The 54,373-nt window shown below is 72.8% G+C and carries 57 protein-coding genes and 2 pseudogenes (1 of these 59 cut by a window edge); 30 read left to right on the top strand and 29 right to left on the bottom strand.

Annotated elements, in window-relative coordinates:
- From rho to H4N64_RS21760, 3 genes are all read right to left on the bottom strand, one after another.
- Positions 1-39: the start of a transcription termination factor Rho gene (gene rho / locus H4N64_RS21770; protein ID WP_186284083.1), read on the bottom strand. The gene continues 1,089 nt to the left of window position 1, outside the view; only the first 39 of its 1,128 coding nucleotides appear in the window; its start codon is at positions 37-39; its stop codon lies off the left edge, out of view.
- Positions 40-252: 213 nt separating this feature from the next.
- Positions 253-1,104 carry a class I SAM-dependent methyltransferase gene (locus H4N64_RS21765; RefSeq protein ID WP_186284082.1) on the bottom strand — a complete coding sequence of 284 codons (852 nt, stop codon included), beginning with the start codon at positions 1,102-1,104 and terminating at the stop codon, positions 253-255.
- A gap of 40 nt (positions 1,105-1,144) precedes the next feature.
- The gene (locus H4N64_RS21760) at positions 1,145-1,543 is read right to left on the bottom strand and encodes a nuclear transport factor 2 family protein (RefSeq protein ID WP_186284081.1); all 399 of its coding nucleotides are present in this window, start codon (positions 1,541-1,543) and stop codon (positions 1,145-1,147) included.
- Positions 1,544-1,612: 69 nt separating this feature from the next.
- Here H4N64_RS21760 and H4N64_RS21755 point away from each other — a divergent pair, with 69 nt between their 5' ends.
- Positions 1,613-2,176, top strand: a complete 564-nt coding sequence (locus tag H4N64_RS21755) for a PadR family transcriptional regulator (RefSeq protein ID WP_186284080.1) — start codon at positions 1,613-1,615, stop codon at positions 2,174-2,176.
- Between the two features lie 5 nt (positions 2,177-2,181).
- The gene (locus H4N64_RS21750) at positions 2,182-2,931 is read left to right on the top strand and encodes a class I SAM-dependent methyltransferase (protein ID WP_186284079.1); all 750 of its coding nucleotides are present in this window, start codon (positions 2,182-2,184) and stop codon (positions 2,929-2,931) included.
- On the opposite strand, the gene H4N64_RS21745 is transcribed toward H4N64_RS21750, so the two are convergent.
- The 5 genes from H4N64_RS21745 to H4N64_RS21725 form a co-directional block, all read right to left on the bottom strand.
- Positions 2,901-3,644 carry a GntR family transcriptional regulator gene (locus H4N64_RS21745; RefSeq protein WP_186284078.1) on the bottom strand — a complete coding sequence of 248 codons (744 nt, stop codon included), beginning with the start codon at positions 3,642-3,644 and terminating at the stop codon, positions 2,901-2,903. The genes H4N64_RS21750 and H4N64_RS21745 overlap by 31 nt on opposite strands.
- Before the next feature lie 134 nt (positions 3,645-3,778).
- A complete protein-coding gene (locus tag H4N64_RS21740) occupies positions 3,779-4,747 on the bottom strand; it encodes an acetylxylan esterase (protein WP_186284077.1) in 969 nt (322 codons plus the stop codon).
- Positions 4,748-4,936: 189 nt separating this feature from the next.
- Positions 4,937-5,518, bottom strand: a complete 582-nt coding sequence (locus H4N64_RS21735; RefSeq protein WP_186284076.1) for an Rv1733c family protein — start codon at positions 5,516-5,518, stop codon at positions 4,937-4,939.
- Between the two features lie 32 nt (positions 5,519-5,550).
- Complete coding sequence (locus tag H4N64_RS21730; protein ID WP_186284075.1) at positions 5,551-6,306, bottom strand: FAD-binding oxidoreductase; 756 nt, start codon at positions 6,304-6,306, stop codon at positions 5,551-5,553.
- Positions 6,299-6,904 (bottom strand): sulfite oxidase-like oxidoreductase, encoded by a 606-nt coding sequence (locus H4N64_RS21725; RefSeq protein WP_186284074.1) that lies wholly within the window; start codon positions 6,902-6,904, stop codon positions 6,299-6,301. The genes H4N64_RS21730 and H4N64_RS21725 overlap by 8 nt, the downstream gene beginning before the upstream one ends.
- A gap of 142 nt (positions 6,905-7,046) precedes the next feature.
- Here H4N64_RS21725 and H4N64_RS21720 point away from each other — a divergent pair, with 142 nt between their 5' ends.
- Both H4N64_RS21720 and H4N64_RS21715 read left to right on the top strand, forming a co-directional pair.
- Positions 7,047-7,757, top strand: coding sequence for a GNAT family N-acetyltransferase (locus H4N64_RS21720; protein ID WP_186284073.1), 711 nt, complete (start codon positions 7,047-7,049; stop codon positions 7,755-7,757).
- A gap of 247 nt (positions 7,758-8,004) precedes the next feature.
- Positions 8,005-8,793: a putative protein N(5)-glutamine methyltransferase gene (locus H4N64_RS21715; protein WP_186284072.1), complete on the top strand. Its 789-nt coding sequence runs from the start codon at positions 8,005-8,007 to the stop codon at positions 8,791-8,793.
- Here H4N64_RS21715 and H4N64_RS21710 read toward each other — a convergent pair.
- Together H4N64_RS21710 and H4N64_RS21705 are read right to left on the bottom strand one after the other, a co-directional pair.
- Entirely contained in the window at positions 8,790-9,419 is a 630-nt protein-coding gene (locus tag H4N64_RS21710) for a DUF5666 domain-containing protein (RefSeq protein WP_186284071.1), read from the bottom strand. The genes H4N64_RS21715 and H4N64_RS21710 overlap by 4 nt on opposite strands.
- A gap of 104 nt (positions 9,420-9,523) precedes the next feature.
- Complete coding sequence (locus H4N64_RS21705; RefSeq protein ID WP_186284070.1) at positions 9,524-11,620, bottom strand: SpoIIE family protein phosphatase; 2,097 nt, start codon at positions 11,618-11,620, stop codon at positions 9,524-9,526.
- Between the two features lie 254 nt (positions 11,621-11,874).
- Here H4N64_RS21705 and H4N64_RS21700 point away from each other — a divergent pair, with 254 nt between their 5' ends.
- From H4N64_RS21700 to H4N64_RS21685, 4 genes are all read left to right on the top strand, one after another.
- On the top strand, positions 11,875-12,747 hold the full coding sequence (locus tag H4N64_RS21700) for a hypothetical protein (RefSeq protein ID WP_186284069.1): 873 nt from the start codon (positions 11,875-11,877) through the stop codon (positions 12,745-12,747).
- Positions 12,748-12,866: 119 nt separating this feature from the next.
- The gene (locus H4N64_RS21695) at positions 12,867-13,238 is read left to right on the top strand and encodes a hypothetical protein (RefSeq protein WP_186284068.1); all 372 of its coding nucleotides are present in this window, start codon (positions 12,867-12,869) and stop codon (positions 13,236-13,238) included.
- Between the two features lie 88 nt (positions 13,239-13,326).
- A complete protein-coding gene (locus H4N64_RS21690; protein WP_186284067.1) occupies positions 13,327-15,342 on the top strand; it encodes an NADPH-dependent 2,4-dienoyl-CoA reductase in 2,016 nt (671 codons plus the stop codon).
- A gap of 21 nt (positions 15,343-15,363) precedes the next feature.
- On the top strand, positions 15,364-15,921 hold the full coding sequence (locus tag H4N64_RS21685) for a PadR family transcriptional regulator (RefSeq protein ID WP_186284066.1): 558 nt from the start codon (positions 15,364-15,366) through the stop codon (positions 15,919-15,921).
- On the opposite strand, the gene H4N64_RS21680 is transcribed toward H4N64_RS21685, so the two are convergent.
- Together H4N64_RS21680 and H4N64_RS21675 are read right to left on the bottom strand one after the other, a co-directional pair.
- Entirely contained in the window at positions 15,909-16,445 is a 537-nt protein-coding gene (locus tag H4N64_RS21680) for a hypothetical protein (RefSeq protein ID WP_186284065.1), read from the bottom strand. The genes H4N64_RS21685 and H4N64_RS21680 overlap by 13 nt on opposite strands.
- Positions 16,446-16,614: 169 nt before the next feature.
- A complete protein-coding gene (locus H4N64_RS21675; RefSeq protein ID WP_186284064.1) occupies positions 16,615-17,616 on the bottom strand; it encodes a fibronectin type III domain-containing protein in 1,002 nt (333 codons plus the stop codon).
- 420 nt (positions 17,617-18,036) lie between these two features.
- Between H4N64_RS21675 and H4N64_RS21670 the strand changes: the two genes are divergently transcribed.
- Positions 18,037-18,714, top strand: coding sequence for a glycoside hydrolase family 75 protein (locus H4N64_RS21670; RefSeq protein ID WP_186284063.1), 678 nt, complete (start codon positions 18,037-18,039; stop codon positions 18,712-18,714).
- Positions 18,715-18,720: 6 nt separating this feature from the next.
- On the opposite strand, the gene H4N64_RS21665 is transcribed toward H4N64_RS21670, so the two are convergent.
- The gene (locus H4N64_RS21665) at positions 18,721-19,473 is read right to left on the bottom strand and encodes an SDR family NAD(P)-dependent oxidoreductase (RefSeq protein ID WP_186284062.1); all 753 of its coding nucleotides are present in this window, start codon (positions 19,471-19,473) and stop codon (positions 18,721-18,723) included.
- 140 nt (positions 19,474-19,613) lie between these two features.
- On the opposite strand from H4N64_RS21665, the gene H4N64_RS21660 reads away from it, so the two are divergent.
- A complete protein-coding gene (locus H4N64_RS21660) occupies positions 19,614-20,252 on the top strand; it encodes a TetR/AcrR family transcriptional regulator (RefSeq protein ID WP_186284061.1) in 639 nt (212 codons plus the stop codon).
- A gap of 3 nt (positions 20,253-20,255) precedes the next feature.
- Here the strand turns inward: H4N64_RS21660 and H4N64_RS21655 are convergent, their stop codons facing one another.
- From H4N64_RS21655 to H4N64_RS21640, 4 genes are all read right to left on the bottom strand, one after another.
- Positions 20,256-20,666 (bottom strand): PTS sugar transporter subunit IIA domain-containing protein, encoded by a 411-nt coding sequence (locus tag H4N64_RS21655; protein WP_186284060.1) that lies wholly within the window; start codon positions 20,664-20,666, stop codon positions 20,256-20,258.
- On the bottom strand, positions 20,659-21,258 hold the full coding sequence (gene dhaL, locus H4N64_RS21650; RefSeq protein ID WP_186284059.1) for a dihydroxyacetone kinase subunit DhaL: 600 nt from the start codon (positions 21,256-21,258) through the stop codon (positions 20,659-20,661). Before dhaL ends, H4N64_RS21655 begins: the two co-directional genes overlap by 8 nt.
- 47 nt (positions 21,259-21,305) lie before the next feature.
- The gene (gene dhaK, locus H4N64_RS21645) at positions 21,306-22,298 is read right to left on the bottom strand and encodes a dihydroxyacetone kinase subunit DhaK (protein ID WP_186284058.1); all 993 of its coding nucleotides are present in this window, start codon (positions 22,296-22,298) and stop codon (positions 21,306-21,308) included.
- A 115-nt stretch (positions 22,299-22,413) separates the two neighbouring features.
- Positions 22,414-23,391: a quinone oxidoreductase family protein gene (locus H4N64_RS21640; RefSeq protein WP_186284057.1), complete on the bottom strand. Its 978-nt coding sequence runs from the start codon at positions 23,389-23,391 to the stop codon at positions 22,414-22,416.
- Positions 23,392-23,500: 109 nt separating this feature from the next.
- On the opposite strand from H4N64_RS21640, the gene H4N64_RS21635 reads away from it, so the two are divergent.
- The 3 genes and pseudogenes from H4N64_RS21635 (at position 23,501) to H4N64_RS21625 (ending at position 25,503) form a co-directional block, all read left to right on the top strand.
- Positions 23,501-23,845 carry an ArsR/SmtB family transcription factor gene (locus H4N64_RS21635; RefSeq protein ID WP_186284056.1) on the top strand — a complete coding sequence of 115 codons (345 nt, stop codon included), beginning with the start codon at positions 23,501-23,503 and terminating at the stop codon, positions 23,843-23,845.
- Between the two features lie 301 nt (positions 23,846-24,146).
- Positions 24,147-25,037 (top strand): annotated as a pseudogene (locus H4N64_RS21630) (NAD(P)-dependent oxidoreductase); the annotation flags it as partial.
- A gap of 175 nt (positions 25,038-25,212) precedes the next feature.
- On the top strand, positions 25,213-25,503 hold the full coding sequence (locus H4N64_RS21625) for a DUF1876 domain-containing protein (protein ID WP_186284054.1): 291 nt from the start codon (positions 25,213-25,215) through the stop codon (positions 25,501-25,503).
- 46 nt (positions 25,504-25,549) lie between these two features.
- Here H4N64_RS21625 and H4N64_RS21620 read toward each other — a convergent pair whose 3' ends face one another.
- Entirely contained in the window at positions 25,550-26,473 is a 924-nt protein-coding gene (locus H4N64_RS21620) for an EamA family transporter (protein WP_260859852.1), read from the bottom strand.
- A 68-nt stretch (positions 26,474-26,541) separates the two neighbouring features.
- Here H4N64_RS21620 and H4N64_RS21615 point away from each other — a divergent pair, with 68 nt between their 5' ends.
- Complete coding sequence (locus H4N64_RS21615) at positions 26,542-27,396, top strand: LysR family transcriptional regulator (protein WP_186284053.1); 855 nt, start codon at positions 26,542-26,544, stop codon at positions 27,394-27,396.
- Positions 27,397-27,417: 21 nt separating this feature from the next.
- Here H4N64_RS21615 and H4N64_RS46390 read toward each other — a convergent pair whose 3' ends face one another.
- Positions 27,418-27,897 (bottom strand): Rv1733c family protein, encoded by a 480-nt coding sequence (locus H4N64_RS46390; RefSeq protein WP_472910307.1) that lies wholly within the window; start codon positions 27,895-27,897, stop codon positions 27,418-27,420.
- A 151-nt stretch (positions 27,898-28,048) separates the two neighbouring features.
- Positions 28,049-28,441, bottom strand: coding sequence for an STAS domain-containing protein (locus tag H4N64_RS21605; protein WP_186284052.1), 393 nt, complete (start codon positions 28,439-28,441; stop codon positions 28,049-28,051).
- Between the two features lie 218 nt (positions 28,442-28,659).
- On the opposite strand from H4N64_RS21605, the gene H4N64_RS21600 reads away from it, so the two are divergent.
- On the top strand, positions 28,660-29,334 hold the full coding sequence (locus H4N64_RS21600; RefSeq protein WP_186284051.1) for a helix-turn-helix domain-containing protein: 675 nt from the start codon (positions 28,660-28,662) through the stop codon (positions 29,332-29,334).
- Positions 29,335-29,568: 234 nt separating this feature from the next.
- Positions 29,569-30,387: a universal stress protein gene (locus H4N64_RS21595; RefSeq protein WP_186284050.1), complete on the top strand. Its 819-nt coding sequence runs from the start codon at positions 29,569-29,571 to the stop codon at positions 30,385-30,387.
- A 16-nt stretch (positions 30,388-30,403) separates the two neighbouring features.
- Here H4N64_RS21595 and H4N64_RS21590 read toward each other — a convergent pair whose 3' ends face one another.
- Together H4N64_RS21590 and H4N64_RS21585 are read right to left on the bottom strand one after the other, a co-directional pair.
- Positions 30,404-30,850 carry a pyridoxamine 5'-phosphate oxidase family protein gene (locus H4N64_RS21590; protein ID WP_186284049.1) on the bottom strand — a complete coding sequence of 149 codons (447 nt, stop codon included), beginning with the start codon at positions 30,848-30,850 and terminating at the stop codon, positions 30,404-30,406.
- A gap of 139 nt (positions 30,851-30,989) precedes the next feature.
- Positions 30,990-31,355, bottom strand: a complete 366-nt coding sequence (locus H4N64_RS21585) for a hypothetical protein (protein WP_186284048.1) — start codon at positions 31,353-31,355, stop codon at positions 30,990-30,992.
- Between the two features lie 249 nt (positions 31,356-31,604).
- Here H4N64_RS21585 and H4N64_RS21580 point away from each other — a divergent pair, with 249 nt between their 5' ends.
- The 3 genes from H4N64_RS21580 to H4N64_RS21570 all read left to right on the top strand — a co-directional run bounded on the left by H4N64_RS21580 (position 31,605) and on the right by H4N64_RS21570 (position 35,263).
- The gene (locus tag H4N64_RS21580) at positions 31,605-32,300 is read left to right on the top strand and encodes a response regulator (RefSeq protein ID WP_186284134.1); all 696 of its coding nucleotides are present in this window, start codon (positions 31,605-31,607) and stop codon (positions 32,298-32,300) included.
- A 91-nt stretch (positions 32,301-32,391) separates the two neighbouring features.
- On the top strand, positions 32,392-33,420 hold the full coding sequence (gene gap / locus H4N64_RS21575) for a type I glyceraldehyde-3-phosphate dehydrogenase (RefSeq protein WP_186284047.1): 1,029 nt from the start codon (positions 32,392-32,394) through the stop codon (positions 33,418-33,420).
- Between the two features lie 112 nt (positions 33,421-33,532).
- Positions 33,533-35,263: a GAF domain-containing protein gene (locus H4N64_RS21570; RefSeq protein WP_186284046.1), complete on the top strand. Its 1,731-nt coding sequence runs from the start codon at positions 33,533-33,535 to the stop codon at positions 35,261-35,263.
- Positions 35,264-35,927: 664 nt separating this feature from the next.
- Here H4N64_RS21570 and H4N64_RS21565 read toward each other — a convergent pair.
- On the bottom strand, positions 35,928-37,235 hold the full coding sequence (locus H4N64_RS21565) for a phosphoribosyltransferase family protein (RefSeq protein ID WP_186284045.1): 1,308 nt from the start codon (positions 37,233-37,235) through the stop codon (positions 35,928-35,930).
- Between the two features lie 419 nt (positions 37,236-37,654).
- On the opposite strand from H4N64_RS21565, the gene H4N64_RS45200 reads away from it, so the two are divergent.
- The 4 genes from H4N64_RS45200 to H4N64_RS21550 all read left to right on the top strand — a co-directional run bounded on the left by H4N64_RS45200 (position 37,655) and on the right by H4N64_RS21550 (position 42,014).
- A complete protein-coding gene (locus H4N64_RS45200) occupies positions 37,655-37,786 on the top strand; it encodes a hypothetical protein (protein WP_260859851.1) in 132 nt (43 codons plus the stop codon).
- 252 nt (positions 37,787-38,038) lie between these two features.
- Positions 38,039-38,887 carry a universal stress protein gene (locus H4N64_RS21560; protein ID WP_186284133.1) on the top strand — a complete coding sequence of 283 codons (849 nt, stop codon included), beginning with the start codon at positions 38,039-38,041 and terminating at the stop codon, positions 38,885-38,887.
- A 2-nt stretch (positions 38,888-38,889) separates the two neighbouring features.
- Positions 38,890-39,648: an HAD family hydrolase gene (locus H4N64_RS21555; RefSeq protein WP_186284044.1), complete on the top strand. Its 759-nt coding sequence runs from the start codon at positions 38,890-38,892 to the stop codon at positions 39,646-39,648.
- Entirely contained in the window at positions 39,645-42,014 is a 2,370-nt protein-coding gene (locus H4N64_RS21550; RefSeq protein ID WP_186284043.1) for a glycoside hydrolase family 65 protein, read from the top strand. The genes H4N64_RS21555 and H4N64_RS21550 overlap by 4 nt, the downstream gene beginning before the upstream one ends.
- 308 nt (positions 42,015-42,322) lie before the next feature.
- Here the strand turns inward: H4N64_RS21550 and H4N64_RS21545 are convergent, their stop codons facing one another.
- Positions 42,323-43,198, bottom strand: a complete 876-nt coding sequence (locus H4N64_RS21545; protein ID WP_186284042.1) for a universal stress protein — start codon at positions 43,196-43,198, stop codon at positions 42,323-42,325.
- A 220-nt stretch (positions 43,199-43,418) separates the two neighbouring features.
- On the opposite strand from H4N64_RS21545, the gene H4N64_RS21540 reads away from it, so the two are divergent.
- Positions 43,419-44,300 carry a universal stress protein gene (locus tag H4N64_RS21540; RefSeq protein WP_186284041.1) on the top strand — a complete coding sequence of 294 codons (882 nt, stop codon included), beginning with the start codon at positions 43,419-43,421 and terminating at the stop codon, positions 44,298-44,300.
- A 102-nt stretch (positions 44,301-44,402) separates the two neighbouring features.
- On the opposite strand, the gene H4N64_RS21535 is transcribed toward H4N64_RS21540, so the two are convergent.
- The 3 genes from H4N64_RS21535 to H4N64_RS21525 form a co-directional block, all read right to left on the bottom strand.
- Positions 44,403-45,104, bottom strand: a complete 702-nt coding sequence (locus H4N64_RS21535) for a response regulator (protein WP_186284040.1) — start codon at positions 45,102-45,104, stop codon at positions 44,403-44,405.
- Between the two features lie 95 nt (positions 45,105-45,199).
- Entirely contained in the window at positions 45,200-45,865 is a 666-nt protein-coding gene (locus tag H4N64_RS21530; RefSeq protein ID WP_186284039.1) for a CBS domain-containing protein, read from the bottom strand.
- A 27-nt stretch (positions 45,866-45,892) separates the two neighbouring features.
- On the bottom strand, positions 45,893-46,357 hold the full coding sequence (locus tag H4N64_RS21525; RefSeq protein ID WP_186284038.1) for a cyclic nucleotide-binding domain-containing protein: 465 nt from the start codon (positions 46,355-46,357) through the stop codon (positions 45,893-45,895).
- Positions 46,358-46,528: 171 nt separating this feature from the next.
- Here H4N64_RS21525 and H4N64_RS21520 point away from each other — a divergent pair, with 171 nt between their 5' ends.
- The gene (locus tag H4N64_RS21520) at positions 46,529-47,320 is read left to right on the top strand and encodes an amino acid kinase family protein (RefSeq protein WP_186284037.1); all 792 of its coding nucleotides are present in this window, start codon (positions 46,529-46,531) and stop codon (positions 47,318-47,320) included.
- A gap of 119 nt (positions 47,321-47,439) precedes the next feature.
- Here H4N64_RS21520 and H4N64_RS21515 read toward each other — a convergent pair.
- Positions 47,440-47,697: pseudogene (locus tag H4N64_RS21515) on the bottom strand (SulP family inorganic anion transporter); the annotation flags it as partial.
- Positions 47,698-47,882: 185 nt separating this feature from the next.
- Between H4N64_RS21515 and H4N64_RS21510 the strand changes: the two are divergent.
- From H4N64_RS21510 to H4N64_RS21495, 4 genes are all read left to right on the top strand, one after another.
- Positions 47,883-48,491: a DoxX family membrane protein gene (locus H4N64_RS21510; RefSeq protein ID WP_186284132.1), complete on the top strand. Its 609-nt coding sequence runs from the start codon at positions 47,883-47,885 to the stop codon at positions 48,489-48,491.
- Between the two features lie 139 nt (positions 48,492-48,630).
- Positions 48,631-49,536 (top strand): universal stress protein, encoded by a 906-nt coding sequence (locus tag H4N64_RS21505; protein WP_186284036.1) that lies wholly within the window; start codon positions 48,631-48,633, stop codon positions 49,534-49,536.
- A gap of 29 nt (positions 49,537-49,565) precedes the next feature.
- A complete protein-coding gene (gene adhP, locus H4N64_RS21500; protein ID WP_186284035.1) occupies positions 49,566-50,588 on the top strand; it encodes an alcohol dehydrogenase AdhP in 1,023 nt (340 codons plus the stop codon).
- Positions 50,585-51,466, top strand: coding sequence for a universal stress protein (locus H4N64_RS21495; protein WP_186284034.1), 882 nt, complete (start codon positions 50,585-50,587; stop codon positions 51,464-51,466). The genes adhP and H4N64_RS21495 overlap by 4 nt, the downstream gene beginning before the upstream one ends.
- A gap of 5 nt (positions 51,467-51,471) precedes the next feature.
- Here the strand turns inward: H4N64_RS21495 and ppk2 are convergent, their stop codons facing one another.
- Positions 51,472-52,275, bottom strand: coding sequence for a polyphosphate kinase 2 (ppk2, locus tag H4N64_RS21490; protein WP_186284033.1), 804 nt, complete (start codon positions 52,273-52,275; stop codon positions 51,472-51,474).
- Between the two features lie 50 nt (positions 52,276-52,325).
- Between ppk2 and H4N64_RS21485 the strand changes: the two genes are divergently transcribed.
- Positions 52,326-54,373 (top strand): phosphoketolase family protein (locus H4N64_RS21485; protein WP_186284032.1); only part of this gene is annotated, 2,048 nt, incomplete at its 3' end.

The raw sequence follows: 54,373 nt of genomic DNA, 5'->3' as shown, positions 1-54,373 counted from the left end.
GGCGGACTTCTGTACGAGGGGTTCGAGTGTGGTGGTCATGGGAGGGTCCTTTCACGGACGTACGGCATGAGACATGCGGAAGGAAGGGGTGATGCCGCGGCAACGGGGCGGACAGAGCGCCTCCGGGCGGCGGGGAACACCACCTCGGGTACGGCGGAACCGCTGGTCACGAGGTGGTGAGAAAGCCGGTACGACAACCGGCCGACTGAAGGAGAACTGGCACCGGCGCCCTGGACGGGGCGTACACAAGTGCTAACGGGACGGTACCACGCCGGTTCGGCGTGTGGCGAGGAGTCCGTAGAGAAGGGGGATCCGAGGCTCCGGGAGCCGCCACCAGCCGGACGGCGTGCGGACCATCTGCGGCCAGCGCTGCCAGGGCAGCTCGTCGCTCTCGCGGAGCCGCTGGACGGTCAGTCCTGCCTCCGTCAACGCGGTGACGACGTCTCCTATTCCGTGCATCCACTCGAAGCTGTCGGTGGCGCCCTCGACGGCCGGACCGTCGGTGTAGGTGCGGGTCGCGTCCCGGTGCACGGGACCGCCGCCGCCCAGGTAGTCGTGGAGCAGCAGCAGCTCGGGCCCCTCGCCCGGCGCGGGCTTCGGGCCGAGGGAGTTGAGCAGCGGGTGGAACTCGACGATGTACAACAGGCCGCCGGGACGCAGCAGTTCGGCCACCACGCCCGCCCAGCGCTCCAGATCCGGCAGATAGCACAGGGCGCCCTTGCCGGTGTACACGACGTCGAACCGCTCCCGGCCCAGGGCCGCCACGGCGTCGTACACGTTCGCCTCGACGTAGTCGATGTCGGCGCCCGCCTTCGCGGCGAGGTCGCGGGCGGCCGTGACGGAGGCGGCCGAGAAGTCCAGGCCGACCGCCCGGGCCCCGCGCCGGGCGAGGGCGATCGTCTCGGTGCCGAGATGGCACTGGAGGTGGAGCACATCGCGGCCCGCCAGGTCGCCGAGGTCCGCCCATTCGAAGGGGGCGAACCAGCGGGCGGGATCGAGGTCCTGGTCGAGCCCGTAGAAGCGGCTGGCGAGGTGGACGGGGGTGCGGGCGTCCCAGTTCGCCTGGTTGGCCCGCATCAGCCGTGCGTGCTCGTCGGTGCTCATGAGGACATCCAACCGCGAACGGACGCGGAAGGAGGCCGAGTCACACGGAACGCTCCCGCGCCTCCTCGGCGATCCGGTCGAACTGCGCGGCCATGGCGGCCTGGAGCGCCTGCGCGGCCGACAGGGGGCGGACCATGACCGTGAACTCGTCGATCAGGCCGCTGTTGTCGACATGGATGAAGTCGCAGCCCTGGATCTCCCGGTCGCCCACGCGCGCGGTGAAGACCAGCGCATGGTCCCGGCCGCCCGCGTCGTTGATCTCCCGCACATAGCGGAAGTCCTCGAAGACCCGCGCCACTCCGCGCAGGATCGCCGCCGTGATCGCCTTTCCGGGGTACGGCTTGAACACCACCGGACTGGTGAAGACGACGTTCTCGGCCAGCAGTGCCTCGGCGGCGTCGAGGTCCTGGGCCTCGATCGCCTTGCGGAACGCCTGCATCGGCGCCTCCATAGTCAATTTGTTGAGTAGGTGCAGAAGAGATTAATCACTCCCTGCTAGCGTGTCCATATGTCTCTGAAGCACGCCGTCCTGGCCGCCCTCCTGGAGGGAGAGGCGTCGGGGTACGAGCTGTCCAAGCTGTTCGACGTGTCGTTCGCGAACTTCTGGGCCTCGACCCCCCAGCAGCTCTACCGCGAGCTGGAGCGACTGACGCAGGACGAACTGATCGCGGCCCGGACCGTCCAGCAGGAGCGCCGGCCCAACAAGCGGATGTTCACGCTCACCGAGACGGGCCGGGAGGAACTGCGCTCCTTCGCCGCCGAGCCGGTACGGCGCCCGGCGGCGATGCGCGACGAACTGCTGATCAAGATCCAGGCCATGGACGACTCGGACCCTGCGCCCGCCCAGGCGCTGATCGAGGAGCGGATGAGCTGGTCCGAGGGCAAACTCGCCCGCTACGAGCGGGTGCGCGAGCGGCTGCTGGCCGGGCGGACCGAGGAGGAGTACCTGCGTGACACCGAACGCGTCGGCCCGTATCTCACGCTGCTCGCCGGCATCGACTACGAGCGCGGCAACCTGCGCTGGTGCGAGCGCGTTCTCGCCGTACTGAAGCAGCGGACACCTCTGGGGTGACACTGATGTTCAGCCCCGAAGGCCCCTCCCTGCGCGAACTCGCCGTCCAGGCGCTGTCGTCCGTCGAACGCGGCTACGACCTGCTCGCCCCGAAGTTCGACCACACCCCCTTCCGCACCCCGGACTCGGTCCTCGACGCCGTCGCCGCGGCACTGGAGCGAATGGGCCCCTTCGACACCGGGCTCGACCTGTGCTGCGGCACCGGCGCCGGCATCGACGTCCTCACGCGCGTGTGCCGACACCGCGTCACCGGGGTCGACTTCAGCGCGGGCATGCTCGCGGTGGCGCGCGAGCGCGAGCGAACGGCCCGGACGCCGGTCTCGTACGTCCGTGCCGACGCCCGCGCCCTGCCGTTCGCGCCCGCCTTCGACCTCGTCGTGAGCTTCGGGGCGTTCGGACACTTCCTGCCGCGCGAGCTGCCGGGGCTGTTCGCCCAGGTCCATGACGTCCTGCGGCCCGGCGGGGCCTTCGTGTTCCCCGTCGTCGCCCCGCCCCGGCCCGGAACCTGGGCCTACTGGATGCTGCTGGGCTTCGACGCGGTGATGCGGGTGCGCAACGCCGTGTGGCGGCCGCCGTTCGTCATGTACTACCGCGCGTTCCGGCTCGGTGAGGTGCGCCGGGAGCTGGAGCGCGCCGGTCTTGCCGTGGAGCTGACGGCGCTGCCCGAGTTCGGGCAGCGCCGCGACGGCAGTCCGCGTGTGCGGATGGTGGTCGCCCGCCGGAGTCAGCCCGCCGCCGGCAGCGTGAACTCGTAGACCAGCGCGTCCTGTCGGGCGTCCACCACGAGCTCGGTGATCTCCAGCGGGCGGGCGTACTGGTCGTGGACGCGTCGGGTGACCCGGACCGAGGACGCGCCCGCCAGCGGGGTGATGGAGTCCCGGTGATGCAGGGTCAGGCCCGCCTTGCGCATCCAGTCGTAGGCGCGGCGCAGTTGGGCCGAGGTGGAGCCCTCGGCGCGGTCCCGGTAGCGGCCCAGCTCCTCGACCTCGGCCAGGGCCACGGCGGAGAAGGACGTCACCGCCGTGCGGCGTGCCCGTCCATCGGCGCCGGCGGACTCGTAGCGGTGCACGAGGGTCGGCCGGTGCGGGGCGAGTCCCAGCGCCTCGGCGTGGCCCGGCGGGGGCGTCTCCCAGGTGACCGTCGTGCGGTCGACGGCGCCCGGATCGGCCGCCCGGGCGCCCACCGGGAAAGTCAGCGCCGCGGGGTTCTCGACCGGCGGACCCGGCAGCGTGGCATGGCTGCCGCGCCGGTCCGTGGCGACCAGACCGTCGTGCCGCAGCACCTCGAGCGCCTGCCGTACGGTCTCCCTGCTGACCCCGAAGTGCCGCGCCAAGTGCCGTTCGCCCGGCAGCCGTTCGCCGGGCGGGATGGTGCCGTCGCGCAGCTCGCCGAGCAACTGCGTCGCGATCCGCCAGTAGAGGGGCTGTCCCTCGGTGAGCGGGTGGTCGTGCGGGGTGGTGCGGGCCATGCCGCGCCCTCCTGTTGGTGACATGCCGTAGCCGTGCGGGCTCATTGCGCCACCAGATCTAGCATTGGTCTAAACCAGCAGGGAAGGGTAGCGGGCCGGTTCGGCCGAAACCGGCCCGCTGATCGCCGCTTTGGTCAGGCGTACGACCGCAGCCAGCGTAGCTTCGCCGCGTCGTGGTAGGGGCCGCCGCCCTCATGGTCGTTGAAGTCGTACACCTCGATCGCCTTGTCGTCGTGCGCCCAGGAGTTGTAGGCCGCGAAGACGGTCGAGGGCGGGCAGGTCTGGTCCTCCAGCGCCGCCGAGAACAGGGCCGGGGCCCGGCCGCGGGCCGCGAAGTGGACAGCGTCGAAGTAGGAGAGCGTGCGCATCACGTCCTCGGTGCGACCGCGGTGCGTCTTCAGGTAGAGGGCGATCTCGCGGTACGGGTGACGGTCGGTCACCGTCGCCGCGCGCGGGTAGTCGCACAGGAACGGCACGTCCGGGGCGACCGCCGTCAGATCCGGCACCAGGCCGCCCACCGCGATCGTGATCCCGCCACCCTGGCTGGCGCCCAGCGCCACAGTCCGCGAGGCATCGGTCAGCGGATGCGAACGGGCCGCCTCCACGGCGCGCACCGCGTCGGTGAACACCCGCCGGTAGTAGTAGTTCTCGGGCGCGTCCACACCGCGCGTCATGAAACCGGGGTACGCGGGCGCACCGCCCACCGGGTCCGCCGTACCGCCGCCACCGCCCCAGGCGCTGCCCTGGCCGCGGGTGTCCATCACGAAGTGCGCCCGGCCCGAGGACGCCCACAGCAGATGCTCGTGCGGCAGCCCGCGCCCGCCGCCGTACCCGATGAACTCCACCACCAGCGGCACCGGTTCCTCGGCCGCCGCGGGCAGCGTCAGCCAGCCCTTCACCGGGTGACCGCCGAAACCGGCGAACGTCACGTCGTACACCGTCACCGTGGACAGCCCCGTGTCGACCGGCTCGAAGCGGGCGTCCAGGTCGTGCTCGCGGGCCTCCTGGAGCGTCTTGGCCCAGAAGGAGTCGAAGTCCTCGGGCGCGACGGAGTCGCTGCGGTACTCGCGCAGTTCGTCGAGCGGAAGGTCGAACAGGGCCATGGATGACCGCCTTTGTGAGGAGGACGTGCGGATGATCACACGGTACGTGGATGATCGGATCTCTCGCCAGGTCCTTGTCCGGTGCGGACGGAACCGCGGAACCACGGAACTGCTGGTCAGAGATGCCGAGCTGCTTGTCGTGGACGACGGGCGGGAGATCGCGGGCGGCTGGGTGACCGTATCCGGTGGTCACGCCTGCCGTCGGCTCCATCGAGGTTCGGTACGGGCCCACTCCCGCTCCCACTCCGCGAGCCGGTGTCGGGTGGCGACGTGGCGGACCAGGGCGTGGCCGAGGAGGACCAGGCCCGCCGCGCCTGCCGTCGCGCAGGCGCCGATCGCCACGGTGTGCTGCCAGATCGTCGCCTCGCTCGGGGGCGGGGGCACGCTGCGGCCGGCGGAGTCGAGCCACATGTCGACCCGCTTACCGCGGTGGGTGTCGGCCGGGACCACGGCCGTGCCCGTGCGGGAGACGCCGTCCGGGTCCGTCCAGCGCACCGTCACGCGTTGGTTGCGCTCGGCGCCCTGCACCGTGGGGAGCGAGTCCGGGGCCCAGCCGGTGACCTCCGCGCGGATCCGGTGGCGGTCGGCGCGCTGGGCCGTCGCCGTGGCCCGGGCGTCGTCATGGGCCCACCAGCCCGCCGCCACCCCGGCCGACGGCGCGGCCAGGCACAGCAGGACGGCCACCACCAGTACCGTCCAGGCCTCCACGACGTCCGACCGGCGCCGTAGCGGATTGTGCCGCCGGCGCCAGCCGGGTACTCGGGTCCTCACGCCCGTCGGGTACCCGCAGACGCCCGCGGGAGTCAGCCGAAGCGCTCGATGCGGATCCGGTCGACGGGCTGCCCGGCCTCGACGAGCAGACGCGAGGCATGCTCGGCGAACCCGTTGGAGCCGCACACATAGGCCTCCCACCCACCTGGCGGCTGTTCGGCCAGGAGCGGCGCCACATGTGCGGCCGACACACGTCCGACCGGCACACCCTCCGGGGCGCTGCGTGTGAACACGGGCGTCGTCTCCGCGCCGTACTCCCGCGCGTAGATCAGTTCCCGCGGGCTGCGCGCCGAGACCAGCAGCCGCAGCGGTACGTCGAGGCCGCGTGCCCGGTGGTGCCGCACCATCGACATCAGCGGTACGACCCCGGATCCGGCGCCGATCAGCAGCGCGGGCCGGTCGCCGGGCCAGGCGAAGAAGCCGCTCAGCGGCCCGCGCACCTCGATCCGGTCGCCGGGGCGGGCCACGGTGTGGAACCAGCCGGAGACCTCGCCGCCCTCGACATGGTCCAGGGTCAGCTCGATATGCCCGGAGTCGTCGGGCGCGGACGCGATCGAGTAGTGGCGCTGGGCCGCATAGCCGTCCTCGGCGGTCAGCCGCAGCATCAGATGCTGGCCGGGCAGATGCCCCGCCCAGGCGGGCACCGCGAGCCGGACGGTGGCCGCGTGCGGGGTCTCGCGCCGGATCTCCGTGATCGTTGCGGACTGCCACAGCGTCGCCGTCCGATTACTCACCGCGATACGGCCGGGCACGGCGAAACGGGTCGGGGGAGTGAACGTCTCAGTCACCGGAGTACCGCTGCTCCTCCCAGGGGTTGCCGCGCTCGTGGTAGCCGTTCTGCTCCCAGAAGCCCGGCTCGTCGTGGTCGAGGATCCTGAGGCCCGCGATCCACTTGGCGCTCTTCCAGAAGTACAGATGCGGCACCAGCAGCCGCGCCGGGCCACCGTGCTCGGCGGCGAGCGGCTGCCCGTCGTACTCCCAGGCGATCCACGCCCGCCCGCCGGTGAGGTCCGCGAGCGGGAGGTTCGTGGTGTACCCGGTGTGTGAGTAGGCCACGGCGTGAGTGGCGGAGCCATGGGGCTTGACCACACCCAGGAAGGCGTCCAGGGACACGCCCCCGAACCGCACCCCGAACTTCGACCAGCTCGTCACACAGTGGATGTCACCCTCGTACACCGACCCGGGCAGGGCGTGGGCCTCGTCCCAGTTCCAGGTGCGGGGCTCCTCGACCAGGCCGTCGACGCGGAACGTCCACTGCCCGGGTGGGAGATCCGGTGTGACCTCGGCGGACAGGACGGGCCAGTCATCGCCCGCGTCGTACTGGCCCGGTGGCAGGCCGGCGTTGAGGACGCGTGGGCGCCCGGTGAAGCCTCGGGTGACGTTCATGCGGGTGGTGCCTCCAGACCGCCGTGCGCGACGGCCGTGATCAGTACGTTGCGCCTTCAACCGTACTGGTCCGAACGTACGGGAATAGCCGCCCACCGATCTTGCTTGGCTTGTGTGGCGGTCGACAAGAGAGAGGGAACAGATGTCCAAGGCGTACGACCGGGTCCTCGACAATCCGGCGCTGGCCGCGCTGACCGGCCCGCACGCCCGATTCGCCGAGCGGCGCGGCCGCGTTCTGCGCTACCCCGTCGAGGTGTCCCCCTGGGTGGCCCTGCCCGACGACCCGGAGCCCGCCGACTGGGCGGACGTCGCGGCCCTCGCCGGTCCCGGGAGGGAAGCGCTGCTGATCGGCTACCGGGGCCGGACGCCCGAGGGCTGGGAGACCGTTTTCCGCGCCGAGGGTGTGCAGCTCGTCGGCGAGGACGTGGCCGGCGCACCGGACCCGGAGGCGGTCCGCCTCGGCCCGGCCGACGTGCCCGAGATGCTCGACCTGGTCGCCCGCACCCGGCCGGGGCCGTTCCTGGCCCGCACCCTCGAACTCGGCACCTACCTGGGCATACGCCGGGACGGCGCCCTCGTCGCCATGGCGGGGGAGCGGCTGCGCCCGCCGGGCTGGACGGAGATCAGCGCGGTCTGCACCGACCCCGTCGTCCGCGGCCAGGGCCTGGCCCGACGGCTGGTGCTCGCCGTCGCGCACGGCATCCAGGAGCGCGGCGAGACGCCCTTCCTGCACACGGGCGCCGACAACACGGGCGCGATCGGGCTGTACGAGTCCCTCGGCTTCGGCCTGCGCCGCACCACCGTCTTCCTCGGCACCCGCGTCCCGGACGACCTCCTGGAGCCGGCGGCCTGACGGGCGTTGTACGCACCAGATACCGCCGCCCGGCGTCCGTCAGAGTTGGATGGTCTAAAGGGGGAGGTGCCGGGCCTGATCATTGGGGTAGTGTGGCCGTCCGTCCGTGGATCGTCCCGGACGCGTGGAACCGAGGGGGTGAGACCCATTACCGCAGTGTCAGGTCGGGTGCTCTCCCCACGAGTCGGTGCGGTCGCCGGTCGCCGGTGACCTGAGGAGCGCCCTTCGGATCCCGAAAGGCCCCCCTTTGTCTTCCACTCCCCCTTCCCTCTCCCATGACACCGTCGTCGCCACGCTGCGTGCCGCGGGCTGTGTCTTCGCCGAGGACGAGACTCGGTTGCTGCTGACCGCCGCCACCTCCCCGGCAGAGCTCGCCGCCATGGTGGACCGGCGCGCGTCCGGTCATCCCCTCGAACTCGTCCTGGGCTGGGCCGAGTTCCGCGGTCTGCGCATCGTGGTCGAACCCGGCGTCTTCGTCCCCCGCCGCCGGACCGAGTTCCTGGTCGAGCGGGCCCTCGCCCAAGTCCCGGACGCCTCCGTGGTGGTGGACCTGTGCTGCGGCTCGGGTGCCGTAGGCGCGGCCCTGGCCGCGGCGCTGGGTGCGGTCGAACTGCACGCCGCCGACATCGACCCGGCCGCGGTGCGCTGCGCCCGCCGCAACGTCGCCGCGTACGGCGGTCAGGTCCACGCCGGTGACCTGTTCGGGGCGCTGCCCACCGCCCTGCGCGGCCGTGTCGACATCCTTGCCGCCAACGTCCCTTACGTGCCCACCGGCGAGGTCGGACTCCTGCCCGCCGAGGCGCGCGACCATGAGCCGCTGACCGCCCTCGACGGTGGCGCGGACGGCCTGGACCTGTTGCGCCGGGTCGCCGCCGAGGCGGGGCGGTGGCTGGCGCCGGGCGGCTGCCTGCTCGTCGAGACGAGCGAGCGCCAGACGGCGGCCGCCGTCGAGGCCTTCACCCGGGGCGGTCTGACGCCCCGTCCGGCGGTGTGCGAGGAGCGGTACGCCCAAGTCGTGGTGGGCACGGTGCCTTAGAGCCTGTGGGCGGCCGCGTCGTTGTCGTGGTGCCAGGGCCGCTTCTCGCGCCAGTCGCCGGGGTCGCGCTGCTCCCAGGTGCCCGACAGGACGTGGTCGGCGGTGCGTTCGCCGTCGTCGGAGCGGGTGCCGGCCAGGTACACCTCGTCCCCGTCCTTCAGGCCGCCCGAGTCGCCCTCCTTGTGGACCGTGGTGTCCGAGTCGACCGTCCAGGTCCACTCGGCGCCGTCCTCGCTGCGGACGGTGACCTGGTCGCCGTCCACCTCCTCGACGGTGCCGCGCTGCCAGACCCGGACGATCCACTCGTCGCTGTCCGGGTCCTGGACGGTCGCCTCGCCGTGGACGGCGCCGCCGCCCCTGCCCATCCAGGGGCCGCGGTGGTGGCGTTCACCGGGGCGGTCCGGCGCGTTTGAGGACGCCGAGGCCGAGGGCGTCGTAGAGCCTTCTCCGCCGTCCGAGGTCGCGGCGTAGGCGACGGTGCCGCCGAGGGCGAGTACGGCGATCGTGGTCGCCGCGGTGATGGTCCGCGCGCGGGCCGACTGGCGTTGCCACAGCCCGCGCGGCCGGTCCCGTTCAGGTCCGCCCGCGAGGACTTCTGGAGTTTCCTGGTCCGGATCGTGTGTCATGGCTCGCTCCCTCGGCCACGGCGGCCCGGCCGACCTGGGCCACGCCTTGCTGTGATTGTGGGACGAGGGCGGTAAGAAGCCGGTAATGGTTTCCTGTGAAGGGCCTAAACGGGCGTCACGACGCGCGCGATGAGCAGGGCGACGTCGTCGGAGTTGTCGGGCTGGTGCAGCGTGCGCAGCAGGAGGTCGCAGACCTCCTCCAGGGGGCGGTCGGGGCCGTCGAGTAGGTGCAGCAGCGTGTCGAGGCGTTCGTCGAGCGGGTGTTGGCGGGTCTCGACGAGACCGTCGGTGTAGAACACCAGCCGGTCGCCGGGCTCCAGTGCCACGGTGGTGGTGGAGAAGGCCACTCCGCCCACGCCCAGCGGTGCCCCGGTGGGCAGTTCGAGCAGTTCCGGGGCGTGTCCGTCGCGCAGGCGGACCGGCGGCAGATGTCCGGCGTTGGCGATCCGGCACTGCCGCAGCTGCGGGTCGTGGACCGCGTACACGCAGGTGGCGATGGAGTGGTCCAGGCCGTCGGTGGTCTTGTCCAGGTGCTCCAGCAGCCGGGCCGGATCGAGGTCGAGGGAGGCCAGGGTGGTGGTCGCGGTGCGCAGCCGGCCCATGGTCGCGGCGGCGTTCACCCCGCTGCCCATGACGTCACCGACGACCAGCGCGGTCTTCCCGCCGTCCAGGGGGATCACGTCGAACCAGTCGCCGCCGACCTCGGCGGTGGCGCCCGCGGGCTGGTAGCGGGAGGCGACCTCCAGGCCGCCCGTGGTCGGCGGATGGCAGGGCAGCAGGCTGCGCTGGAGGGTGAGGGCGGTGTCGCGGGCGTTCTGGTACCAGCGGGCGTTGTCGATCTGCACGGCGGCGCGGGACGCCAACTCCCGTGCCAGCAGCAGGTCGTCGTCCCCGAAGGGCAGGGGGTTGTCGATCCGCTTCAGGTCGAGGGCGCCCAGCACCTCGCCGCGCGCGATGAGCGGCACGGCCAGATAGGAGTGCACCCCCGCGCGGGCCAGCCGCTCCGCCGCCTCGGGGGAACGGGCGATGTGGGGCAGATCCGCGGGCTCGACCTCGGCCACCAGCACCGGGCTGCCGGTGCGCACGCACTGGGTGACCAGCCGGTCGGGCGCGTACCGGGCGATCTGCCCGGGCGGATCGGCGGCGTCGAGGGCCTCCGACGGCCGTCCCGCCTGCACGGCCAGGGCGCGGATCACGGCCGGTTCGGCGGGGCCGAGAATGCTGCGCCTGCCCTCCACCACCGCGTCCAGTAGATCCACGGCGGCGATGTCGGCGAGTTCCGGGACGGCCACATCGGCGAGCTCATGGGCCGTACGTTCCAGTTCGAGGGTCGTGCCGATGCGGGCGGAGGCGTCGGCGACGACGGCGAGGCGTCGGCGCGCGGCCTCGGCCTCGACCTGGGCCCGGTGCTGCTCGGTGACGTCCACGACCATGCAGGCCACGCCCAGCACGGTTCCGAGCGCGTCCTCCAGCCGGTACATGGACAGCGACCAGGCATGGTCCTCGTCCGGATCGGCCGGAGTGCGTCCTATGGTCGACTGGTCGACGAGCGGCACCCCGGTCTCCAGGACCTGGCGGACCGCGGACTCCAGGGCGGCGGCGTCGACGTCCGGCAGGACCTCGGGGACGGTACGGCCCAGATGCTCCTCGGCGGGTACTCCATTGAGCTGTTCCAGCGCCGGATTGACGGAGACGTACCGCAGATCGGTGTCCAGCACGGCGAGTCCGATCGGCGACTGCGACACCACGCGCGTGGACAGCGCGACGTCCCGCTCCAGCCGGCGCACCGTCGACTGGTCGGCGGCCAGACCGAGCGCGTACACATCGCCCCGGTCGTCCAGCAGCCGCTGGTTGCGGAACTCCACAAGACGGGTGCTGCCGTCCTTGTGCCGGATGGGGAAGGCCCCGGCCCAGCTCTCGCCGGTCTCCATGACATCGGCGAACAGCTTCACCACCACGTCGAAGTGCTGCTCGTGGATCATCAGCCGGACGGCGGACCGGCCCAGCGCCTCCTGCGCGGAGTAGCCGAAGAGCTCCTCGGCCTGGGGACTCCACAGCACGATCCGGCCCTCGGCGTCCAGGACGACGGAGGCCACGCCCAGCACATCGAGCAGCCCGCTCGGGCGTACGGGACCGCGCACCGGCCCGTCACCCGGCATCGGCTCGTCGCCCCGGGCCACGGGAGATCCGGCTGCAGTCATCCCACGCACCGCCTTCGCCCTTTCACGCGGCACGCTGTCCCCCGTGCCGACTCCCCTTGTTCTACCGCGCTCAACCGTCTCCGCGACCTCTCGCGTCGTTCACCTCCACCATCCCTCAACACGGCGGCGGGCGTCCGGGGAAGCGCAACGAAGACGACCACTGCCGTTCCTCTATTGGTCTGTACATGACCATCGGAGCGCGCCAGACTGTCCGCCGAGCACCCGCAGCCACCCCCCAACCGAGGAGTCGGCCCATGCCCCTGCGTGCCCGGCAACGTTGTCATGCCGTCCTGACCGGACTCGTCGCCCTCGCCAGTGCCGCCGTCCTGTCCACCGCCCCGCCCGCGTTCGCCGCCGACACCTGGACCGAGGCCGGCTCCGACCGCGCCGACCCGCTGACCGAGAGCCAGGGCCTGACCTCGGTCGAGGTCCCGGCCGGCAGCCCCAACCGCTACACCGGCATCGGCACCATCCCCATGAGCGTGAGCAGCCGGGGCTGGAACCATGTCGGCGACCCGGACGCCTCCTACGACGGCTACTACATCGAGCCGTACCAGGCCGACTCCGGGAGCGCGAAGATGTTCCGCGTGCAGGCGCCGGGCGGCGCCTGGTCGGAGTACGTGCACACGCTGAGCGGCGGAGAGGCGCTGAACAACTCCTGGGTCGCCATCACGCCCGCCGGCCAGTGGATGCTGGCCGGGGAGTACGGCACGATGAACCGCCTCCTCGTCTTCCCGACCCCCGGCGTCAACCCCGGCACCTCCCCGTCCGCGAACCTCCCGCAGGCCTCCACCGTCCGCCTGGACCACGCCGTACGGGACGTGCAGGGCTGCGACTTCTCGGGTCCGACCACCCTCCTGTGCTCCTCGGACGACCCGGCGGGCACCCTCTTCGGCATGACCAAGCCGCTGCTCCAGATCGACCTGTCGGCCCAGCCGGGCAGCTCCGACGTCACCGGCCATGTCACGGCCCTGCGTCAGCTCCCCCTGCGCAGCGGCTGCTCGGGCACCTTCGAGGCGGAGGGCGTCGACTACGACCGCCGCACCGGCACCCTGCGCGTGATCGTCCTGTCGCCGGGCTTCTGCATCCTCACCGACAGCAAGACCTATCGCTTCACCCGAAGCTGACTCGGCGCTCCTCTCGGGGCTGTACATCCCGGAATGTAGTGGTTTTCTGGGAGTGCGACACGGTGTCGCGGGGGAACCCGGCGCCGTGACGCGGCGCGGCCGCGAGAGGAGCGATCACGATGGACAGTGAGCGACTGCACCCGGAATCCGTCTCCGTGGAGATCAGCGGATGCAGCAAGGAGGACGCCCGGATCGTGTTCGAGGCCCTGTGCGCGTGCTACGACTCGGACCGACGCTCCGATGACGTACCGCAGGATTGGCACGAGACCCGGCCGACGGTGTGGCTGGGCACCTTCGACGTCTCCGAGCCGCACCCGGGCGCCCACCCCGGCGGCCGGCTGTCCCGGTCCGTCGAGGCCGATGCGCAGGGCGGCTACTGGGCGATCGACCGCTTCCGCGCCACCCTGCACGACCTGTTCACGGTGCACGACCTCAGCACGGCCTCCGGTGACCAGGAGCGCGAGCTGCACGTCCGGCTGGAAAGCCGGTGACCTGGGTCTCTCCTTTGTGCAACTAGTTGCATAAACCGGGCGCGGTCCTCTACAACAGGGAGGACGACACCGCGCACGGAGGGGCCCGATGAGCCGTTACCCGCACCTGCTGAACCCGCTTGACCTGGGCTTCACCACGCTGCCCAATCGCGTGCTGATGGGTTCCATGCACGTGGGCCTTGAGGAGGCCGAGCGCGGCTTCGAGCGCATGGCCGCCTTCTACGCCGAACGGGCCCGCGGCGGCGTCGGCCTGATCGTCACCGGCGGCATCGCCCCGAACGAAGAGGGGCGCCCCTACGAGGGCGGCGCGAAGCTCACCACCGAGGCGGAGGCCGAGCAGCACCGGGCCATCACCGAGGCCGTGCACCGCGAGGGCGGCCGGATCGCGATGCAGATCCTGCACTTCGGCCGGTACGCCTACCACCAGGATCTGGTCGCGCCGAGCCCGCTCCAGGCCCCGATCAGCCCCTTCCCGCCGCGCGAGCTCACCGACGCCGACGTCGAGCGGACCATCGGGGACTACGCCCGCACCGCCCGCCTCGCCCGGCACGCCGGCTACGACGGCGTCGAGATCATGGGCTCCGAGGGCTACCTCATCAACGAGTTCATCGCCGCGCAGACCAACCACCGCACCGACCGCTGGGGCGGCTCGTACGAGAACCGCATGCGCTTCCCGGTCGAGATCGTGCGCCGGGTGCGCGAGGCCGTCGGCGAGGACTTCATCATCGTCTACCGGCTGTCCATGCTGGACCTGGTCCCGGGCGGCTCCACGCTGGAGGAGGTGATCACCCTCGCGAAGGCGGTCGAGGCCGCCGGGGCGACCATCATCAACACCGGCATCGGATGGCACGAGGCGCGCATCCCGACCATCGCCACCTCCGTGCCGCGGGGCGCGTACACCTGGGTCACCAAGCGGCTGATGGGGGAGGTGTCTCTCCCGCTGGTGACCACCAACCGCATCAACACCCCCGAACTCGCCGAGGAGTTGCTCGCCGAGGGCTACGCGGACATGGTCTCGATGGCCCGCCCGATGCTCGCCGACCCCGACTTCGTGAACAAGGCGGCCGAGGGCCGGCCGGAGGCCATCAACACCTGCATCGGCTGCAACCAGGCCTGCCTCGACCACACCTTCAGCGGCAAGATCACCTCCTGTCTGGTCAACCCGCGCGCCTGCCACGAGACGGAACTGGTCCTGTCCCCGACCCGGCGGCGCAAGCGGGTCGCGGTCGTGGGCGCGGGCCCGGCCGGTCTCGCCTGCGCGGTGTCGGCCGCCGAACGCGGCCATGAGGTGACGCTGTTCGACGCCGCGAGCGAGATCGGCGGCCAGCTCAACGTGGCCCGCCAGGTCCCCGGCAAGCAGGAGTTCGACGAGACCTTGCGCTACTTCGGCCATCAGCTCGACGCGCGGGGCGTCGACGTACGGCTGAACACGCCGGTCGGGGCCGCCGATCTGGAGGGTTACGACGAGGTCGTCGTCGCCACCGGCGTCACGCCGCGCACCCCGGACATCCCGGGCGTCGACCACCCGAGCGTCGTCGGCTACCTCGACGTGCTGCGCGACCGCGTGCCCGTCGGCGAGCGCGTCGCGATCCTCGGTGCGGGCGGCATCGGCTTCGACGTCGCCGAGTTCCTCACCGACGGCGGCGACAAGGCGAGCGAGGACCCCGAGACGTACTTCCGCCTCTGGGGCGTCGACATGGCGTACGAGGGCGCGGGCGGTCTGGCGGCGCCCGAGCGTCCCGCCCCGCTGCGCACCGTCCATCTGCTCCAGCGCAAGACCACCAAGGTCGGCGCGGGCCTCGGCAAGACGACCGGCTGGATCCACCGCACCGAGCTCAAGCACCGCGGCGTCCGCATGGTCCCGGGTGTGCGCTACGACCGGATCGACGACGCCGGGCTGCATGTCACCGTCGGCGAGGAGAGCACGGTCCTGGAGGTCGACACCATCGTCCTGTGCACCGGCCAGGAGCCGCGCCGCGATCTGTACGAGGAGCTGGTGGCCGCCGGCCGCAGCGTCCACCTGATCGGCGGCGCCGACGTGGCCGCGGAGCTCGACGCCAAGCGGGCCATCAAACAGGGCACGGAGGTCGCGGCGGCGCTGTAGGCGCCTCCCTAGGATGACGTCATGTCACTCCCGCACGCGATCCTCACCGCCCTGCTCGAAAAGCCGTCCTCGGGGCTGGAGCTGACCCGTCGCTTCGACAAGTCGATCGGTTACTTCTGGTCGGCGACGCATCAGCAGATCTATCGCGAGCTGGGAAAACTGGAGGCGGACGGGTTGATCCGCGCGCTCGCCTCCGAGCAGCCCGCCCGCGGTCAGAAGAAGAGCTACGAGGTCCTGCCCGCGGGCCGCGCCGAACTGGCCCGCTGGAGTGCCGCCGCCCAGGACCCCAAACCGCACCGGGACACGCTGCTGTTGCGGCTGCGCGCGGCGGCCGTGGTCGGCACCGAGGGCATCGAGGCCGATCTGCGCCGCCATCTCGCACTGCACCGACGGCAGCTGGCCGAGTACGAGGAGATCGAGAAGCGCGACTTCCCGCCCGGCAAGGACGGCCCCGAGGACCGGCTGCGCCATCTGGTGCTGCGGGCGGGCATCGATCTGGAGACCTTCTGGACCCGGTGGCTGACCCACGCGCTGGAGGAGTTCGCCGAGCTGCCCGCCGAGGGCCCTCAGAGCCGGTAGGGCTTCGAGCGGCGGCGCAGGAACCAGACGGTGGCCCCGGCGCCGATCGCCAGCAGTCCGCCGCCCGCCGCGAGGGTCAGCGTGCCGAAGTCCTTGGCGGCGCCGCCGAGACCGCCCATGACACCGCGCGAGGGCGAGGCCGTCGCGGAGATGGTGGGCGCGGAGACGACCACCGCCTGGGTGCCCGCGGTCTGGTTGTTGAACGCGCACTGCACGATGACGGTGTACGTGCCCGGGCTGACGCTCGACCAGGCGGCGGACTGCCGGCTGGTCGAGCCCGAGAGCGCCACCTGGCGGCCCTGGGCGAAGTTCGCCTGGCTGCTGGTGAGCAGCGAGGCGGTGCCCCAGCTGCCGGTGGAGCTGGTCTGGCTGCACTCGACGGTGGTGACCGAGACCGTGTTGCCGCTGGTGCTCACCGAGATCCCGGACTGCGCGGCGGCCGTCGGGGCGGTCAGGGCGAGCGGAAGCGCGGCGGCGGCCGCCATGGTCAGCCCCGAGCGGAGAAGTGGCGTTGAGTTGCGCATGTGGACTGCCCTCCGGCGGCACGGTTGGCGGTACATCCCTTGCGCCGCCGAGGGTCGGGAAACGCCCGTGCTGCCTCAGGGGCAGCCAACGTGCCCCCGGCCCACCGCGCATGCGGACCGCCCCCGGGCAGGTGACGGATTCCATCGTCCGGCCCAGGGACGGGCCGACTCACCGTGTTCCGTCGTCGCCCGTCGTCACCGTCCGCTCCGCCGAGAACCCGCCCCAGGTCCCGTCGGGCAGCCGTGCCCGCAGCCGCACCCGATAACTGACCCCCGCCTCGGCGCCCGCGTAGAAGCTGTATGTGGCCTTCTCACGCGGCGCTTCACCGCCGAACACCACCGATGTGGCGGGCTTCCCGTCGAGGTGCACCTGGTACTCCGTGACCACGCCGTCCGTGCGCGGCGGGACCCAGCTCAGGTCGATGTAGTAGGCCCCGTCCGCGTCCCCGCGGTGGGCCGTGGCGCGGAAGTCGACCGGTGCGGTGCCGCGCCCGTCGTCTCTGCCCGGTGTGGTGAGGCGTACGGGGGCGCCCGTCGGTGAGCTGTTGTCGGCGGCGTCCCGGGCAAGGACCGTGAAGGTGTAGCGGGTGCCCGGCCGCAGCCCCGTCAGCACGGTCGCGGTCTGGTTACCGCCCACACTGTGGATCTTCGTACCGCCCTGAAGGATGTCGTACGACACCACACCCCGGTCGTCCTTCGCCGCGGACCAGGACAGCTGGACGGCCCTGCTGCCCACCGCGCGGCCCGCCACGGCGCCCGGCGCGCTCGGGGCGGCGCCGTCCGCGGCGGCCGAGGCGGGAGTCGTCGCGCGGACCTCCTCGCTGGGCGGTCCGAGGCGGCCGTCGGTGTCACGGGCCCGCACGGTGAAGACGTACGTCGTGGACGGGCGCAGCCGGGTGACATCCACCATGTGTTCGTCACCCGGCACGTCCTTGACCTTTGTGGTGCCGCGATACACCTCGTAACCGTCGATGCCCTGGCCCGCCGTCACCACGTTCCACATCACATGCACGCTGGTCGCGCTGCCCGCCTCGGCCGTGACGCCCCTCGGTGCGCCGGGCAGCGGGCCCTCGTCGGCCCGGCCCTGCCAGCCGCAGGAGGCGACCAGGGCGAGGGTGCCGCAGAGCACGGCGAGTCGGTGCGGACGGGCGGGGATCGGAACGCGTCGCACGACTGTGCCTCCCGTGGGGGGACGGGGGCCGCGGCGGAACCACTGGACACCGGCTCGCGGCAATGGTCCGGACCAATATGACGCGGCTGGCGCGATCGCATCAAGAGGGCGGTCGTTGCCGGTCGTTCGCGACGGTTACGTATGCTGACCCCTCACGGCTGAACTCCCCAGGAGGGCTCGGGAGTTCACGCCGGTGGCGCGGACCGCTGTCGTCGCTGATCCCGCGCCGGCCGTGCGCGGCCGGGAGGCCGAGCCGACACAGGCTCAGACTCCCGGCCGCTGCCGGAAGTTCGGGGACCGCATCTCCGAAGAACGCGCCGGGGCACCACGTCCGGCCCCCGAACGGTGGCCGCTTGATCGCCCAGGCATCAGATTGGGCTGAGTGTCCGTCAGTGTCCCCCCAGGAGAGGGTTCCTCATCGTGCGTCTCCAGTCGCTGACGCTGCTCGCGGCAAGCGCCGCCCTGCTCGCCGCCGCACCGCAGGCCGAGAAGTGGCCGGCGGTGCGGCACCAGGGCGACGTCCGCGCCGCCGATCTGCTGGCCAAGGCGCGTGAGTGCGCCCAGATCTCCCGCGGGCGCTATCGCACCGACGACGGCCGGCCCCCGACGATCCCGGTCTGCGGCACCCGGGAGGCCGTCTTCTGGACGGCCGACCTGGACATCGACTGCGACGGCCGCCCCGGCCGCCACTGCAACAGCCGTACCGACCCCTACTTCAGTGATGTCACCGCGTTCACGCAGTCCGACGGCCGCTATCTGGACGCCGAACGGCTCCCGTACGTCGTCGTCCCCGCCCCGAGCAGTGTCTGGGACTACCGGGACCATGGGATCCGCGGCGGTTCGGTGGTCGCCCTCGTGTACCGGGACCGCGTGCGGTACGCGGTCGTCGGTGACGTGGGGTCGCGCGACAACATCGGCGAGGCCTCCTACGCCGCGGCCGAGGCCCTCGGGATCCGTCCCGACCCGCACGGCGGTGGCACCGCCTCCGGGGTCACCTACATCGTCTTCAAGGACACGCGGGTGGAGCCGATCGAGGACCGCGAGGCCGCCGTCACGGTGGGCGAGTGGCTGGCACGCAGGTTCGTCAGCAGCCGCTGAGCTCGGTCAGACCGCCGACCAGCCGTCGTCCACCGGCAGCACCACACCGTTGATGTTGCTCGCCGCGTCCGAGGCGAGGAACACGATGGCCGCGGCCTGTTCCTCGGGCTGGGCGAGCCGGCCGACGTTGACGAAGTGCGGGCCGAGCGCCGTCGGCCCGTGGGCGCCCTGCTCGGCGTCGATGACGATGCCGGTCCGGGTGCCGCCGGGCGCGATGGCGTTGGCGCGGATGCCCTGCCCCCGGTACATCACCGCGAGGTTCTTCGTCAGGCCCACCATGCCGTGCTTGGAGGCCGTGTACGCGGCGCCCGCCGCGCTGCCCCTGAGGCCCGCTTCGGAGGCGGTGTTCACGATCGCGCCCCTGCCCGCGGCCAGCATGTGCGGCAGCACGGCCCGGGTGAGCTGGAACGGGGCGGTGAGGTTGACCCGGATGACCCGCTCCCACTCCGCGTCGCTGACATCGGCGACCGCCGACATCCGGTCCATGATCCCGGCGTTGTTGACCAGCACGTCCACCCCGCCGAACCGCTCCACGGCGGTGGTCACGACCGCGTCGACGGCCGACTGCTCGCTCAGATCGCCGGTGACGGCGACGGCGGTGCCGCCCGCCTCCTCGATCTCCTTGACGACGGCCTGTGCGCCCTCGGCGTTGAGGTCCGCCACCACGACCCGGTCGCCCTGGGCGGCGAAGGCCAGGGCCGTGGCCCGGCCGATGCCCGAACCCGCTCCGGTGACGATGACGCCGCGTCCGTCGGTCATGAGCCGCTCCCATCCCTGCGCCAGGGCCGAGTGCCCTGTGCGCGCACACTCTACGATTTAATGTCTGTGAGTGACATAAAGTCGGGCCGTGGGTGTGGTGGAGAATTTCCGGAAGAGCGATCACCGGACCGGAGGAACAGATGACCGCAGCCCGCGCACGCACGGGACGACCGCCGCTGACCGAGGAGCGCAAGGCCGAGATCCGGCTGGAGATCGCCCGGGCCGCGGTCGACCTGTTCGTCGCCCAGGGCGTGACGGCGACCACCGGCGAGCAGATCGGGCAGGCGGTCGGTGTCTCGGCGCGGACCGTGTGGCGCTACTTCCCGAGCAAGGAGAGCTGCGTACAGCCGCTGTTCTCGGCCGGCATCGACCTGATCGCCGAGTGTCTGCGGGACTGGCGTCCGGGCGAGCCCCTCGACCAGCTCTTCGACCGGAGCCTCCTGACCGGGGACGGCCTGATCCGGGGCCCCGAACGCGCCACCGTCGGCGCCCTGGTGCGGCTCACCCGCACCGAGCCCGGCCTCCGCGCCGTCTGGCTCCAGACGTACGACGAGGCCGAGCCGGCCTTCGCCCGGGCGCTCGCCGAACGGGCCGGACTGCCCGCCGACGATCTGCGCCCGGTGATCCAGGCGGCGATGTTCAACGCGGCGCTGCGGGCGGCCGTGGAACACCACGCCTGGCACACCGCAGAGCCGGCCCCCGACGCGGCGACGACGAGGGCCGAGCTGGAGGCGGCGCTGCGCGTGGCGCTGGAGATGGCCTCCCGGGGTGTCGCCTAGGGGTCACACCTTGCGGTAGGTGTACGCCTCCTCTGCCGCTGCCTGCACGGCCGCGAGGTCGGCGCCGGTGGACGCCGTGACGACCGCGGCGATCGCGCCCTCGACGAAGGGGGCGTCCACCAGGAGTGTGCCGTCGGGGAGTTCGTCGCCCTCGGCGAGGAGAGCCTTGACGGTCAGCACCGCGCTGCCGAGGTCGGTGAGGACGGCCACCCCGGCACCCCGGTCCACGGCGGCGGCCGCCGCGGCGATCAGTTCGGAGCTGGTGCCGAGACCGCCGTCCTCGGTGCCGCCCGCCGGAGCCACCGGTACCGAAGTCCCGCCGCCCGCGAGGCTCTTCGCCAGCTCCGCCACCGATGCCGCCACCTCGGCGCTGTGCGACACCAGCACGATCCCGACCAGCTTGTCGTCACTCACCGTGCGCCTCCGCCAGAGCCGCGACCAACAGGGCCGACGAGGTGGCACCGGGGTCCTGGTGCCCGATGCTGCGCTCGCCGAGATAGCTCGCCCGCCCCTTGCGCGCCTGGAGCGGCGTCGTCGCGAGCGCCCCCTCCTCGGCGGCGGCCCGGGCGGCGGTGAAACCGGCACCGAGCGCGTCCAGGGCCGGCACCAGAGCGTCGATCATGGTCTTGTCGCCCGGCGCCGCGCCCCCGAGCGTCATCACCGCGTCGACCCCGGTACGGAACGCCTCCGCGAACTTCGCCTCGTCGACCTCGGCGGCCTCCCCGAGCGCCTTGCCGGTGCGCCGCAACAGCGTTCCGTACAGCGGCCCCGAGGCGCCGCCGACCGTCGAGATCAGCTGCCGTCCGGCGAGGATCAGCACCGCGCCGGGTGTGTCCGGGGACTCCTTGTCCAGGGCCACGGTCACGGCGCGGAACCCGCGCAGCAGATTGCTGCCGTGGTCGGCGTCCCCGATCGGCGAGTCGAGGGCGGTGAGCCGTTCCGCCTCACGTTCGACGGACGCGGCCGTCATGGTCATCCAACGGCGGAAGAAGTCGGCGTCGAGCACGGAATCTCCTTGCGTGGTAGGTAGGTTGGCACCCGGGCGCCGCCCGCTCACATGCCCCAGCGCAGCCCGGCCGTCTTCACCGGCGCGTCCCACAGACGCAACAGTTCCTCGTCGACCTGGCACAGGGTGACCGAGGCGCCGGCCATGTCGAGGGACGTGACGTAGTTGCCGACGAGAGTGCGGGCGACGGCGACCCCGCGTGCGGTGAGCATCCGCTGGACCTCGGCGTTGAAGCCGTACAGCTCCAGCAGCGGGGTCGCGCCCATGCCGTTGACCAGGACCAGCACGGGGTTGCGCGGGACCATGTCCTCCAGGATCGCGTTCACCGCGAAGTCGGCGATCTCGCCCGAGGTCATCATGGGGCGCCGCTCACGGCCCGGTTCGCCGTGGATGCCGATGCCGAGCTCCAGCTCGCCGGAGGGCAGATCGAAGGTGGGGCTGCCCTTGGCGGGGGTGGTGCAGGCGCTGAGCGCCACCCCGAAGCTGCGGGAGTTCTCGTTGACCTGACGGGCGATCGACTGCACGCGCTCCAGCGGCATGGCCTCGTCGGCCGCCGCGCCCGCGATCTTCTCCACGAACAGCGTCGCGCCCGTGCCCCGGCGCCCTGCCGTGTAGAGGCTGTCGGTGACCGCCACGTCGTCGTCGACGAGCACCTTCGCCACCTGGATGCCCTCGTCCTCGGCGAGTTCGGCGGCCATGTCGAAGTTGAGGACGTCGCCGGTGTAGTTCTTCACGATGAACAGCACGCCCGCGCCGCTGTCCACGGCCGCCGCGGCGCGCACCATCTGGTCCGGCACCGGAGAGGTGAACACCTCGCCGGGGCAGGCCGCCGACAGCATCCCGGGTCCCACGAACCCGCCGTGCAGCGGCTCGTGCCCCGACCCGCCGCCGGAGACGAGGGCGACCTTTCCGGCCACGGGCGCGTCCCCCCGTACGATCACCCGGTTCTCGACGTCCACGGTCAGTTCGGGATGGGCGGCAGCCAGACCGCGCAGCGCGTCGGCGACGACGGTCTCCGGGACGTTGATGAGCATCCTCATGGGTACCTCCTGGTGAGCTGGCAGACAGCTTCCGGACCGCTGTCGGCAGTATCGACCTTGCGGCGGGGAAGGTCACGTGCGGGGGAGGAGCCGTCGGTGAGTGTGGCGGCCGGGCTCAGTCGGCCGTCCGCAGCACCAGCTTGCCCGTGGACGTACGTCCGCCCATGAGCCGATGCGCTCCGGCAGCGTCCGACAGCGGGAACTCCGCGGTGATCGGCAGGCTCACGGTGCCGTCGGTGACCGTGCGGAAGGCACGCTCGGCGAGTGCGCGCAGTGCTCCGGGGCCCGACTGGGCGAGGGCCAGGATGGAGAAGCCCGCGACGGAGCGGCCCTGTGCGTAGAGCTCGGGCTGTCCGACGTGCCAGGGCCCGGCGCCGCTCGCGTTGCCGAAGGACACCAGGCGGCCGTAGACGGCGAGGCTGTCGAGGCCGCGGCGCAGGGTGTCGCCGCCGACCGGGTCCAGGACGAGGTCCACGCCCCGGCCGCCGGTGGCGCGGCGGATGTCCTCGGGGAAGGTGTCGGCGGTGAACACCTCGTCGTAGCCGTGCTTGAGGGCGTACTCGGCCTTGCTCGCCGAGGAGGCGACGCCGTACACCGCCCCGGCACCCGCCGCCCGGGCGAGCTGCCCGGCCACGGTGCCGATGCCGCCCGCCGCGCCGTGCACCAGCACGGTCTCTCCGGCGCGCAGCCGCCCCACCTCGTGCAGCAGGGCGTGCACCGTCGGCACGACCGTGGGGAGCGTGGCCGCCGTGCGCAGACCCAGGCCCTCGGGGAGCGGGAAGACGGTCGCGGCATCGGCGGCGACCACCTCCGCGTAGGCGCCGCCGCCGACGAGGGCGGCGACCTCCTGCCCCGGGCGCAGGCCCTCGACGCCCTCGCCCACGGCCCTGATCCGCCCGGAGACCTCCAGGCCCGGGCGGAAGGGCAGCGCATCCACCCGGTACCCCTCGGCCCGTGCCTTGACGTCCGCGAAGTTCACGCCGACATAGGCGGTGTCGATGGTCACTTGGCCGGGCCCCGGCTCCGGGATGTCGGCCTCCACGACCTTCAGCACCTCGGGATCGCCGTACTCCTGGAACTCGACTGCGCGCATGACGGAACGGCCCTTCTGTGACGTGTCCACATGAGTGTTCAATCGGAAGCGAACACTCGGACTGTAAGATACGCATCGAACACTCGGCAAGCGGCATCGGGAGCGGGGCATGGCGAACCAGGCGGCGGGCGGCGGTCATCGCACCGCACCGGTGCACACGGATCCCGAGGACGTCTCCGTCCAGACCGCGCTGTCCGCGGTCGCGGACCCGGTGCGGATGCAGCTCATCCGTGAGCTGGCGGGCTCCGCCGACTGGTCGCGCAGTTGCGGCAGCTTCGACGTGCCGGTCGGCAAGGCCGCGCTCAGCCACCACTTCTCCGTGCTGCGCGGCGCCGGTCTGGTCGAGCAGCGGGACGAGGGGCCCAAGCGGGTCAACCGGCTGCGGCGCGAGGAGTTCGAGGCGCGCTTCCCCGGTCTGCTCGACCTGGTGCTGCGCGGCGACTCAACGAGGTGATCGTGCGGGGCGTCACCGCCGCCCCGGTCTGGCGCTGCCTGACCGACACCTCCACCCGCGGCAGGCCCCGGGCGGCGGTGTGCGAAGCAGGACGGCACCCCGGCGGAGCGTCTGGATGTGCTGCACGCCTGGCTGGTGGAGGATCTTCCCGGTGGCCGGGTACGGATCCTCACCCAGGAGACGCGGCTCGGCGAGCCCGCCACGGCCGAACCCGATGCTCAACGGCCACCAGGCATGGCTGGACGGTCTGGTCGGCGCCGCGCGCCGCTGACGCCACAGCCGAGGACGAGACAGGAAGGCGAACGTCATGACCGACAAGCTCACCGTCGCGGTGCTGGGCACCGGGATCATGGGGGCCGCGATGGCCCGCAACCTCGCCCGCGCCCGGCACACCGTCCGCGCCTGGAACCGCACCCGGGCCAAGGCCGAACCGCTCGCCCCCGACGGCGTGTTCGTCGCCGACACGCCCGCCGAGGCCGCGCAGGACGCCGATGTCGTCCTGACGATGCTGCACGACGGTCCCGCCGCCCTGGACGTGATGCGCCAGGCCGCCCCCGCACTGCGCCCCGGCACCGCCTGGGTGCAGTCGACCACCGCCGGCATCGATGGCCTCGGCGCCCTGGCCGACTTCGCCCGCGAGCACCGGCTCGCCTTCTACGACGCCCCCGTGCTCGGCACCCGCCAGCCCGCCGAAGCCGGTCAGCTCACCGTGCTGGCGGCCGGGCCCGTGGGCGGCCGGGAGAAGGTCACGCCGGTCTTCGACGCCGTCGGCGCCCGTACGGTGTGGACCGGCGAGGACGGCGGGGCGGGCACCGCGACCCGGCTGAAGCTGGTCGCCAACAGCTGGGTCATCGCGGTCACCGCAGCGGCCGGGGAGATGCTCGCCCTGTCCCGGGCCCTCGACGTGGACCCGCAGAACTTCTTCGACCTCATCGAGGGCGGCCCGCTCGACATGGGCTATCTGCGCGCCAAGTCCGGGCTGATCCTGGAGGACAGGCTCTCCCCGGCCCAGTTCGCGGTGACGACCGCCGCAAAGGACGCCCGGCTGATCGTGGAGGCGGGCGAGCGGGGCGGGCTACGTCTGGACGTCGCCGCCGCGGGTGCTGCCCGGCTGGAGCGGGCCGCCGCCCAGGGGCACGGCGACGAGGACATGGCCGCGGCCTACTTCGCCAGCTTCGACGAAGAGAACTGACTTCGACGAGCAGTGCTGACTTCGACGAACTCGACCGAGGAGAACCCGAGCCTCATCGGCCGGGTCGTCGAGACGCGCGCAGGACCTTCGGCCTCGTGCGGCGGACCGGCCGCCGTTCGAACATGGAAGGGATACGTGCGGAGGTGGCAGTCGCCGTCGAGACGAGGAGGACACGATGTCCCACACAGCGGAATGGAAGGTTCGCCTCCACCTCTTCGAGGAGGCGGGAACGACCAAGGCACGGGTGGTACTGGACACCGGGAGCACGTCGCTCACCGGCCGCGGGACCGCGCACCGCAACCCCGCGGACATGGATGTCCCGGAGATCGGTGACGAGTTGGCGGCGGGCCGCGCCCTGCACGACCTTGCCGGGCAGCTGGTGGACGCAGCCACGCACGACATCGAGGCCATGGGGGCTTCCGAGCCCGGGCAGGTGTACGGGCCGGCGGTCGGTTGGTCGATCTGAGGGAAGCGCTGATCGGGCGCGCGCCCTTGAGCCCCCGTACGACGGGCTACGTCCCTGAGCCGTCGGCCGTCCCGCTGCCGGTGCCCCTTCCGCGGAGAGCGAGGGCGTTGGCCGTGACGATCGCCCCGATGCCGCCCCACTCCGCCCAGCCCAGGCCCTGGCCGAGGCCCACGAGGCCGACGAGTGCGGCGAGGACTGGATTGACGCTCATGAACAGCCCGAAGGCCCGGGCCGGGACGTGGCGCAGGGTGAACACGTCCGCGAGGTAGGGGACGGCCGAGGAGAGGATTCCCGCCGCGACGGCGCAGGCGATGGCCTCGGCCGTCGGCGGCTGCCGTACCGCGAGCACGACGCCGACCGGCAGGAACAGCAGCGCGGACAGTGCCGCCGCGGCCCCCGACCCCTGCGCGCCCGGGACGCGCTGCCCGACGGTCCGGTTCAGCAGGATGTACGACGCCCAGCAGACGGCGGCCAGCAGGCCCAGGGTCATACCGACGTAGTCGGCGGAGGGCCGCGGCCGCATCAGGACCACGACGCCCGCGGCGGCGAGCACCGCGTACAGGGCGTCCGCCCGCCGACGCGAGCCGGCCAGGGCGATGGCGAGCGGGCCGAGGAACTCCAGGGTCACCGCCAGGCCCAGACCGATCCGGTCGATCGCGGTGTACAGCGACAGGTTCATGGTGCCGAACACGACGGCCAGCAGCATGACCGGCCACCACTGCCGCCAGGTGAAGGCGCGCAGCCGCGGCCTGCCGACGGCCAGCAGGACGACGGCGGCGACGTACTGGCGTACCGCGACGACGCCGACCGGGCCGAGCACCGGGAAGGCGAGCGATCCGATCGCGGCACCGGTCTGGTTGGCGAGGCCGCTGCCGAGCATCGTGGCCACGCCGACGAGGCCGACCGCGGGGGACTCGGGGCGTGCGGCGGGGACTTCGGGGGCGGAGACGGGTGCGGTTCGCGCGCTCATGCAGGCATGGTGAGGTCCCGTCATGCATGCACAAAATGCACGAGCGGAAATATCTATACGCTTGAGTCATGGATGTGGAGCTCCGCCAGCTGCGCTGCCTCGTCGCGATTGTCGACGAAGGCACCTTCACCGACGCGGCCATCGCGCTGGGCATCTCCCAGGCCGCCGTTTCGCGCACCCTGGCCTCCCTCGAACGCGCCCTGGGCGTACGGCTGTTGCGTCGCACCTCCCGGGAAGTGACCCCGACGGGGACCGGGCAACGGGTGCTGGCACATGCCCGCCGAGTGCTCGGCGAGGTGGACGACCTGGTCCGGGAGGCCACTTCCGGCCATGAGCGGCTGCGCATCGGGTACGCCTGGGCCGCCCTCGGCCGGCACACCTCCGCCTTCCAGCGCCGCTGGGCCGCGGCGCACGCCGGGACCGATCTCCAGCTGGTCCGTGTCAACTCGCCCACCGCGGGCCTCGCGGAGGGTGCCTGCGACCTGTCCGTCGTGCGTCGGCCGCTGGACGACCGCCGGTTCGACTCGGCCCTCGTGGGGCTGGAACGGCGGCTGTGCGCCGTGGCCGACGACGACCCGCTGGCCAGGCGGCGCTCGGTGCGGCTCGCCGATCTCGCCGGACGTACCCTGCTCGTCGACCGCCGTACCGGCACCACCACCGCCGAGCTGTGGCCGCCGGGTGCCAGGCCGGCCACCGAGGAGACCCACGACGTCGACGACTGGCTCACTGTGATCGCCACCGGACGGTGTGTCGGTATGACCGCGGAGGCGACCTCCCACCAGTACCCGCGCCCCGGCGTGGTCTACCGGCCGGTGCGGGACACCGAGCCCATCGCGGTACGGCTCGCCTGGTGGCGGGACGATCCGCACCCCGCCACCCAGGCGGCGGTGGAACTGCTCACCGCTCTGTACCGGGGCGACTGACCGGCCGCGACACCGGTCACGTCAACCGGTCTGGCGCCGCCACTCGGGCCCCACCAGCTCCCACCCCCGGCCCCAGCGCTCCAGGCGCCGCCGGTCCAGTCGCCACCGGACCAGCGCGCCGACACCGAACACCGCGCCCGTGAGGGCCGGCGCGGCGGCCGACCCCAGGACACCGGCCTCCACCGCGGCCTCGGTCGGACTCGGCGGCTCGCCTGCAAGAGCGCCGCGGCCGTCCAGCCACACGACGATCTCGGCACCGGCTCTCTGGCCCCTGGCCACCAGGGTCTCGTCCGTCCGCTTGGTGCCGTCGTCGGACGTCCAACGGACCTCGGCCAAGGCCTGTCCGCTCCCCGGTCCTGCCGACGTCGCCGCCTTGGGGCGTCGGCCGGCAGCACGGCCCGGGTCGGGTGACGTTCGCCGCGCTGCTCGGCGAACACCTGGTCGGCGGCGCGGGCCGTCACGAGCCCGGCGAGGGCGCCGCCCGCGACCACGACCACCCATACGGCCGGCACGATCCATGCCTCGACGATGTCGTCGCGTCGGCGCAGCGGGTTGCTCCGCCAGCGCCACATCCGCAGCTTCGCGCATTGCGTGCCGTCCATCGGGCCGCACCTCCTCGTCGTGCGCGCTGCCGGCCGGCATGGGGGCCGGATCAGCCGGCGGCCGTCGAGGCCGAGTCCCGCCTCGACACCCCGGCGAGCGCGTCCGACAGCCGGGGATACAGCTCGAAGACGCCGGACAGGCCGGTGACGCGCAGCACCCGCAGCAGACCTGGGCTCTCCGTGACCAGCCGCAACCGGCCGTGCCGGGCGAGGGCACGCGCCCTGGTCCGGCACAGGACACCCAGCCCGCTGCAGTCGACGAAGGACACGTCCCGCAGATCGAGCACCAGGTCCGGGCCCGGGCCGGCGGTCAGCGCGTCGAGCCTGGCGGTCAGCAGCGGTGCCGACTGCAGGTCGAGTTCGCCACGCACTGCCACGACGGTCGCCTCCGCCTCGACGCGCTCCGAGAGCGGCGGCTTGGACCGGGTGAGGTTCTCGGACATGGTCGGATACAACCGGATGCGGCCGGTGTGGCGGAAGGGCCGGTCGGCCCCGCCCCGCCGGTCCGATGGGGCCGTACGGACCTCTCCACCGGAATCGACCCCGACCGGCGCGCACACCGGGACCGACCGGCCCATGCGGAACCCCATGGGCCCGCACACGCTTGAGGAACGGGGGGAGTTCAGCGGTCCGGGGGGCCGACAGGAGGAGGCGACGGGCCATGACCGAACAGATCCCGTGGACGGCGGCCGAGCCCTTGCCCGTGGGCGACCTCGGACGACGCCTCGCGCTCCGGCGCACCCGACTCGGCCTCTCCCGTGAGGAGACGGCCGCGCGGGCCGGCATGGCCCCCAGCTATCTCCGCTTCCTGGAGGAGCAGCCGGTGGCGGCACCGGGCATCGGGGCGCTCATGCGGCTGGCGGGGGCCCTGCAGACCACGGTGACGGAGCTGACCGGGGGCGACGCCGAACGGCCGCCCGGACCGGGCCGGGCCGCTCGCCACGCCGAGTTCAGCGAGCTCACGGCCGACCAGTGCCGCGCCCTGTTCTCCAGCCACGGCGTGGGACACCTGGCCGTGCCCACCGCGACCGGACCCGTCGTGGTCCCCGTCAACTACACCGTCGTGGACGGCGCGATCGTCTTCCGGACCGCTCCGGGAGCGACACCCGCGCTGGCGGCAGGCTGCCAGGTGGCCTTCGAGGTCGACCGTGTCGACGATGCCTTCAGCAGCGGCTGGAGCGTCCTCGTCCGCGGGTACGCCAAGGCTGTGACCGACCTTGCGGAAGTGCGCCGCCTCGACGAGCGGGCGTACAGCGCGCCCTGGGCGGGCGGCCCGCGCACGCTGTGGATACGGATCGAGCCCCGCGTCCTCAGTGGGCGCCGGATCACGGTGTGACCAGGGCTGTTGTCGGGCGGCACCGGAGTGCCTGCGCTGGAGCGTCGTCTGGTGACCGGCCGCGAACTCGTCGGCGGACGCGCGCGGTACGGCGTGCACCTCTCCTCATGAGCCCGGCGGGCCGGACGGTCCCGCCCGGCTTGGGCCGTACGGCCGCCGACGGGTTCGCCCGGCCCTTGCCGGGTGCCTCGGCGCGCGACGAGCATCGGGACCACAGAGAGGAAGGGAGGAGCCATGATTCCCCAGCACGTGGTCGCCGGAGTGGACGGATCCCTGGTCGCCGTGAGGGCGCTCGACTGGGCGTCCGACGAGGCCGAGCGGCGCGACGCCGCCCTGCGGGTCGTGTACGCCGTGGCCGACCGGGACGAGGCCGGACCGGTCCTCCTGTCCGCCGTCGCCCGTGTCCACGCCCGCCATCCCGGTCTGCGGGTGGCGTCGATGCCCGTGACCGGCGGAGTCGTCGCCGGGCTCGCCCGGGAGAGCGAGGGCGCCGCCCTCACCGTCGTCGGCTCCCGGGGACTGGGATCGGTCTCCGGTCTGCTCGCCCGCTCGGTGAGCCTCGGCCTGGCCGCGCATGTGTCGAGCCCGCTGCTCGTCGTGCGCGGCGACCACCCGTGCGACGGCCCGCGGCACGTGCTGCTCGGTCTGGCGGGCGAAGCGGACGCCGAGGCCGCCGCCTACGCCTTCGAGGAGGCGGAACGCCGCGGCGTCGGACTGGACGTGGTGCACAGTCGGACCCACCGGTTCCGCATCCCCGAACTGCCCTCCCTGATCCCCGCGACCAGCCCGGGGCAGCGCGCGCAGGCGTGTACCGACCGGGCCGAGGACGCCGTGCCCCGCTTCAGCCTGGCCGGTCTCCAGGAGCGGTACCCCACGGTCGGCGTCGAGGCCCGCACGGTCCGCACCGGCCCGGGCCGCGCCCTGTTCGAGGCCACGCGCGGATCCGCCGTCGTCGTGATCGGCGCCCACCGTCACCGGGGCCGCCTCGGGCCGGTCGCGCACACGTTGCTGCACCGCTCGCACTGCCCCGTGGTGCTGGTGCCGACGCCCTGACGACCACGCGCCGGGGTCAGGCCGTCGTGAGCCGGACCCCGGTGACCAGGTCCGGGCGGATGCGGACCGCGTAGTCCATCGTCTGCTGCGACCACGGGCGCAGCAGGGTCGCGTAACGGGCCAACTCGTCCGCGTCGGTGACCAGTCGGGCGTACCCCGTGACGACCACGCTCCACCCGAGGTGGGTGTCCGCATCGATGACATCGGCCTCGTACGCCACCACCACACCCGGCGCGCCGGCCTGACGGGCCCGGGAGGTCAGCGCCGCGCCGTCGTGGGTGCGGATGACGATGTCCCCGCCGTCCAGGACATGGTTGACCGGGCGGATCGTCGGCAGCGCGTGCTGCGTGAAGACGATCCGCCCGAAGGACACGCTGCCCAGCAGCCGCAGTGCCTCGGCGCTGTCGAGCTCCAGGCTGCGGCGCGGGCCTGCGGGCTCCGGTGGGCCGTTGTCGTAGGGCATGGCGGACTTCCGTACGGGTGGTGAGCGGGTGAGGCTTTGTCGCGTCGGTGTTCGATCAGATCATTGGAACCGGGGCGAGGCCGGGCGGGCTAGGGCCGATCGGCCCCGGCCCGCCGTCCGGGCGACCCTCTCGCCCGGCTCACCCGTCGGAGGGGCCACCGCGCCACGGAGGAGGCGACGCCGCCCTGCGTGCCGCGTCTCCCCGGTGCGCCGCGCGCTCGGCCCGGCCGCGCAGCCGGTCCTGGAGCCGGTCCGCGAGTTCGTGCGCGCTTGCCTCCCTGGCGTGCGCGACCACCAGCTCGCCGCCCACCCGGATCTCGGCTGCGGCCGACCACGGCTGCTCGACATGGGCCGCCGAGGCCCTGGTGACGCGCACCTCGCCGTCGGCGACGGGGATGCCCGGACGGTCGAGGGCCGCCTCGACCTTCTCCCGGACGTACGCGAGAGCCTCCTCGTCCACCTCGCCCGCCGCTCGCACGCGGATTTCGACGTCCTTGGAAGTCATGCGCCCCACTCCTCTGCTCGTCCGGCTGGGTCTCCACCCTCCTGCGGTCACCGGCCGCGTCCCAGGGCCGACCGGCCCCGGGAGGCGGGCCGGGCGTCCCGTCGCCCCTGCGGGGTACCCGTTGGCCCGCACCGGAATCAGGGCCGACCGGCCCTGGTCTTCAGGCCCGTGACCGGACGAAGATCGCAGAAGGACCAGAACACCCGTGGACGGCACAACCGCCGCGGCGAACAGGACGAGGAGCAACTGATGGCGGACGGCGGACGGCCGGGCCCCGACGACCCGATCCGGGTCTTCCTGCTGGACGACCACGAGGTGGTACGGCGGGGAGTGCATGACCTGCTGAACGACGAGCCCGACATCAGCGTGGTCGGCGAGGCCGCCACCGCGGAGCAGGCCCTGGTCCGGGTGCCCGCCCTGCGCCCGCAGGTCGCGGTGCTCGACGTCCGGCTGCCCGACGGCGACGGAGTGACCGTCTGCCGGGAGCTGCGCTCGCGCATGCCGGAGCTGGCCTGTCTGATGCTGACCTCGTTCGACGACGAGGAGGCCCTGCTGGACTCGATCATGGCCGGGGCGTCCGGGTACGTGCTGAAGCAGATCCAGGGCTCGGACCTGGTCTCGGCCGTCCGCACGGTCGCCCAGGGGCAGTCGCTGCTCGACCCGAGCGCCACCACCCGGCTGATGGCCCGGCTGCGCGGGGGGCAGCAGAAGGAGGAGGAGCCGGACGCACTGCCGGGTCTGACCGACCGGGAGCGGGAGATCCTGGCCCTGATCGGCGAGGGTCTGACCAACCGTCAGATCGGCCAGCGGCTGTACCTCGCGGAGAAGACGGTGAAGAACCACATCTCCCGCCTGCTCGCCAAGCTCGGTGTGGAACGCCGTATCCAGGCCGCAGTGATCGCCACCCAGGCCCAGGACCGGTTGCGCCGCCAAGAGGGGCGTTAGTCCCGGGGGAGGGCCCCGTACGGCCCCTGCCGGGGCGGACGCGCCGCCCGCAGGCTGTCCTTGAACCGGTCGATTCCAGGGGAGGACGGACATGAGCGTGCGTGTGGGCATCAACGGCTTCGGGCGTATCGGCCGCAGCTACCTGCGCTGTGTGCTGGAGCGGGCGCAGACCTCGGCCGGCACACCGGTCGAGGTGGTGGCGGTCAACGACATCACCTCGCCGGCGACGCTGGCCCATCTGCTGACGTACGACTCGACCTACGGCCGTATCGGCCGAGCCGTCGAGTACGACGACACCTCGATCACCGTGGACGGCCATCGCGTCGCCGTCACCGCCGAACGCGACCCGGCCGCCCTGGCCTGGGCCGGCCTCGGCGTCGACGTCGTCATCGAGTCGACCGGCCGTTTCCGCACCCGGGAGCAGGCCGGACAGCATCTGCGGGCCGGAGCGCGCAAGGTGCTGCTCTCGGTGCCCGGCAAGAGCGTCGACGCCACCGTGGTGATGGGGGTCAACGAGGGCGGCTACGACCCGGAGCGCGACCACGTGGTCTCCAACGCCTCCTGCACCACCAACTGCGTGGCGCCCATGGTGAAGGTCCTTGACGAGCACTTCGGCCTCGTCAAGGGACTGATGACCACCATCCACGGCTACACCAACGACCAGGTGGTCCTCGACGGCCCGCACAAGGACCTGCGCCGCGGCCGCAGCGCCGCCGTCAACATCATCCCCACCTCCACCGGCGCCGCCCGCGCCGTCGGCCTGGTGCTGCCCGAACTGGCCGGCACCCTGGACGGCATCGCCGTGCGCGTGCCCGTGGAGGACGGCTCGCTGACCGACCTGAGCGTGGTCCTGGAGCGGCCCGTCACCGCCGACGAGGTCAACGCCGCCTGCCGCGAGGCCGCCGACGGTCCGCTGAAGGGGATCCTGCGGGTCTCCGACGCCCCGATCGTCTCCCGCGACATCGTGGGCGATCCGGCCTCATGCGTCCTGGACGCCCCGCTGACCCAGGCCCACGGCGACCTGGTGAAGGTCTTCGGCTGGTACGACAACGAGTGGGGCTACACCAACCGGCTCCTCGACCTCACCGAGTACGTCGCCGCCCGCCTCCCGCGCGGCTGACCGGGGCCGCCCGTCCACCTGGCCCGATCCTGTGTCCTCCCCCCGTCCGCACCATTACGGTGGCACTTGACCGCCCTGGCCGGCGGCGTGTCGAGGGGACGTGGAGGAACCGGTGGAAAGCCAGGAGCAGGCCGGTCAGGCCCGCGTACGGCTGCCGCAGCTGAAGCTGGACGAGCTGCTGGAGGAACTCCAGGCCCGACTGGACGCGGCCCGCGGCACCCGCGACCGGGTGCACAGCCTGCTGGAGGCGGTGCTCTCGGTCGGCCGGGAACTCGACCTCGAACAGGCGCTGCACAGCATCGTCGAGGCCGCGGCGGCACTGGTCGACGCCCAGTACGCCGCGCTCGGCGTGATCGGGGCGGACGGAAAGCGCCTGTCGGCCTTCCACACGGTCGGGGTCAGCGAGGAACAGATCGCCCGGATCGGGCCCTTCCCGGAGGGCCACGGCATCCTCGGCGAGCTGATCCGCCACCCCGAGCCGCTGCGCCTGGCCAAGCTGTCCGAGCACCCCGCCTCCTACGGCTTCCCGCCCCACCACCCGCCGATGAACACCTTCCTCGGCGTCCCGATCCGGGTCCGCGACCAGGTCTTCGGCAACCTGTACCTGACCGAGAAGCGCGGAGAGGCGCAGTTCGACGAGGAGGACGAGTCGGTCCTGTCCACCCTCGCGGTCGCGGCCGGCGTCGCCATCGACAACGCCCGTCTGTACGAGGACTCCCGGCTGCGGGAGCGCTGGCTCCAGGCCAACGCCGAGATCACCCACAGCCTGATGTCCGGAGCCGAGCCCGGCGAGGCCCTCGCCATGATCGCCCGCCGGGCCAGTGAGATCACCGGCGCCGTCCTCGCCGTGGTCGCCATGCCGGTGGAGGACACCGACTCGCTGCGGGTGGAACTGGCGGTCGGGCAGCGGGCGGAGGCCCACCGCGGTCTGGTCCTCCCCGTGGACGAGAGCCTCATCGGCCGGGCCTTCTCCACCGCCACGCCGGTCACCAGCGCGGACGTCACCCACGACGAGCGCATCGCGAACCCCGAGGCCCGGTTCACCGGACTCGGACCTGCGGTGGCCGTGCCCATCGGCACGGGCGACGGCGTCCGCGGTGTCGTGCTGCTGGTGCGCGAGGCGGGCCGGACGGTGTTCTCCGCGAAGGAGACCGAACCGCTGCAAGGGTTCGCCGCGCAGGCCGCCATCGCGATGGAGCTGGCCGAGCGCCGCAGCGACGCCGAGGAGATCGCCGTACTCAAGGACCGCGACCGCATCGCCCGCGACCTGCACGACCTCGCGATCCAGCGGCTGTTCGCGACCGGGATGACGCTGCAGAGCGCGGGACGCTTCATCGAGCACCCGGAGGCCGGGGACCGGGTGGCGCGAGCCGTGGACGACCTGGACGAGACCATCAAGATCATCAGGTCGACGATCTTCGGACTGCGGGCGCGCGAGGGCGGCGCCGGGACCGGGCTGCGCGCCCGTGTCGTACGGGTGGCCGGTGAGGCGGCGCCGGTGCTGGGCTTCGCCCCCAGCGTGCGAACGGAGGGCCTGGTCGACACGGACGTGCCCCGGGAGACCGCCGACCATGTGGTGGCCGTGCTCTCCGAGGCCCTGACCAACGTCGCCCGGCACGCCCGCGCGGCGCGCGCCGAGGTGATCCTGGAGACCGACGGACACGAGGTGCGGCTGTCGGTGACCGACAACGGCGTGGGCATCCCGCCCGAGGGCCGGCGCAGCGGACTGCACAACATGGCCGAGCGGGCCCACCAGCTCGGCGGCGAGCTGGAGTTGAGCACCCCGGAGGGCGGGGGGACGCGGTTGCTGTGGCGGGTACCGGTGCCCACCGAAGAGAGCTGAGGGCCGGTCGGGCCCTCGTATGGGCCCTTCGGACCTGTCGAGGGGCGGGGAGCGCGTGCCAGGCTCAGGCCGAGCCCACGAGCGGAACGGCGGAATGGGGACCGCCACGTGCGGCTTCTCGGGAAGGCAAGGGCGGCCACCCTTGCCCCTGCCGGGCCCGTGCCGCACCGACGCACCGTGCAGGGGACGCACGGCGGGGCCGGAGCCGAACGGGCCCGGCAATCTCCGGCGACCTCCGGTCGCCCAACCGCGTGGACAAGGCGCAGCGGCATCCCCGGTTGGGGGTCCGCGCACCAGGCCGGGTAGGCCAGCATGTGCATGGCCCGCCAGCGGGCGGCGACCGGCGCGGGGGAGGCGAAGGCGCTGCGCAGGGCGCCGGTGGTCCGCGCACGGTCCGGCGGACTCTGCAGTTCCAGCGTTCCGCGCAAGGACCGAAGGGGAGGGGCTGCGTGGCCTCGCCGACAGGCCGAAGGGCCCCGGCATCCCTCCGGGGCGTGATCAGCCGACGGGCTCCGCGACCCGGCGGCGCACCATGACGACGGCGACGACACCCCGGCCGACCAGGACCGAGGAGGACTTGCGCCCCTCGGGGGCCGTGGACCACGCGGAGTGTGGTGGTGGCGCGGCACTGGCCCGGGCGGACGCCCGAGGGCCATGACGGGACCTAGGAGGACGCCCCGGCAGGCGTGGGGGCGAGGTGGGCGGTGAACCAGTCGCGGGCCAGTTCGGCGACCGTGGACAGCGCGCCCGGCTCCTCGAAGAGACGCGTCGCGCCGGGGACGACGGCGATCCGGTGCGGACAGTGCAGCCGGTCGGCCGCGAGCCGGTTGAGGCTGAGGACCTGGGTGTCCCGCGAACCCACGATGAGCAGGGTCGGGGCCCGCACCCGGCTCAGCGCGGCGGGGGTGGCCAGGTCGGGACGGCCGCCGCGGGAGACGACGGCCCGGACGTCCGCGCCGGGCAGGGCGGCGGCTTCCAGGGCCGCGGCCGCGCCGGTCCCGGCGCCGAAGTACCCGACCGGAAGTCCGGTCTCCCGGCCCAGCCAGAGGGCGGCGATGTGCAGGCGCCGGGAGAGCAGGCCGATGTCGAAGACGTTCGCCCGGTCGCCCTCCTCGGCCTCGGTGAGGAGATCGAGCAGCAGGGTGCCGAGCCCGGCACGGTTGAGGATCTCGGCGATGCGGCGGTTGCGCGGGCTGTGGCGGCTGCTGCCGCTGCCGTGCGCGAAGGCGACCACGGCCGGGGCCGCTCTGGGCAGCACGAGCCGTGCGGCCAGCCGGACGTTCCCGGCGGGCACCGAGGCCTCCTCGCTGCGGGGTGCGGACGCCGGTGCCCGCGCGGTGTCGGCGGCCCGGGCCAGGAGCGCGGTCACTTCCGCGTCGTCGACCTGCCCGAAGTCGTCGTACCAGGCGCCGACCGCGCCCAGGCGACGTACCGGCAGCAGACAGATCACCTGATCGGCCGCCGCGCGGAGCCGCTCGACGGTGCTCTGCGGCCCGACCGGGACCGCGAGGACTACCCGGGCCGCGCCCCGGCCCCGCACGATCCGACAGGCCGTCTCCGCCGTCCCGCCGGTGGCCAGGCCGTCGTCCACCACCAGTGCGGTACGGCCGGCCAGCGGTAGGGGCGCACGGCCCGCGCGGTACCGGCGTACCCGCCGGTCGAGCTCGGTCCGCTCGGCCTCCTCCACCCTGGCCCGCTCGGCGGGCCCCAGCCGTACGTCGCCGAGCACGTCGTCGTTGAGGACGCGCACCCCGCCCTCCCCGACGGCGCCGAACCCCAGTTCCGGCTGCCAGGGCACACCCAGCTTGCGCACCACGAGCACATCCAGGGGTGCGCCCAGTTCCCGGGCCACCTCGTGGGCGACGGGCATCCCGCCCCGCGGCAGGCCCAGGACCACCACGTCCCGCCCACGCAGGTTCACCAGGCGCCGGGCCAGTCGGCGCCCCGCGTCCGCACGGTCCTCGAAGCGCATGGGCCACCTCCTCATGCGCGCACCGCGCCGCCGTCACGGCGACACGTGTCCCTCTCCATTGCACCGCGTCCTCGTCCGGCGCGGCAGGGCCGTTCGGCGCGCGCTTGAGGCACCGGGGAGGGCGTCTGTCGGGAGGCGGCACAAAAAGGCGGAAAGGACCCATCCGCTTCTCGCGGATCCAGATTGCGCGGTGCGCGGCCCGAAGCCGCTTCTCCGCGTCGGGAGTCAGGTCCTTCCCGTCACCTCCAGCACACCACACCCACTGCGGAACCACCAGGGTCGATCGGCCCCCAGGTCGCTCCGGGGAGCGGGTGCTGGTCCGCTCAGCAGGGCATGGGCCGCCCGGAGGGCGTACGGAGGTCGTGGACCGATCGGCCCTCCCCAGCGCAAGGGCCGCTCCAGCCCTCCGTTCGGGCCGCATGGCTCAAGCGCCGGAGTTCTGGGAGCGGTTCGCGCTCCTGCTGTTCGTGGCGATGGGGGTGACCTTCGTCCTCACCACACTGTTCGACACGCTGGCGCTGCGCCTGCGGATCCGTCGGGCACCGGGCTAGCCATCGGGCCACGCCGAGGGTCGGCCAGGCGTTGAACCACAGGGTCTTGAGCAGCAGCCCGGCGGACGCCGCCAGCAACGCCGCGGTCGCCCAGTCGTCGCTCAGCGTCGGCCCCGCGCCCGGGGCCCTGGCATGGGCCGAACGTCCCCCGGCCCGGGCCGACTCACCCCGCGCGATCTCCCGGCCGCACGTGCGACGGTGGAGGGGAGCACCGGGCCGCACGCCGCGGCCGGACGGAAGGCGGTGGGGGCCATGGAGCTGCCCCTGGTCGTGGGTGTCGACGGATCGCCCGGCGGACTCCAGGCGGTCGACTGGGCCGTGGACGAGGCGGTACGGCACGGTCTGGCACTGCGCCTGGTGTACGCGTCCCTGTGGGAGCGCTACGAGGGCTGGGCACCCTCGGACGACCCCGACCGCCCGTCCGAACAGATGGCGGCCGAGGAGGTCGTCGCGACCGCGGCGGATCGCGCCCGACGCCGCGCCCCAGGGCTGAAGGTCTCCGTCGACGTCGTCCCGGACGAGGCCACGCACGCGCTGCTGGGCGAGGCGCACCATGCGTTCGCCGTGGTGACGGGAGCACGTGGCCGCGGTGAGCTCGCCGGACTGCTCCTCGGCTCCGTCTCGCTGACCCTCGCGGCCCGCGCCCACGGACCGGTGATCGTGGTCCGCGGTGACAAGGCCGGCCTGGCGGGCACCCACGAGCGGATCCTGCTCGGCGCCGCCGACCCGGAGATCGCCGGTGCGGCGACCAGGTTCGCCTTCCGCGAGGCCGAGGCCCGCGGCTGCGTCCTGGATGTCGTACGGGCCTGGCGCCGCCCCGCGTACCCGTCGACGGACGAGAACCACGAGGAGCGGGCCTCCGCCCTGCTCGACGACGCCCTGCACGACCCGATGGCCGACCACCCGGGTGTGCGGGTGCGCCGTGACACGCTGGAGGGACCGGCCCGCAGGGTGCTGCTGAACCGGTCGGCCGCCGCGGATCTCGTGATCATCGGGGCGCGGCACCGGTCGGGCCGCTTCGGCCTCCAGCTCGGCCGTGTCGGACACACCCTGCTCCACCACGCGCTCTGCCCCGTCGCCGTCGTCCCGCAGCCGGAGTGACCATGGAGAGGCCCGATACCCCCTTGAGTCCCGATACACCCTTGAGTGACGTCCGAGCCGTCGTGTTCGACACGGACGGAGTGATCACCGACTCGGCCCGTGTGCACGCGGCCGCGTGGAAGGAGGCGTTCGACGCCTTCCTGCGGGCGCATCCGCCCGCGGATCCCGAGCAGCGGCGGCCGTTCGACGTCCGGGACGACTACCTGCGCCATGTCGACGGCAAGTCCCGCCTCGACGGCGCCGCCGCCTTCCTCGCCTCGCGCGGCATCGAGTCATCGGAGGGGACCGTGCGGGCCGTCGCCGCCGACAAGGAGGAACGGTTCACCCGGCGGCTGCGCGAGCATGGCGTGGAGGCCTACCCCGGCACGGTGCGGCTGGTGCACGCCCTGCGCAGGGCGGGGACACCCCTGGCGGCGGCCTCGGCCTCCCGGCACGCGGGCGAGCTGCTCACCCGGGCCGGTGTGCGCGACCTGTTCGACGTCCTCGTCGACGGCGCCGAGGCGGCCCGGCTCGGCCTTCCGGGCAAGCCGCAGCCCGACCTGTTCCTCACCGCCGCCGACCGGCTCGGCGTCCCCGCCGACCGTGCCGCCGTCGTGGAGGACGCCCTCGCCGGCGTGGAGGCGGGCAGGCGCGGAGGCTTCGCCTTGGTGGTGGGCGTGGACAGGGCCGCCACGGGGGACTCGGCGGACAGACTGCGCCGGCACGGCGCCGACATCGTCGTACGGGATCTGGCGGAACTGCTGGGCGAGGAGTCGAAGTGACGGGATGGACCTGGGAGTACGAGGGCTACGAGCCCGCGGACGAACGGCTGCGTGAGTCCCTGTGCACCCTGGGCAACGGCTACTTCGCCACCCGGGGCGCGCTTCCGGAGTGCACGGCCGACGACATCCACTACCCGGGCACCTACGTCGCGGGCTGCTACAACCGGCTGACCTCCGACGTGGCGGGGCGGCAGGTCGAGAACGAGGACATGGTCAACCTCCCCAACTGGCTCCCCCTGCGGTTCCGCACGGTCGGCGGATCCTGGCTGACCCCGGACACCGCGACGCTGCTGGACCACCGGATGGACCTGCTCCTCGCCTCCGGCATGCTGGAGCGCCGCACCCGCTTCGACCTCGGCGAAGGACGAGTGCTGTCGGTGCTCCAGCAGCGGATCGTGCACATGGCCGATCCCCATCTGGCCGCCCTGCGCACCGAGTTCACCGCCGAGGGCTTCTCCGGCGCACTGGAGGTGGAGGCCCTGCTGGACGCCGGCGTCACCAACGCGGGTGTACCGCGCTATCGCGAACTCGACGGACGCCACCTGACCCATGTGCAGGCGGGCACCGCCACCCCCGACGGCGTGTGGCTGCGCTGCCGTACGCGAACCTCCGACATCCGCGTCGGCATGGCCGCCAGGCTGGTCTCCGAGGAACCCGTCATCGTCCGGAACAAGCGCCCACGCACCACCCAGCACACCGTCCTGAGCCTGACCGAGGGCCGTACCGTCACCGTCGACAAGATCGTCGCCCTGCACACCTCGCGCGACCCCGCAATCAGCGATCCGCTGTACGCCGCGATCGACCGTGTCGGCCGCGCACCCGGCTTCGACGACCTGCTCGAATCCCATTTCACGGCCTGGGACCAGCTCTGGCGGCGGGCCGCTCTGGACGTCAACGGGGAGTCGGGCCGCATCCTGCGTCTCCACCTGTTCCACGTCCTGCAGACGCTCTCCCCGCACACCGCCGACCTCGACGTGGGCGTACCGGCCCGGGGACTGCACGGCGAGGCCTACCGGGGCCATGTCTTCTGGGACGAACTGTTCGTGCTGCCCTTCCTCAACCTGCACTTCCCCGAGGTCTCCCGTGCCCTCCTGCGCTACCGCCACCGCCGCCTGGAACAGGCCCGCACTTCCGCCCTCGCCGCGGGGCGCAGGGGTGCGCTGTACCCCTGGCAGAGCGGCAGCGACGGGCGCGAGGAGACCCAGCAGCTCCACCTCAACCCGCGCTCGGGGCGCTGGCTGCCGGACAACTCCCGGCTCCAGTTCCACGTCGGCTCGGCCATCGCGTACAACGTGTGGCAGTACTGCGAAGCCAGCGGCGACATGGAGTTCCTGCACGCCAAGGGCGCGGAGATGCTGCTCCAGATCGCCCGTTTCTGGGCGGACGCGGCCGTCTACGACGACAGTCTCGGACGGCACCGCATCAAGGGCGTGGTGGGCCCGGACGAGTACCACGACGCCTACCCCGGCGCGAGCGCACCAGGACTCGACGACAATGCCTACACCAACGTCACCGCCGCCTGGGTCCTCACCCGCACGCTGGAAGTGATCGACGCTCTGCCGGAGCCAAGGCGCCGCGAACTCGCCGAACGCACGGGCCTCGACGGGGGCGAACTGGAGCAATGGGAGGACATCTCCCGCACCCTCCACGTGCCCTTCCACCACGGGGTCATCAGCCAGTTCGACGGCTACGGCGAACTCGCCGAGCTCCCTTGGAAGGAGTACCGGCAGCGCTACGGCGACATCCGCCGTCTGGACCGGATCCTGGAGGCGGAGGGCGACACCGTCAACCGCTACCAGGCCTCCAAGCAGGCCGACGTCCTGATGCTCGGCTATCTGTTCGCACCGGCCGAACTACGGGGCCTGTTCCGCCGGTTGGGGGTGCAGCTCGACGACGACATCTGGCACCGTACCGTCGACTACTACCTGCACCGCACCAGCCACGGCTCCACCCTCAGCGGCCTGGTCCACGGCTGGGTGCTGGCCCGGGCCCGGCGCGCGGAGGCGTGGAAGTTCTGCCAGGAGGCCCTCCAGGGCGACATCGCGGACGTCCAGGGCGGCACCACCGGCGAGGGCATCCACCTCGGCGCGATGGCGGGCACCCTCGACCTGGTGCAGCGCGGACTGACCGGCCTGGAGACCCGCGAAGGGGCGCTGTGGCTCGATCCGGTGCCGCTGCCGGAGCTCTCCTCGTACGGCTTCGCCCTGCGCTACCAGGGCCATTGGGGTGTGCGGCTGCGCCTGGAGCGCGGCGATGTGGACATCGCCGTTCCGTCCTCCGACGCGTCCCCGATCGAGGTACGGCTGCCGGACCGTACGGTCGTCGTCGAGCCGGGGGAGACGGTGCGGCTGGAGCTGCCGTACTGACGGTCGCCGACCATCACCTGGACCAGCGGTACCGTGCGCACGTCGTCGCCGGTACGGCGGCGGGCCATAGGCGGCGCGTGTTCCAGGAGACCCGTAGGTCGCGCGAGGCGCGCGGCCGGAGGCGAGCATCAGCGCGATCAGGGATCCGGGCAAGTACTCGCCCACGGCGAGGGTGCCGGCGAGCGCCAGGACCGCTATCAAGTCAACACCGGTCCGCCCGCGTCGCAGCGCGCCCAGCACCCAGCCCACCGCGGGCCACCCGCCGCAGCGCCCTCTTCGGCCGGAAGCGGTCCGTCGGTACGGCGGACTCAGCCGTTCGGGACCACGGCGACCGGGCACGGCACGTGGTGCAGGGCCGCATGGGCGACCGGCCCGAGCTTCCAGGTCAGGTGCGACGGCTGACGCCTGCGTCCCACGACGGTGAGGCAGGCACGGGCGGACGCGGTCAGCAGCACCTGGGTGGCCGGGCCCATGGCGATGTGCTGGAGCACGGCCACGTCAGGGAACTTCTCCCGCCAGGGCGCCAGCGTCTCCGCCAGCCGTTCCCCGGCCATGTCCGCGACCTCGACCTCGCCCGGCTGCGCCAGGAGCGTGGTGGACAGGGGCAGTGCCGTCACCGCCCGCACCCGCCGGCCGTGCGCCGCGGCCGTGGTGAACGCGAACTCCAGCAGGGCATCGGCCGAGCGGTCCTCGTGCTGCGAGACCCCGACGACGATCTCGTCCTTCTCCGCCTCCGTGGGATGTCCCCAGCCCGCTTCCACGGCAGGGTCGTCCGCTCGCACGGCGACGACCGGGCACGGCGCCAGGCCGAGAACGTGCAGGCTGATGGAGCCGAGCAGGAAGCTCGCCACCGAGCCGTGTCCGCGCGAGCCCAGGACGAGCATCGACGCGTTCTCGGCACGCTCCAGCAGCGTCTGCGCGGCGGGCGCCGAGACCAGCTCCGTGGTCACGTCCAGGTCACCGTGCCGGTACAGCAGCTCGGTCGAGGTCCGTCGCAGGATCTCCTGGCCGTACAGCTGCTTGTTGTGGGCCTCCTGGGCGATCGGCACGTCGAGCGGCTGGGTGGTCCAGGAGTGCAGCAGCAGGACGGGCAGATGCCGGTCCACGGCTTCGCGCGCGGCCCACCATGCGGCCGTCACGCTCGCGGGCGAACCGTCGAGCCCCACGACGACAGGTCCGGTCATGACGCACCTCCGGTGTGTCGGCGCGGCGGCCGGTTGCGCCTTGCCGCGCGTGTACTCCCCCTCTTTCAGCCTCGGCGCCCGAACCCTTCGGGGGGAGGGCCGACCGGGGCTCTCCACGGGCCGGACGGCCCTGTGCGCGATATTCCGGACGGGGAGAGGCTGAAAGCCCGGCTCTCAGGAAACCCGGACACCGCCAGAGCCCGGAGAAGGGAGACCGGCGATGAACGGTCCTGTTGTCGTGGGAGTGGACGGCTCGGAGTCGAGCCTGACCGCCGTGGAGGCCGCCGCGCGCGAGGCGGCGCTGCGCGGCGTGGGGCTCCGGCTGGTGCACGCCTTCGGGTGGCCGTCGGTGCATGTGCCGCCCCGGGTGCCGCCCTGGACCCCGGCGAGCGCCGGGGTGCGCGAGCTGATCGACGGCACCCTCGGCGAGGCCGAACGGCGGGCGCACACAGCCGCACCCCACGTGGAGATCGCACGCGAGGTGGTCGTCGGCGAGCCGGTGATGGTGCTGGAGCTGGAGACGCGTACCGCGTCGCTGGCCGTCGTCGGCAGCCGGGGCCTGAGCCGCTTCGGCAGCCTGCTGCTCGGCTCCACCGCGGCCCATCTCGCCGCCCACGCCCGGTGCCCCGTCCTGGTCGTGCGCGGCAGGCCGGATCCGACAGGCCCGGTCCTGCTGGCCGTGGACGGCTCGCCCCAGGCCGAACCGGCCGTCGAGTTCGCCTTCGCCCAGGCCTCGCTGCACGGCACGGGCCTGGTGGCGCTGCACGCCTGGAACACCCGTACCGAACGGGCCTACGAGGCCCCGGGCGACCCGCCCTTAGTGACCTACGACGAGGACCGGCTGCGTGACGAGGAGGAGCGGGTGCTCGCCGAGGCGCTCGGCGGGCTGCGCGAGAAATACCCGGACGTCGAGGTGCGGCGTCGGCTGGTGCGGGGCCGGATCCGGCACACGCTGATCGAGGCCAGCGCCGAGGCCGGAACCGTCGTCGTCGGCGCGCGCGGCCTGGGCGGCTTCACCGGGCTGGTGCTCGGCTCGGTCAGCCAGGCGGTCCTGCACCACGCGCACTGCCCGGTCGCCGTGGTACGCGCCGCAGGGCAGTGACCATGGACGGACGGGCGACCACGATGGTCGCGGGGGAGGACGTCCACGAACTGCCCGCCGCGGCCGTGGCGACCCGCCTCGGCGTCGACCCGGCGACGTGAGCTAGGTGGAGGGACGCCCGGGGTGCTCCGGCTGTTCCAGATGGGTCGCGAGCACCGCCGCCTGTACCCGGCGCTGCACGCCGAGTTTGGCCAGCAGCCGGGAGATGTGGTTCTTGACGGTCTTCTCCGACAGATACAGCCGCTTGCCGATCTCGCGGTTGGTCAGACCGTCCCCGATCAGCGCGAGGATCTCCTTCTCGCGCGGCGACAGACCGGCGAGCTCAGGAGCCTCGGCCGGTTCCGCGGCGGGTTCGGTGCGCAGGGATCTCATCAGCCGGGCCGTCGTCGCGGGGTCCAGCATCGACTGGCCGGAGGCGACCGTGCGCACCGCCGAGACCAGGTCGGAGCCGCGGATCTGCTTCAGGACATAGCCGGACGCCCCGGCCATGATCGCGTCCAGCAGGGCGTCCTCGTCGTCGAACGACGTCAGCATCAGCACGGCCAGCTCCGGCATACGGTCGCGCAGTTCGCGGCAGACGGTGATGCCGTCCCCGTCGGGCAGGCGTACGTCCAGGACGGCCACATGCGGCCGTACGGCGGGGGCGCGGGCGAGGGCGTGCTCGACGTTCTCGGCGTCGCCGACCACCGAGATGTCCGGCTCGGCGTCCAGCAGGTCGGTCAGCCCGCGCCGGACCACCTCGTGGTCGTCCAGCAGGAAGACGCGGATCGGATCCTGCGGCGTGAAGGTGCGTGGCTCGGTCATGACGACCCCTCTGTCCCCGGGCGGTGGACGGACCGCGGGCCGTCCCTGGGACGATCGTCACCCGCGCGCGGGCCGAGTGCCAGGGCCGACCGGCCCTACTCGGCGAATGTTGCGTCCGACGGGTCGACGAGGACGAACTCCACGTCCACGACTCCCTCGACCGCCCGGGCCAGCCGTGCCGCCACCGGCACCAGGGCCGTGTCCCGGACCCGGCCGCCCAGCCGCACCACGCCCTCCCGGACCGAGACCCGCACCGCGGAGGCGGGAGCGGGGAAGAGACGGGCCACGACCTCCCGGCGGACCTCCTCGGCGATCTCCTCGTCGTCCCGCAGGAACACCTTCAGCAGGTCGGCCCGGCTGACCACACCCTCAAGTCGGTCCGTGTCGCCGACGACGGGCAGCCGCTTGACGCGGGCCCGGGCCATGATCCGGGCGGCCTGAGCGAGCGTGGCGTCCGCCCGGACGGTCACGGCGGGGGAGGTCATCAGCCCACCGGCCGTCACCGAACCGGCCTTCGCCAGGTCCGACAGCCGACGCAGCTGGGTGTACCGGTCGGGGTCGCTGTCGCGGAACTCCTCCTTGGGCAGCAGGTCCGCCTCGGAGACGATCCCGAGAACCCGGCGTCCGCCGTCCACCACGGGCAGCGCGCTGACCTTCCGCTCCTGCAGTACGCGCACGATGTCCTTGAACGCGGCGTCGCGGCCGACGACCGCGACGCCGCCGGACATCACGTCGCTCACGATGTGCGGGGAGCCGTGCATGATGCCTCCTGGGTCGATGTCGGTCCGTCATCCCCGGTCTCCGCTGCCGTACGGCGCGTACAGGTCCAGCAGCCGCACCCGGGCGGCCTGGAGCCGGTGGGCCACCACCTCGCCCACCCAGCGGGCGACGGTGCGGCCGAACTCGGGGTCCTCCTGGCACATGGCCCGGACGAGCTCGGCGTCGAACTCGTAGGCGCGCAGCGGTGTCGCCGTCTCGGCGCCCAGGTGCCAGACATGCGGTGTGAACAGCCAGGACCAGCCGATCAGTTCGTTGTGTCCGAGGGACTCGATGACCGCCGGCCGGCGGCCGGGCACCCGCATGTCGAGGTCGACCGTGCCGGTACGGACGATCCAGAAGCGGTCGGCGCGACCGCCCTCCTCGAACAGACGCGTGCCTTCCGGGAACGACACCTCACGGGCGATCCGCATGAGCCGTTGGCGGTACTCGGCGGGCAGCGCCCTCGGCATGCTCGTGGTGACGGGAGCGTTCATGGCGGGCCTCCACTCAGGCGTACAGGAGTTACCACCTCCAGCGTGTGCGCCCGCGGCGGCCCGGACCATGGGCCACCCGGCCCCGTCGCGAGCCCGTTCGGCACACGTGCGGCGGGGCGCCGCCGCGTTTCCATGGGTCCGGAGCGCCACGTGGAGGGAGGCGGGAGGACCATGCGCATCGTCGTCTGTCTGGGCGGCAACGCCTTGCTGCGCCCGGGGGAACGCAGGGGCGGCCGTCTTCAGGACGGGAACCTCGAACGGGTGGCGACCGCCCTCGCGCCCCTCGCCCACGAGCATGAGCTCGCCATCACCCACGGCAACGGCCCCCGGTCCCTCGCGCCCGCCCCGCCGGACGTGGGGTGTGCCGAGGCCCAGGGTGTGATCGGCACCCTGCTGGTCCGCGCCCTGCGGGACGCGCTGCCCGGGCGCAGGATCGTCTCGCTGCTCACCCACACCCTGGTGCGCGCGGACGACCCGGCGTTCACCCGGCCCGCGGGCCGGGGGCGGCTGCCCGTGCCGGACCCCGAGGTGGTCCTGGAGGCTGACACCGTGCGTGAGCTGCTCGACCTGGGCACGCTGGTCCTGTGCGGCGGCGGGGGAGGGATCCCCGTCGTCGCCGCCCGGTCCAACGGGGCGCTGCGCGGTGTGGCGGCGGTGGACAAGGACCTCACCGCGGCCCGCCTGGCGCAGGACGTGAAGGCAGACTTCCTGCTGATCCTCACCGATGTGCCCAACGTCCACGACGGCCACGGCACCCCGCACCAGCGGCCCGTCCTCGACGCCACCCCCTCGGAACTGCGCGCCGCGCACTACGCCGAGGACTCCATGGGCCCCAAGGCCGAGGCCGCGGCCCGCTTCGTCGAGCACGGGGGCCTGGCCGCGATCGGCGCCCTGGACGCGGCCTACGACATCGTCCACGGCCGCTCCGGCACCCTCGTCCGCCCCGATCTGCCCGTTGCCTGACACCCGGTCACTGCTCGCCGCACCACTTCCGGTACGCCGCCACGGCCGTCGGCAGCGTCGGGAAGATCAGCTCCCGGCCCACTGCTTCCGCCGACCGCGATGCCGTGGCGCTCGTCGAGGCCGACCGACAGCAGCCGCGACGAGACCAGCAGCGCGTACAGGCCGAGCGCGGGCAGGATCGCCCACAGCCCGGCGACCGGGGACAGCCCGGCCACACCTGCGTACGCCATCACCTGCGGCACGAGATAGGCCGCCACGGTGACCCCGGCCGTCAGATCCCCCCGCAGCCATCCGCGGCGGTAGCCGCCGAGCACGGCGAGCCCCGGTGCCTGGCGCCGCCACCCCGTGGACAGATGCCCGGCCGAGCCGTGGGACATGGCGTTCCTTTCGCGTGTTGCGCTCGGCGTCCCGCACGGCGGCCGCGGCCGACGCGGTCCGACAGGGCCCTCGGAAGGGGCCGTTCAGCCCACCGGTGGCCGACCTTCGGCACCCGGCGGTGACCCCGCGCGCGGCGCGACAGTGGCCTCGTCAGCACATGAATCCGCTTGAAGGGACCACGACCATGGCCGTGCACGAGCACCCTCACCGGAGCCACGGGTTCCATCTGCCCGCGCTCCGCAGGAACCGTACGGCGTCCGCCACCGCCGAGGTGGTGCAGCCCGCCGCCTACGCACTGGCGTCCCTCCGGCTGCTGACCGGGTTCGTCTTCCTGTGGGCGTTCCTCGACAAGACCTTCGGCTTCGGCTACGCCACCCAGTCCGGCAACGGCTGGATCGACGGGGGATCGCCGACCGAGGGCTTCCTGAGCCGGGTGGCCGTCGGTCCTATGGAGTCCACCTTCCACGACTGGGCCGGGGACGCCTGGGCGGACTGGCTGTTCATGCTGGGCCTGCTCGGCATCGGCCTCGCGCTGATCGCGGGCATCGGGCTGCGGCTCGCCGCCGTCGCCGGTACCGCCATGATGGCGCTGATGTGGATCGCCGAATGGCCGCCGGCCAAGCATCTGTCGGACGGCACGCCCAGCATGTCGACCAACCCGTTCGTCGACTACCACCTGATCTACGCCATCGTCCTGATCGCCCTCGCGGCCACCGGCGCCGGCGCCGTCTGGGGCCTCGGGAAAGCCTGGGCCAAGCTCCCCTTCGTCAGCCGCAACCCCTGGTTGCGCTGACCGCTGGAGGCGCGGCGGGCCCCCATGGCGGGGCCCGTCGTGTGGGCCGGTCGGTCCCGCCCGGGGACTTGCGGCCCCTGCCCGGCCGCCCCTTCCGGGCCCACGCTGGAGACAGATCCACCGATCAGGAGGCACCACCATGGACCGCACTGTTGTCGCAGGTCTCGACGGCTCGCCCGAGAGCCGGGCCGCCGCCGAATGGGCGGCCCGCGAGGCGAAGCTGCTCGGCCTGCCGCTGAAGATCGTCCAGGTCTGGGAACCGGTGCCGGACCACCTGGTCCAGGCCCCGCTGCTCGGTGCCGAGACCCGCCACCACTGGAGCGAACGCATTCCGCGTGAAGCCGCCGAGGGACTGCGGGCGCGCCACCCGGGCGTCGAGGTGGTCATGGAACAGCTCCACGGCACCCCCGCCGACGCCCTGACCAAGGCGGCCGAGGACGCCGAACTGCTCGTTCTGGGCTCCCGCGGAATGAGCGGCGTCAGCGGGTTCATGGTCGGCTCCGTCGGCCTCGCCGTCGTGGCCCACACCGCACGGCCCGTCGTCCTCGTCCGCGCCGGCGAACAGGCCGCCGACGAGCACCAGGCGGATCCGGCGGGCATCCCGTCGGCCGCCACGCCCTACCGGCCCGTCCTCCTCGGCCTCGACGCCTCCCACCCGGACGACTCGGTCATCGAGTTCGCCTTCGAGGCGGCGGCCCGGCGCGGCACGAGCCTGCGCGTCCTGCACGGCTGGAACCTTCCGCCGTACTACGTCTACGGCCTGACCGCCGACCTCCGGCTGCACGACGAACTCGTCGGGCAGCATGCCGCCGCCCTCGCCGAGGTCATGCGCCCCTGGCGGCAGAAGTACCCGCAGATCGAGGTCACCGAGGAGTCCCCGTCCGGCAGCCCCGGCGTCCGGCTGGTCGACGCGGCGCGCGAGGCCTGCCTGGTAGTGATCGGCCGCCGGGTCCGGCGCAGCCCGTTCGGCGCCCACATCGGCCCGGTCGCCCACGCAGTCCTGCACCACTCCACCGCCCCCGTCGCAGTCGTCGCCCACGACTGACCCACCCCCAAGGACCTAGGAGCAGCACTATGAAGGCAGCGGTCGTACGAGCCTTCGGCGCACCCCTCGTCATCGAGGAGCGCCCCGACCCCGAGCCCGGCCCGGGCCAGATCCGGGTCCGGGTCGAGGCCTCCGGGCTGTGCCACACCGACATCCACGCCGCCCACGGCGACTGGCCCGTCAAGCCGAACCCGCCGTTCGTGCCCGGCCACGAGGGCGTCGGCCTCGTCGAGAGGCTCGGCGACGGCGTCACCCATCTGACCGTGGGCCAGCGGGTCGCCGTGCCGTGGCTGGGCAAGGCCTGCGGCCGCTGCGAGCACTGCCTGTCCGGCTGGGAGACGCTGTGCGAGCGGCAGATCAACACCGGTTACGGCTGTGACGGCGGCTACGCCGAGAAGATGCTCGCCTGGGCCGACTTCGCCCAGCCCGTGCCGCAGGGCGTCGACCCTGTCGACGCGGCGCCGCTGACCTGCGCCGGCGTCACCACGTACAAGGCCCTCAAGGTCGCCGACGTCCGGCCCACGCAGCTCGTGGCGATCTCCGGTGTCGGCGGGCTCGGCCATCTCGCCGTGCAGTACGCCAAGATCGCCGGGGCGACCGTCGCGGCGATCGACGTCACCGACGAGAAGTTGGAACTGGCCGCCGAACTCGGCGCGGACCTCGTCATCGACGCCCGCAAGCACGACGTCGGAGAAGTCCTCAAGCGGTACGGCGGCGCCCACGCGGCCATCGCCCTCGCCGTGAACGAGGACGCCTTCACCGCCGTCAACTCCGGGCTGCGGCGCGGCGGAAAGCTCGTCATGGTCGCGCTGCCCGCCCAGGGCACCATCCAGGTCCCGATCTTCGACACCGTCCTGAACGGCACCTCGGTGATCGGCTCCATCGTCGGCACCCGGCAGGACCTCGCCGAGGTCTTCCAACTGCACGCGGCCGGCCGCACCAAGGTCATCTGCGAGACCCGCCCGCTCGACTCCGTCAACGAGTCCATCGACGACGTCCTGCACGGCCATGTCCCCGCCCGGATCGTCTTCGACCTCGGCGCGCAACGGTGAGCGTCGTGGACCGCCCCCTGGTCGTCGGCGTCGACGGCTCCGAACCCAGCCTGCGCGCCGTGGACTGGGCGGCCGACGAGGCCGTACTGCGCGGCGTCCCGCTCAGGCTGGTCTACGCCTGCCTGTGGGAACGGTACGAGGGCGCCTCCCTCGCCCGCGACCTCGGCAGGCCCGACGGGAAGGCGACCCCGCAGGACCTCGTCGACGCCGCCACCCGGCGCGCCCACGCCCGGCAGCCCCGGCTGAAGGTGTCCTCCACGGTGGTGTTCGAGGAGCCCGAGTACGCCCTCGTGCATGCCGGCCGGCAGGCCTCGGCGCTGGTCGTGGGCACCCGTGGGCGCGGCGGTATCGCCGAGCTGCTGCTCGGCTCGGTCAGTCTGTCGGTAGCCGCGCAGGCCGACTGCCCCGTGATCGTGCTGCGCGGCAGCCACGACAACCAGGCCACACCCCCGGTCCACGGCCGGGTGGTCGTGGGCGTCGGGGAGAGCGCCGAGGACTCGGCGGCCGTGCGCTTCGCCTGTGCCGAGGCCCTGCGCCGCGAGGTCACCCTGGAGGCCGTACGGGCCTGGCGGTCCCCCGCGCACGAGAGCACCGACCACCCCCTGCCGGCCGACGCCCCCGCCCGGCTGCACGAGGAGCAGGCCGAGAAGACCCTGGCGGAGGCCCTGCGCGACGCCCCGGCCGGCCTGGAACTGCTGCGCCGTACCGTCGAAGGCCCCGCCCGGCGGGTGCTGGTGGACGCCTCGCACCGCGCCGACCTGCTGGTCGTCGGGGCGAGGCGGCGCGAGGCGCACTTCGGGCTCCAGCTCGGCCGGGTCGCGCACGCGGCCCTGCACCACTCAGCCTGCCCGGTCGCCGTCGTACCGCAGCCGGAGTGAGCGGCTCACAGATCCGCCGCGTGATCCGGGACGTAGGTCTGCAGATCGCGCGGCGGGCGCTCGTAGCCGGTCGACGGCGGCCGCTCGGGCAGCTCCAGCACCGGGGGAGGCACGTCCTGGTACGGGACCGAGCCCAGCAGGTGGGCGATCATGTTCAGCCGGGCGCGGCGCTTGTCGTCGCTCTCGACGAGGTACCAGGGCGCCTCGGCGATGTCGGTGTGGACCAGCATCTCGTCCTTGGCCCGGGAGTACTCCTCCCAACGGGTGATCGACTCCAGGTCCATCGGCGACAGCTTCCAGCGCCGCAGCGGATCCTCCAGACGGCGCCGGAAGCGGTCCTGCTGCTCGGCGTCGCTGACCGAGAACCAGTACTTGCGCAGCAGGATCCCGTCCTCCACGAGCATCCGCTCGAAAATGGGGCATTGCCGCAGGAAGAGCTGGTACTCCGCCTTGGTGCAGAAACCCATCACACGCTCGACACCGGCCCGGTTGTACCAACTGCGGTCGAACAGCACGATCTCCCCGCCGGCGGGGAGCTGCTCCACGTACCGCTGGAAGTACCACTGGGTGCGTTCCCGCTCGGTCGGCTTGGGCAGGGCCGCGATCCGCGCCACGCGCGGGTTCAGGTGCTCCGTGACCCGTTTGATGGTGCCGCCCTTGCCCGCCGCGTCCCGCCCCTCGAAGATGACGACAAGACGGGCACCCTCGGCACGCACCCACTCCTGCAGCTGCACCAACTCGGTCTGCAGGCGCAGCAGCTCCTTCTCGTACGTCTTGCGCGGCAGCTTTTCCGCCTTGTCGCCGGCCATGCCGCCTCCCACCGCACGTCGACCCCGTCGATGACCTAGGAGTCACACCCATGTCCAAGGTCGAACACCAGAACAGCACGGTACTGACCGACGACGAGCTGCGCACCCTGGACGCCCACTGGCGCGCGGCCAATTATCTGGCCGCCGGACAGATCTACCTGCTCGCCAATCCGCTGCTGCGCGAGCCGTTGAGCGCCGAGCACATCAAGCCGCGGCTGCTCGGCCACTGGGGCACCTCGCCCGGCCTGAACCTCGTGTACACCCATCTCAACCGAGTGATCAAGGCGCGCGGCCTCGACGCGCTGTGTGTATGGGGCCCCGGTCACGGTGGGCCGTCCGTGGTCGCCAACTCCTGGTTGGAGGGCAGCTACAGCGAGACCTACCCGGACGTCGGCCGGGACGCGGAGGGCATGCGACGGCTGTTCCGGCAGTTCTCCTTCCCCGGAGGAGTGCCCAGCCATGTCGCGCCCGAGACCCCCGGCTCCATCCACGAGGGCGGCGAGCTCGGCTACGCGCTCTCCCACGCCTACGGCGCCGCCTTCGACACCCCCGGCCTGGTCGTCGCCTGCGTGATCGGCGACGGCGAGGCGGAGACCGGACCGCTGGCCGCCTCCTGGCACTCCGACAAGTTCCTCGACCCGGTCCGCGACGGCGCCGTCCTGCCGATCCTGCACCTCAACGGCTACAAGATCGCCAATCCGACGGTGCTCGCCCGGCTGCCCGAGCCGGAACTCGACGAGCTGCTGCGCGGCTACGGCCACGACCCGCTTTACGTCTCCGGCGACGACCCGGCCACCGTCCACCGCGCCATGGCCCAGGCGTTCGACACCGCGCTGGACCGCATCGCCGCGATCCAGCGCGGCGCCCGCGAGCAGGGGGTCACCGAGCGGTCGAGGTGGCCCGTCATCGTGCTGCGCACCCCGAAGGGCTGGACCGGACCCGCCGAGGTCGACGGCGTGCCCGTCGAGGGCACCTGGCGCGCCCACCAAGTCCCGCTCGCCGGCGTCCGCGAGAACCCCGAGCATCTGCGCCAACTGGAGCAGTGGCTGCGCTCGTACCGGCCCGAGGAGCTGTTCGACGCCGACGGGCGGCCCGCCCCGGACGTCCTCGCCTGTGTGCCGGAGGGCGCCCGCCGCCTGGGCGCCACCCCCCGCGCCAACGGCGGCCTCCTGGTGCGCGAGCTGCCGATCGACGACCTCGACCGCTTCGCCGTACCCGTCGACAAGCCCGGCACGACCCTGCACGAACCCACCCGCGTCCTCGGTGACCTCCTCGCCCAGATCATGCGGGACACCACGGACCGCCGGGACTTCCGTGTCGTAGGCCCGGACGAGACCGCATCCAACCGGCTCCAGGCCGTCTTCGACGGCAGCGGCAAGGCCTGGCAGGCCGAGATCCAGCCGGTCGACGAACACCTCGACCGACACGGCCGGGTACTGGAGATCCTCTCCGAACACACCTGCCAGGGCTGGCTGGAGGGATACCTGCTGACGGGCAGGCACGGGCTGTTCTCCTGCTACGAGGCGTTCGTGCACATCGTCGACTCGATGGTCAACCAGCACATCAAGTGGCTGAAGACATCGAGGGAGTTGCCCTGGCGGGCCCCCATCGCCTCCCTCAACTACCTGCTCACCTCGCATGTCTGGCGCCAGGACCACAACGGCTTCTCCCACCAGGACCCCGGCTTCGTCGACCACGTCCTCAACAAGAGCCCCGAAGTCGTACGGGTCTACCTCCCGCCGGACGCCAACACCCTGCTGTCGGTGGCCGATCACGCGCTGCGCAGCCGCGACTACGTCAATGTCATCGTCGCCGGTAAGCAGCCCTGCTTCGACTGGCTCTCCATGGACGCCGCCCGCGCCCACTGCGCCCGGGGCGCCGGCATCTGGGACTGGGCGGGCAGCGAGCACGGCGGTGAACCGGACGTGGTCCTCGCCTGCGCGGGCGACGTACCCACCCAGGAGGTCCTGGCCGCCGCCCAGTTGCTGCGCCGCCATCTGCCCGAACTGGCCGTCCGTGTGGTCAACGTCGTCGACATCGCCCGGCTGATGCCCAGCGAGGAACACCCGCACGGCATGACCGACTTCGAGTACGACGG

This window comes from Streptomyces cupreus, assembly GCF_014257025.1.
Classification (GTDB): Bacteria; Actinomycetota; Actinomycetes; order Streptomycetales; family Streptomycetaceae; genus Streptomyces; species Streptomyces cupreus.
This window is presented reverse-complemented; position numbering and strand designations above follow the sequence as displayed.

Coding starts and splice junctions, on each gene's coding strand:
- H4N64_RS21765 (WP_186284082.1), bottom strand. CDS start 1,104: ATGAGCACCGACGAGCACGCACGGCTGATGCGGGCCAACCAGGCGAAC.
- H4N64_RS21760 (WP_186284081.1), bottom strand. CDS start 1,543: ATGCAGGCGTTCCGCAAGGCGATCGAGGCCCAGGACCTCGACGCCGCC.
- H4N64_RS21755 (WP_186284080.1), top strand. CDS start 1,613: ATGTCTCTGAAGCACGCCGTCCTGGCCGCCCTCCTGGAGGGAGAGGCG.
- H4N64_RS21750 (WP_186284079.1), top strand. CDS start 2,182: ATGTTCAGCCCCGAAGGCCCCTCCCTGCGCGAACTCGCCGTCCAGGCG.
- H4N64_RS21745 (WP_186284078.1), bottom strand. CDS start 3,644: ATGGCCCGCACCACCCCGCACGACCACCCGCTCACCGAGGGACAGCCC.
- H4N64_RS21740 (WP_186284077.1), bottom strand. CDS start 4,747: ATGGCCCTGTTCGACCTTCCGCTCGACGAACTGCGCGAGTACCGCAGC.
- H4N64_RS21725 (WP_186284074.1), bottom strand. CDS start 6,904: ATGAACGTCACCCGAGGCTTCACCGGGCGCCCACGCGTCCTCAACGCC.
- H4N64_RS21720 (WP_186284073.1), top strand. CDS start 7,047: ATGTCCAAGGCGTACGACCGGGTCCTCGACAATCCGGCGCTGGCCGCG.
- H4N64_RS21710 (WP_186284071.1), bottom strand. CDS start 9,419: ATGACACACGATCCGGACCAGGAAACTCCAGAAGTCCTCGCGGGCGGA.
- H4N64_RS21705 (WP_186284070.1), bottom strand. CDS start 11,620: ATGACTGCAGCCGGATCTCCCGTGGCCCGGGGCGACGAGCCGATGCCG.
- H4N64_RS21700 (WP_186284069.1), top strand. CDS start 11,875: ATGCCCCTGCGTGCCCGGCAACGTTGTCATGCCGTCCTGACCGGACTC.
- H4N64_RS21695 (WP_186284068.1), top strand. CDS start 12,867: ATGGACAGTGAGCGACTGCACCCGGAATCCGTCTCCGTGGAGATCAGC.
- H4N64_RS21690 (WP_186284067.1), top strand. CDS start 13,327: ATGAGCCGTTACCCGCACCTGCTGAACCCGCTTGACCTGGGCTTCACC.
- H4N64_RS21685 (WP_186284066.1), top strand. CDS start 15,364: ATGTCACTCCCGCACGCGATCCTCACCGCCCTGCTCGAAAAGCCGTCC.
- H4N64_RS21680 (WP_186284065.1), bottom strand. CDS start 16,445: ATGCGCAACTCAACGCCACTTCTCCGCTCGGGGCTGACCATGGCGGCC.
- H4N64_RS21665 (WP_186284062.1), bottom strand. CDS start 19,473: ATGACCGACGGACGCGGCGTCATCGTCACCGGAGCGGGTTCGGGCATC.
- H4N64_RS21660 (WP_186284061.1), top strand. CDS start 19,614: ATGACCGCAGCCCGCGCACGCACGGGACGACCGCCGCTGACCGAGGAG.
- dhaK (WP_186284058.1), bottom strand. CDS start 22,298: ATGAGGATGCTCATCAACGTCCCGGAGACCGTCGTCGCCGACGCGCTG.
- H4N64_RS21640 (WP_186284057.1), bottom strand. CDS start 23,391: ATGCGCGCAGTCGAGTTCCAGGAGTACGGCGATCCCGAGGTGCTGAAG.
- H4N64_RS21635 (WP_186284056.1), top strand. CDS start 23,501: ATGGCGAACCAGGCGGCGGGCGGCGGTCATCGCACCGCACCGGTGCAC.
- H4N64_RS21625 (WP_186284054.1), top strand. CDS start 25,213: ATGTCCCACACAGCGGAATGGAAGGTTCGCCTCCACCTCTTCGAGGAG.
- H4N64_RS21620 (WP_260859852.1), bottom strand. CDS start 26,473: ATGAGCGCGCGAACCGCACCCGTCTCCGCCCCCGAAGTCCCCGCCGCA.
- H4N64_RS21615 (WP_186284053.1), top strand. CDS start 26,542: ATGGATGTGGAGCTCCGCCAGCTGCGCTGCCTCGTCGCGATTGTCGAC.
- H4N64_RS46390 (WP_472910307.1), bottom strand. CDS start 27,897: ATGGGTGGTCGTGGTCGCGGGCGGCGCCCTCGCCGGGCTCGTGACGGC.
- H4N64_RS21605 (WP_186284052.1), bottom strand. CDS start 28,441: ATGTCCGAGAACCTCACCCGGTCCAAGCCGCCGCTCTCGGAGCGCGTC.
- H4N64_RS21600 (WP_186284051.1), top strand. CDS start 28,660: ATGACCGAACAGATCCCGTGGACGGCGGCCGAGCCCTTGCCCGTGGGC.
- H4N64_RS21595 (WP_186284050.1), top strand. CDS start 29,569: ATGATTCCCCAGCACGTGGTCGCCGGAGTGGACGGATCCCTGGTCGCC.
- H4N64_RS21590 (WP_186284049.1), bottom strand. CDS start 30,850: ATGCCCTACGACAACGGCCCACCGGAGCCCGCAGGCCCGCGCCGCAGC.
- H4N64_RS21585 (WP_186284048.1), bottom strand. CDS start 31,355: ATGACTTCCAAGGACGTCGAAATCCGCGTGCGAGCGGCGGGCGAGGTG.
- H4N64_RS21580 (WP_186284134.1), top strand. CDS start 31,605: ATGGCGGACGGCGGACGGCCGGGCCCCGACGACCCGATCCGGGTCTTC.
- gap (WP_186284047.1), top strand. CDS start 32,392: ATGAGCGTGCGTGTGGGCATCAACGGCTTCGGGCGTATCGGCCGCAGC.
- H4N64_RS21565 (WP_186284045.1), bottom strand. CDS start 37,235: ATGCGCTTCGAGGACCGTGCGGACGCGGGGCGCCGACTGGCCCGGCGC.
- H4N64_RS45200 (WP_260859851.1), top strand. CDS start 37,655: ATGGCTCAAGCGCCGGAGTTCTGGGAGCGGTTCGCGCTCCTGCTGTTC.
- H4N64_RS21560 (WP_186284133.1), top strand. CDS start 38,039: ATGGAGCTGCCCCTGGTCGTGGGTGTCGACGGATCGCCCGGCGGACTC.
- H4N64_RS21555 (WP_186284044.1), top strand. CDS start 38,890: ATGGAGAGGCCCGATACCCCCTTGAGTCCCGATACACCCTTGAGTGAC.
- H4N64_RS21545 (WP_186284042.1), bottom strand. CDS start 43,198: ATGACCGGACCTGTCGTCGTGGGGCTCGACGGTTCGCCCGCGAGCGTG.
- H4N64_RS21540 (WP_186284041.1), top strand. CDS start 43,419: ATGAACGGTCCTGTTGTCGTGGGAGTGGACGGCTCGGAGTCGAGCCTG.
- H4N64_RS21535 (WP_186284040.1), bottom strand. CDS start 45,104: ATGACCGAGCCACGCACCTTCACGCCGCAGGATCCGATCCGCGTCTTC.
- H4N64_RS21530 (WP_186284039.1), bottom strand. CDS start 45,865: ATGCACGGCTCCCCGCACATCGTGAGCGACGTGATGTCCGGCGGCGTC.
- H4N64_RS21525 (WP_186284038.1), bottom strand. CDS start 46,357: ATGAACGCTCCCGTCACCACGAGCATGCCGAGGGCGCTGCCCGCCGAG.
- H4N64_RS21520 (WP_186284037.1), top strand. CDS start 46,529: ATGCGCATCGTCGTCTGTCTGGGCGGCAACGCCTTGCTGCGCCCGGGG.
- H4N64_RS21510 (WP_186284132.1), top strand. CDS start 47,883: ATGGCCGTGCACGAGCACCCTCACCGGAGCCACGGGTTCCATCTGCCC.
- H4N64_RS21505 (WP_186284036.1), top strand. CDS start 48,631: ATGGACCGCACTGTTGTCGCAGGTCTCGACGGCTCGCCCGAGAGCCGG.
- adhP (WP_186284035.1), top strand. CDS start 49,566: ATGAAGGCAGCGGTCGTACGAGCCTTCGGCGCACCCCTCGTCATCGAG.
- ppk2 (WP_186284033.1), bottom strand. CDS start 52,275: ATGGCCGGCGACAAGGCGGAAAAGCTGCCGCGCAAGACGTACGAGAAG.